Source organism: Marinobacter sp. bablab_jr008 (genome assembly GCF_016464145.1).
Lineage (GTDB): Bacteria > Pseudomonadota > Gammaproteobacteria > Pseudomonadales > Oleiphilaceae > Marinobacter > Marinobacter nauticus.
Genome location: NZ_JACDWW010000039.1, coordinates 1 through 57,071 on the forward strand (window position 1 = coordinate 1; position 57,071 = coordinate 57,071).

General features: G+C 58.0%; 53 protein-coding genes (1 of these 53 running past the window's edge). 22 read left to right on the forward strand and 31 right to left on the reverse strand.

The genetic code is table 11. The features are described from left to right. Positions 1-856: 856 nt before the first annotated feature. Positions 857-1,462 (forward strand): hypothetical protein, encoded by a 606-nt coding sequence (locus tag JIF53_RS03345; RefSeq protein WP_153740608.1) that lies wholly within the window; start codon positions 857-859, stop codon positions 1,460-1,462. A 60-nt stretch (positions 1,463-1,522) separates the two neighbouring features. Here the strand turns inward: JIF53_RS03345 and JIF53_RS03350 are convergent, their stop codons facing one another. Continuing rightward, positions 1,523-2,872, reverse strand: coding sequence for a serine hydrolase domain-containing protein (locus JIF53_RS03350; RefSeq protein WP_153740607.1), 1,350 nt, complete (start codon positions 2,870-2,872; stop codon positions 1,523-1,525). A 14-nt stretch (positions 2,873-2,886) separates the two neighbouring features. Further along, positions 2,887-4,404, reverse strand: coding sequence for a phospholipase D family protein (locus JIF53_RS03355; protein WP_153740620.1), 1,518 nt, complete (start codon positions 4,402-4,404; stop codon positions 2,887-2,889). A 365-nt stretch (positions 4,405-4,769) separates the two neighbouring features. On the opposite strand from JIF53_RS03355, the gene JIF53_RS03360 reads away from it, so the two are divergent. Further along, positions 4,770-6,338 (forward strand): methyl-accepting chemotaxis protein, encoded by a 1,569-nt coding sequence (locus JIF53_RS03360; RefSeq protein WP_199451829.1) that lies wholly within the window; start codon positions 4,770-4,772, stop codon positions 6,336-6,338. Positions 6,339-6,434: 96 nt separating this feature from the next. On the opposite strand, the gene JIF53_RS03365 is transcribed toward JIF53_RS03360, so the two are convergent. The 3 genes from JIF53_RS03365 to JIF53_RS03375 all read right to left on the reverse strand — a co-directional run bounded on the left by JIF53_RS03365 (position 6,435) and on the right by JIF53_RS03375 (position 7,687). Continuing rightward, positions 6,435-6,611 (reverse strand): hypothetical protein, encoded by a 177-nt coding sequence (locus JIF53_RS03365; protein WP_153740605.1) that lies wholly within the window; start codon positions 6,609-6,611, stop codon positions 6,435-6,437. 120 nt (positions 6,612-6,731) lie between these two features. After that, positions 6,732-7,295, reverse strand: coding sequence for an NADPH-dependent FMN reductase (locus tag JIF53_RS03370; RefSeq protein ID WP_153740604.1), 564 nt, complete (start codon positions 7,293-7,295; stop codon positions 6,732-6,734). 143 nt (positions 7,296-7,438) lie between these two features. Next, positions 7,439-7,687: a hypothetical protein gene (locus JIF53_RS03375; protein ID WP_153740603.1), complete on the reverse strand. Its 249-nt coding sequence runs from the start codon at positions 7,685-7,687 to the stop codon at positions 7,439-7,441. 197 nt (positions 7,688-7,884) lie between these two features. Between JIF53_RS03375 and JIF53_RS03380 the strand changes: the two genes are divergently transcribed. Next, positions 7,885-8,529: a hypothetical protein gene (locus JIF53_RS03380; protein ID WP_023008653.1), complete on the forward strand. Its 645-nt coding sequence runs from the start codon at positions 7,885-7,887 to the stop codon at positions 8,527-8,529. Between the two features lie 27 nt (positions 8,530-8,556). Here the strand turns inward: JIF53_RS03380 and JIF53_RS03385 are convergent, their stop codons facing one another. Then, positions 8,557-9,225, reverse strand: a complete 669-nt coding sequence (locus tag JIF53_RS03385) for an alpha/beta hydrolase (RefSeq protein WP_153740602.1) — start codon at positions 9,223-9,225, stop codon at positions 8,557-8,559. Positions 9,226-9,375: 150 nt separating this feature from the next. On the opposite strand from JIF53_RS03385, the gene JIF53_RS03390 reads away from it, so the two are divergent. Further along, positions 9,376-11,058 carry a molecular chaperone HscC gene (locus JIF53_RS03390; RefSeq protein ID WP_153740601.1) on the forward strand — a complete coding sequence of 561 codons (1,683 nt, stop codon included), beginning with the start codon at positions 9,376-9,378 and terminating at the stop codon, positions 11,056-11,058. Then, a complete protein-coding gene (locus tag JIF53_RS19625) occupies positions 11,058-12,005 on the forward strand; it encodes an RDD family protein (protein WP_153740600.1) in 948 nt (315 codons plus the stop codon). The genes JIF53_RS03390 and JIF53_RS19625 overlap by 1 nt, the downstream gene beginning before the upstream one ends. Positions 12,006-12,017: 12 nt before the next feature. Here the strand turns inward: JIF53_RS19625 and JIF53_RS03400 are convergent, their stop codons facing one another. Then, positions 12,018-12,785, reverse strand: a complete 768-nt coding sequence (locus JIF53_RS03400; protein ID WP_153740599.1) for a ParA family protein — start codon at positions 12,783-12,785, stop codon at positions 12,018-12,020. Between the two features lie 154 nt (positions 12,786-12,939). Further along, complete coding sequence (locus JIF53_RS03405) at positions 12,940-13,095, reverse strand: hypothetical protein (protein ID WP_022990772.1); 156 nt, start codon at positions 13,093-13,095, stop codon at positions 12,940-12,942. A 75-nt stretch (positions 13,096-13,170) separates the two neighbouring features. On the opposite strand from JIF53_RS03405, the gene rhtB reads away from it, so the two are divergent. Continuing rightward, positions 13,171-13,791: a homoserine/homoserine lactone efflux protein gene (gene rhtB, locus JIF53_RS03410; RefSeq protein ID WP_113879266.1), complete on the forward strand. Its 621-nt coding sequence runs from the start codon at positions 13,171-13,173 to the stop codon at positions 13,789-13,791. Between the two features lie 90 nt (positions 13,792-13,881). Next, positions 13,882-14,847, forward strand: coding sequence for a calcium/sodium antiporter (locus JIF53_RS03415; protein ID WP_199451830.1), 966 nt, complete (start codon positions 13,882-13,884; stop codon positions 14,845-14,847). Here the strand turns inward: JIF53_RS03415 and JIF53_RS03420 are convergent. The 4 genes from JIF53_RS03420 to JIF53_RS03435 form a co-directional block, all read right to left on the reverse strand. Further along, entirely contained in the window at positions 14,844-15,698 is an 855-nt protein-coding gene (locus tag JIF53_RS03420; protein WP_199451831.1) for a hypothetical protein, read from the reverse strand. The two genes, JIF53_RS03415 and JIF53_RS03420, sit on opposite strands and share 4 nt — an antisense overlap. An 86-nt stretch (positions 15,699-15,784) precedes the next feature. Then, positions 15,785-16,651, reverse strand: a complete 867-nt coding sequence (locus tag JIF53_RS03425; protein ID WP_153740596.1) for an ABC transporter substrate-binding protein — start codon at positions 16,649-16,651, stop codon at positions 15,785-15,787. 11 nt (positions 16,652-16,662) lie between these two features. After that, positions 16,663-18,693 carry a TonB-dependent receptor domain-containing protein gene (locus tag JIF53_RS03430; RefSeq protein ID WP_199451832.1) on the reverse strand — a complete coding sequence of 677 codons (2,031 nt, stop codon included), beginning with the start codon at positions 18,691-18,693 and terminating at the stop codon, positions 16,663-16,665. A gap of 95 nt (positions 18,694-18,788) precedes the next feature. Beyond that, positions 18,789-19,742, reverse strand: coding sequence for a LysR family transcriptional regulator (locus tag JIF53_RS03435; protein WP_011786707.1), 954 nt, complete (start codon positions 19,740-19,742; stop codon positions 18,789-18,791). A 129-nt stretch (positions 19,743-19,871) separates the two neighbouring features. Here JIF53_RS03435 and JIF53_RS03440 point away from each other — a divergent pair, with 129 nt between their 5' ends. From JIF53_RS03440 to JIF53_RS03455, 4 genes are read left to right on the forward strand one after another with little or no spacing between them, the layout of a single operon-like run. Further along, positions 19,872-20,831 (forward strand): iron-siderophore ABC transporter substrate-binding protein, encoded by a 960-nt coding sequence (locus tag JIF53_RS03440; protein ID WP_113879262.1) that lies wholly within the window; start codon positions 19,872-19,874, stop codon positions 20,829-20,831. Between the two features lie 8 nt (positions 20,832-20,839). Then, a complete protein-coding gene (locus JIF53_RS03445) occupies positions 20,840-21,865 on the forward strand; it encodes a FecCD family ABC transporter permease (protein WP_199451833.1) in 1,026 nt (341 codons plus the stop codon). After that, positions 21,862-22,869 (forward strand): FecCD family ABC transporter permease, encoded by a 1,008-nt coding sequence (locus JIF53_RS03450; protein ID WP_228285455.1) that lies wholly within the window; start codon positions 21,862-21,864, stop codon positions 22,867-22,869. Before JIF53_RS03445 ends, JIF53_RS03450 begins: the two co-directional genes overlap by 4 nt. Then, positions 22,866-23,663, forward strand: coding sequence for an ABC transporter ATP-binding protein (locus JIF53_RS03455; protein ID WP_199451834.1), 798 nt, complete (start codon positions 22,866-22,868; stop codon positions 23,661-23,663). Before JIF53_RS03450 ends, JIF53_RS03455 begins: the two co-directional genes overlap by 4 nt. Before the next feature lie 6 nt (positions 23,664-23,669). Here the strand turns inward: JIF53_RS03455 and JIF53_RS03460 are convergent, their stop codons facing one another. From JIF53_RS03460 to dctP, 9 genes are all read right to left on the reverse strand, one after another. Beyond that, positions 23,670-24,872 carry a multidrug effflux MFS transporter gene (locus JIF53_RS03460; protein WP_199451835.1) on the reverse strand — a complete coding sequence of 401 codons (1,203 nt, stop codon included), beginning with the start codon at positions 24,870-24,872 and terminating at the stop codon, positions 23,670-23,672. Between the two features lie 83 nt (positions 24,873-24,955). Beyond that, a complete protein-coding gene (locus JIF53_RS03465) occupies positions 24,956-25,393 on the reverse strand; it encodes a DUF4124 domain-containing protein (RefSeq protein WP_199451836.1) in 438 nt (145 codons plus the stop codon). A gap of 106 nt (positions 25,394-25,499) precedes the next feature. Continuing rightward, a complete protein-coding gene (gene glcF, locus JIF53_RS03470; RefSeq protein ID WP_199451837.1) occupies positions 25,500-26,708 on the reverse strand; it encodes a glycolate oxidase subunit GlcF in 1,209 nt (402 codons plus the stop codon). 2 nt (positions 26,709-26,710) lie between these two features. After that, complete coding sequence (gene glcE, locus JIF53_RS03475; RefSeq protein ID WP_199451838.1) at positions 26,711-27,778, reverse strand: glycolate oxidase subunit GlcE; 1,068 nt, start codon at positions 27,776-27,778, stop codon at positions 26,711-26,713. After that, a complete protein-coding gene (locus tag JIF53_RS03480) occupies positions 27,771-29,243 on the reverse strand; it encodes an FAD-linked oxidase C-terminal domain-containing protein (protein ID WP_153740587.1) in 1,473 nt (490 codons plus the stop codon). Before JIF53_RS03480 ends, glcE begins: the two co-directional genes overlap by 8 nt. A 12-nt stretch (positions 29,244-29,255) precedes the next feature. After that, complete coding sequence (locus tag JIF53_RS03485; RefSeq protein WP_014422553.1) at positions 29,256-29,681, reverse strand: GlcG/HbpS family heme-binding protein; 426 nt, start codon at positions 29,679-29,681, stop codon at positions 29,256-29,258. 19 nt (positions 29,682-29,700) lie between these two features. Beyond that, positions 29,701-31,239, reverse strand: coding sequence for a TRAP transporter large permease (locus JIF53_RS03490; RefSeq protein WP_014422554.1), 1,539 nt, complete (start codon positions 31,237-31,239; stop codon positions 29,701-29,703). Continuing rightward, the gene (locus tag JIF53_RS03495) at positions 31,236-31,946 is read right to left on the reverse strand and encodes a TRAP transporter small permease subunit (RefSeq protein WP_014422555.1); all 711 of its coding nucleotides are present in this window, start codon (positions 31,944-31,946) and stop codon (positions 31,236-31,238) included. Before JIF53_RS03495 ends, JIF53_RS03490 begins: the two co-directional genes overlap by 4 nt. 102 nt (positions 31,947-32,048) lie before the next feature. After that, positions 32,049-33,107 carry a TRAP transporter substrate-binding protein DctP gene (gene dctP, locus JIF53_RS03500; protein WP_014422556.1) on the reverse strand — a complete coding sequence of 353 codons (1,059 nt, stop codon included), beginning with the start codon at positions 33,105-33,107 and terminating at the stop codon, positions 32,049-32,051. A gap of 338 nt (positions 33,108-33,445) precedes the next feature. On the opposite strand from dctP, the gene JIF53_RS03505 reads away from it, so the two are divergent. The 6 genes from JIF53_RS03505 to astE all read left to right on the forward strand — a co-directional run bounded on the left by JIF53_RS03505 (position 33,446) and on the right by astE (position 38,591). Continuing rightward, positions 33,446-34,204, forward strand: coding sequence for an FCD domain-containing protein (locus tag JIF53_RS03505; protein ID WP_153740586.1), 759 nt, complete (start codon positions 33,446-33,448; stop codon positions 34,202-34,204). 59 nt (positions 34,205-34,263) lie between these two features. Beyond that, on the forward strand, positions 34,264-35,034 hold the full coding sequence (locus tag JIF53_RS03510) for an ABC transporter ATP-binding protein (protein ID WP_153740585.1): 771 nt from the start codon (positions 34,264-34,266) through the stop codon (positions 35,032-35,034). 106 nt (positions 35,035-35,140) lie between these two features. Next, positions 35,141-35,893, forward strand: coding sequence for a transporter substrate-binding domain-containing protein (locus tag JIF53_RS03515; protein ID WP_023008671.1), 753 nt, complete (start codon positions 35,141-35,143; stop codon positions 35,891-35,893). A 47-nt stretch (positions 35,894-35,940) separates the two neighbouring features. Next, positions 35,941-36,645 (forward strand): ABC transporter permease, encoded by a 705-nt coding sequence (locus tag JIF53_RS03520; protein ID WP_014422560.1) that lies wholly within the window; start codon positions 35,941-35,943, stop codon positions 36,643-36,645. A gap of 3 nt (positions 36,646-36,648) precedes the next feature. Next, complete coding sequence (locus JIF53_RS03525; RefSeq protein WP_022990753.1) at positions 36,649-37,371, forward strand: ABC transporter permease; 723 nt, start codon at positions 36,649-36,651, stop codon at positions 37,369-37,371. 161 nt (positions 37,372-37,532) lie between these two features. Continuing rightward, positions 37,533-38,591, forward strand: a complete 1,059-nt coding sequence (gene astE / locus JIF53_RS03530; RefSeq protein ID WP_199451839.1) for a succinylglutamate desuccinylase — start codon at positions 37,533-37,535, stop codon at positions 38,589-38,591. A gap of 24 nt (positions 38,592-38,615) precedes the next feature. Here the strand turns inward: astE and JIF53_RS03535 are convergent, their stop codons facing one another. After that, a complete protein-coding gene (locus JIF53_RS03535) occupies positions 38,616-41,642 on the reverse strand; it encodes an efflux RND transporter permease subunit (protein ID WP_199451840.1) in 3,027 nt (1,008 codons plus the stop codon). Beyond that, positions 41,642-42,733 carry an efflux RND transporter periplasmic adaptor subunit gene (locus JIF53_RS03540; protein WP_199451841.1) on the reverse strand — a complete coding sequence of 364 codons (1,092 nt, stop codon included), beginning with the start codon at positions 42,731-42,733 and terminating at the stop codon, positions 41,642-41,644. The genes JIF53_RS03535 and JIF53_RS03540 overlap by 1 nt, the downstream gene beginning before the upstream one ends. A 163-nt stretch (positions 42,734-42,896) precedes the next feature. Between JIF53_RS03540 and JIF53_RS03545 the strand changes: the two genes are divergently transcribed. Further along, a complete protein-coding gene (locus tag JIF53_RS03545; RefSeq protein ID WP_014422565.1) occupies positions 42,897-43,541 on the forward strand; it encodes a TetR/AcrR family transcriptional regulator in 645 nt (214 codons plus the stop codon). 11 nt (positions 43,542-43,552) lie between these two features. Here the strand turns inward: JIF53_RS03545 and astB are convergent, their stop codons facing one another. The 7 genes from astB to cadR all read right to left on the reverse strand — a co-directional run bounded on the left by astB (position 43,553) and on the right by cadR (position 52,082). Beyond that, positions 43,553-44,893 carry an N-succinylarginine dihydrolase gene (gene astB, locus JIF53_RS03550; protein ID WP_199451842.1) on the reverse strand — a complete coding sequence of 447 codons (1,341 nt, stop codon included), beginning with the start codon at positions 44,891-44,893 and terminating at the stop codon, positions 43,553-43,555. 14 nt (positions 44,894-44,907) lie between these two features. After that, the gene (astD, locus tag JIF53_RS03555) at positions 44,908-46,383 is read right to left on the reverse strand and encodes a succinylglutamate-semialdehyde dehydrogenase (protein ID WP_121207586.1); all 1,476 of its coding nucleotides are present in this window, start codon (positions 46,381-46,383) and stop codon (positions 44,908-44,910) included. Next, positions 46,371-47,468 carry an arginine N-succinyltransferase gene (gene astA, locus JIF53_RS03560; RefSeq protein ID WP_014422568.1) on the reverse strand — a complete coding sequence of 366 codons (1,098 nt, stop codon included), beginning with the start codon at positions 47,466-47,468 and terminating at the stop codon, positions 46,371-46,373. Before astA ends, astD begins: the two co-directional genes overlap by 13 nt. Before the next feature lie 27 nt (positions 47,469-47,495). Beyond that, positions 47,496-48,512, reverse strand: coding sequence for an arginine N-succinyltransferase (locus JIF53_RS03565; RefSeq protein ID WP_153740576.1), 1,017 nt, complete (start codon positions 48,510-48,512; stop codon positions 47,496-47,498). Positions 48,513-48,680: 168 nt separating this feature from the next. Then, positions 48,681-49,898: an aspartate aminotransferase family protein gene (locus JIF53_RS03570; protein WP_153740575.1), complete on the reverse strand. Its 1,218-nt coding sequence runs from the start codon at positions 49,896-49,898 to the stop codon at positions 48,681-48,683. A 44-nt stretch (positions 49,899-49,942) separates the two neighbouring features. Beyond that, positions 49,943-51,406: an exonuclease domain-containing protein gene (locus JIF53_RS03575; protein ID WP_416234179.1), complete on the reverse strand. Its 1,464-nt coding sequence runs from the start codon at positions 51,404-51,406 to the stop codon at positions 49,943-49,945. A gap of 268 nt (positions 51,407-51,674) precedes the next feature. After that, entirely contained in the window at positions 51,675-52,082 is a 408-nt protein-coding gene (gene cadR / locus JIF53_RS03580) for a Cd(II)/Pb(II)-responsive transcriptional regulator (RefSeq protein ID WP_007148576.1), read from the reverse strand. A gap of 95 nt (positions 52,083-52,177) precedes the next feature. Between cadR and JIF53_RS03585 the strand changes: the two genes are divergently transcribed. The 4 genes from JIF53_RS03585 to JIF53_RS03600 all read left to right on the forward strand — a co-directional run bounded on the left by JIF53_RS03585 (position 52,178) and on the right by JIF53_RS03600 (position 56,067). Beyond that, on the forward strand, positions 52,178-53,074 hold the full coding sequence (locus JIF53_RS03585; RefSeq protein ID WP_004364974.1) for a cation transporter: 897 nt from the start codon (positions 52,178-52,180) through the stop codon (positions 53,072-53,074). 3 nt (positions 53,075-53,077) lie between these two features. Beyond that, complete coding sequence (lspA, locus tag JIF53_RS03590; RefSeq protein ID WP_003821921.1) at positions 53,078-53,590, forward strand: signal peptidase II; 513 nt, start codon at positions 53,078-53,080, stop codon at positions 53,588-53,590. Positions 53,591-53,611: 21 nt separating this feature from the next. Further along, positions 53,612-54,901: an ISL3-like element ISPpu12 family transposase gene (locus tag JIF53_RS03595; RefSeq protein ID WP_011784406.1), complete on the forward strand. Its 1,290-nt coding sequence runs from the start codon at positions 53,612-53,614 to the stop codon at positions 54,899-54,901. Positions 54,902-54,993: 92 nt separating this feature from the next. After that, positions 54,994-56,067, forward strand: a complete 1,074-nt coding sequence (locus JIF53_RS03600; protein WP_228285456.1) for a DcaP family trimeric outer membrane transporter — start codon at positions 54,994-54,996, stop codon at positions 56,065-56,067. Between the two features lie 400 nt (positions 56,068-56,467). Here JIF53_RS03600 and JIF53_RS03605 read toward each other — a convergent pair whose 3' ends face one another. Continuing rightward, positions 56,468-57,071 carry the end of an NADH:flavin oxidoreductase/NADH oxidase family protein gene (locus JIF53_RS03605; RefSeq protein WP_153740573.1) on the reverse strand. The gene runs 650 nt beyond the window's last position, so only the last 604 of its 1,254 coding nucleotides appear in the window; the start codon falls outside the window, past its right edge; it ends in the stop codon at positions 56,468-56,470.

Here is a 57,071-nt window from a genome sequence, read left to right on the forward strand (position 1 = left end):
TCACCCTTGAGGGCGGCCAGAGCAACTTTGGACTTGAATGATGCGCTGTATTGCTTGCGTTTCTTGCTCATGATTCTCCTCCTCGTGGAGATGATGAATCAGAGCTTAGGCACCTGTCCAAAATTTGGGGTCCACTTCAATTCGAGCACTCGCATTTGCATTGATCGTCATCATGGCGAGTACATTTACCCTTCTGCACCTCGCTATCAATGTATACACACGGCCAGAGGAGCGGCGCCTGCAGCTAAAGCTAAACCGAGATGACGCCCCAGTTGAAGTGAAAACAGGTGCAGGTCATATTCGGTTCGGTTTCGGCCGGGCGTAAATAGCGACACGCTCGCTAGCGCATACCTTTTTACCTTCAACCAGCCCTCTCATAGCGTACAGTTTGCTATCATGAGGTCACCAACAAAGGTGACACTGAAAACAGATGCTCGCAATTTTGATGACACTTGGATCAAATTCCGCGATCGGGCCGAGAAGAATGCTATGTAGCGAGAGCATTTGGCAATCTAGGTGGAAGCTATGTGTCAATTAACGCACCAACTGGCTGTTTCAAAAAGCAGCTGTTCCGCCCCCAGATCCGAGAAGCATGAAACCAGTCGCTCCAAAGTCACGACAAAATCACGACAATTGCTCCGGAAACCTCGTCATTACTGAGGTGAGAGTGCCGCCTCCGGGCACCATGAATTCAATGACTTAGCCCGCCTTGTGCGGGCTTTGTTGTTTCTGGACCACTCGCCACTCTCATACAGCATTGACCGTGTCTTGCACCGCACGTAGGAACTCCGCGCTGCACGTGTACAGTCCGTCAGCTAAAGGGCGCCTCGCAACAACACTGGAAACGGAATTCTTCATGCCATACTGGAAAATACTCGGCTTACTTTCCCTTCTGACCGCTCTCACCGCCTGTGATAACAATGCCCGAAGCGAACTTCTTTGCACGGCAGAGTATCAATACAACACGTCGGGCGCCGATGCTGCGATCGCCGTCGTGCGTCAGATCGGTGACGAACACGACTACGTGGTAGGCAACAATGTGGCGCGGTTTCTAATTCTACGGGGTGCTGATACCGGCAACGTTGACGACTTTGACGAAGCCAATGCCGTGTTGAGTGCGATGAAACCAGCGTCAGCCGACGATCCAGAACTTATTATCTCCCGATATATTAGCGTCCTTCGATTTCTAGCAATTGCTAATGGTAGCGACCGCAACGGCGCCCGCCAGGAGTTGACTCAATACTGTCGCGAGTCGACCCAGCCAGAAGCTGAGTGCCTTAGAAATACCATGACCGAAATATTCGAGCACATCGCCCTTTCTGACGGAACGAAGAATAATTCGTACAAAGATCTCTCGAACCTTTTCAACGAAACCTACCGGTCTGAGTTCAATGACCCTAGTTTGGATGTGCTACGCGACTACTCTCGCTCTGTGGTCACCAGTTGCGGAACGAATGAGTAGCCTGCTCTTAGAAAATTTCTGAACCAATTCGCAAAAGGTTCGGGACCGCTCCTGAAATAACTACAGGTCATCCAGCAGAGGTTTGGTACCAGAGCCAACAAACTGTTGAGCCATCAGATAATCCGCCACAGCCCGGTAAGCCGGCAAGGAAGTCGGATCATTCGCCGCATTGCCGGCAACCGGGTTGGAGGCAAAGCGGACGATGACCATATCGGCAGCAGGATCTATCCAGATCGTTTGGCCATGCACACCGCGCGCCGCGAACGCCCCGTGGTCGTCGTGGCTGACCCACCACATGCCACGATAGCTCCAGCCATCGAGAAGTTCATATCCGGCTTTGGCAAACACCGCCCGGTCGCCACCATTGCGAATACTGGCAATCGCCTGAGCCGGGATAATCTGCTCGCCGGCCCACTTGCCCTCGTTCAGCACGAGTAGACCGATTCGCGCCATATCACGCAACGTGGCGTTGAATCCGCCACCCGCAAATGGAGTACCTATGGAATCGACCGTATAGAAAGCTTCACGCTCTGCCCCGATCTTTGACCAGATACGCTCGGAAAAGTAGTCGGCAACCGAAACCCCGGTCGTTCTTGCGATCAGCCAGCCCACCACATCTGAATTAATGGTTTTGTAGCCGAACGCTTCACCATGCTCTCCGTCTTTTCTGACCGTTTTCAGGTAATCGAAGTAGCTTCGGGGCCCTTCACGTTGTTCGCTCACCAGATACGGGCTCCCGGCCCTGGCATAGGTCCAGACTTCGGCATCAGGATCAGAGTAGTCTTCCGAGTAGTCCAGCGCGGTGGTCATATCCAGAACCTGGCGAACCGTTGCATCACCGAATGCACTGCGCCCCAGTTCGGGAATGATGTCTCCCACCAAAGCGGCTTCATCCAGCGTGCCTTCGGCCATCAACACCTCGCCGAGAAGCCCCGTCAGGCTTTTGGTAACGGACATTGCGCCGTGCAGAGTGTGCTCATCAAGGCAGCCATCGTAACGCTCATAAACCACCCTGCCCTGGTGCAGAACCAGGATGCCATCGGTGTAATTCGCGTCAAAGGCGTCGCGCCAGGTCATCGGCGCCTTACCTCCCAGGGGCAAGAACTCGACCCCGTCTATACCGGCGTCGATGTCTACGGGAAGCTCACTGACACCCTCGCTGCCATTACGTACCACCGTCGTCGGCATCAGCTCCCGGAAATGACAGACCGTCCAGCGCAGTTTAGGAAAGGCAAAATAGTCCGGATCCGTGAAGCGAATCGTTTTGTCGGGCGCCGGAGGAAAACCTTGCATCAGGCCGAGAGCGTCTGGAGTGGAGTCCGGCGCAGACAGCGGTGTCGCTTCCTGGGCCACAGCAGTCCCGCCAAGCAACAGAGACAGCGCAAAGCCGAGATGTACAGCTGAGTTCATTGTCTTTTCCTTATTCAAAGCAGCCACTCAATTGGCAGTATCGACAACAGGAAAATCCCCGTGCGTTGCAAAAATCCTGTATTGGGTTCCTGCTCATGGCGGATGACATCGCCATCAACGTGCTCTACCCAATAAAGCTCACCGTTCTCGGTTAGTCGAACTTCGTAAGCCCGCAACGGGATGCTTTCTTCAAAGGCCTCGTGGATCTTTTCTGAAAGCGCCGGGCTCTCAATCACAAAGCCCAGCTCGGTGTTCAGGTTGATTGAGCGGGGATCGAAATTGAAGGAGCCAACGAACAGTCTCTCGCCGTCAACGGCAAAGGTCTTTGCATGCAGGCTGGAGCCCGAACTACCGAAGGGCCCGGCGCTCTGGTTCCGTTCAACATCAGGCGAGAGCCGCCGCATCTCATACAGATGGATACCGGCCTTAAGCAGAGCCTTGCGACGTTTGGCATAACCCGCATGAACAGCGGCTACGTCGGTGGCATCAAGAGAATTGGTCAGTATGCTTACCTCAATACCTTTGTTCGCCAAAGCCGCAAACGCATCAACACCCGCCCGGGTTGGCACGAAGTACGGGGAAATCAATGCGACCCGGGATTCTGGTTCTCCAAGAATCTCGCCAAGCTTATACGCCAGCAGATCTTCCCTTTCAGATCTCCCAAGCCCTTTGGCGGGGCTATCACTGACCATTCGGGTTCTGGCCCAGTCGAACTCCAGTACCCCAGACAACAACTGACGCACAAAATCAGATTCGGAAACTGCCTTCACATAGTCTGTCGCCGCCTGGTCGTTCTCAAGCTTCAGCGCACGACGCTCCAGCTCGCGCAAATCCGCATCGGAAGCGGCGGGCAACAGCTGTTCAACGGGATACGCGGAGGCACTGGCCCAATAGCGATCAAAATCACTCGATACCTCAGGCACCACCGGGCCAATGGCCAGCACGTCCAGATCCGCAAAAAGAACGCCGGCGGTGGCACCAAAATACTCATCGCCGATATTCCGGCCACCGACAATGGTGGCCTGGTTATCCGCCGTGAATGACTTGTTGTGCATGCGCCGGTTAGCCCGCGAGAAGTCCGTCAGGTACCCCAACCATTTGGGATTACGGATCACAAACGGGTTAAAGAGTCGTACTTCAATGGAAGGATGACTTGCCAAGGCAGCGAGTTCGGCGTCTAACCCGGAGGTGCCGTTATCATCCAGCAGCAACCGGACCCGCACTCCCCGCTCAGCCGCCGTATGCAGCTCTTCCAACAGCAGTGTTCCGGTTATATCGCCATGCCAGATGTAATACTGAACGTCCAGAGTTCGATCGGCGGCGCGCGCCAGCAGAACGCGGGCAGCAAAGGCATCCCGAGGGTTTGCCAAGGTATGGATGCCACTATTACCAGGATAGCTCTCCAACTGCGGCGCAATGGCCTGTCCGAGCCGGGTATCGGCGGCCTCATCCAGGTCCAGGGCGCTGGACTCCGATCGGTCAGCGATTGGCAATGCGCAGGCCGACAACAAGACCGATAAAAAGAAGACCATCAGCAACGTTAACGTCCGTTGCTTTGGATTCGCGAAACCAAAATCCGGAATAAATTGTCTCAACGTGCCTGCACCAATAGCGCCCCAACTCGCATGAAAACAGATTTGCCCAGGTAATGACCATAGGCGTTGATATCCAATGGTCAGACTACCATGTCGCTGGCGTCCGCCCTCTGCCCTATTAACAATCGGGCGATTATTCAGCCGGTCCTGGGTCCTGGCGCAAACACCATCCTTAGCCATTCTTACAATTAAATTTACAAATATTTTTCGAACTCAACTAAAAATTCAGGAGAAAATGCCGTATACCGTTCCAATAGGCTATTAAATGACTCGCAGGGAGGCGGTTACCAAAGGAAAAATCGATGCGTGCTTTTTGGGGAAACCTTGCGGTGGGAAAGAAGCTGGCTTCCAGCTTTGCGATTCTGGTGCTGCTCATCCTGATCGTCGCGGTCGTCAGCATCACCTCACTCAACGACTACAACCATCGCGTATCGATATTAAAACAGGCCAACCAAGCTGAAATCTCGTTGCTGGAGGCTGAGCGGGAGGAGAAGAACTATCGGATACACGAAACCCCCGAATCCATTGATCGAGCCGCCGACTACCTGGTGCAAACCAAAGCCGCTCTGGCCACATTGATGACACTGATCCAAAACGCAAGCGACCGGCAACTGGTTGAACAGATACGCGCCGATATCGAAGACTATCAGTCTCTCCTGAACACCTATACGGCAAGCCTATCCGCAGGCGCTTCTGATACGTCGTCCCTCGAAGAACAACTATACAAAGCCGCTCACAATGCCATTGGCAAGACCGAGGAACTGAAAGAGCGCGAGCGGATTCTGATGGAAGAGCGTTATGACCTGACGGTTATCGAAATCATCGCTATAACCGCACTGGCCATGTTTGTGGCGGCGATCGTGGCATGGACCCTCACTCGATCAATAACACGTCCGATCAGCGAAACCCTGAGTATTGCCAACAAGGTTGCATCGGGCGACCTCACCGTGGACAGCCGAAGTAGTCGTGGCGATGAGTTTGGCCAGCTGTTGGCAGCGTTTGGCATCATGGTCACCAACCTCCGGGGACTGATTCAGGAAATCAATCAGGGTGCGGCCAGCATCGCTTCGGCGTCAGAGGAACTCTCTGCGGTCACCCACCAGACAAATATGGGAGTCGCCGAGCAGAAGTCGCAAACAGATCAGGTCGCCACAGCGCTGAATCAGATGGTCGCGACGGTCACTGAAGTTGCTCGAAGTGCCGAAGCCGCCTTTCAGTCCGCAAATCACTGCAGCGACAAGACAGAAAGTGGTACAGCGGCTACCAACGAGACCCTCAGCTTCGTATCCGAGCTGAACTCGCAAAGCACCTCGGTCATGCAGCAACTCAATACCCTGAAAGCCGAAACCGACAATATCGGCACGGTGCTGGACGTTATCAAAGCAGTTGCTGAGCAGACCAACCTTCTGGCGCTGAATGCTGCGATCGAGGCTGCCCGGGCCGGAGACCAGGGGCGCGGCTTTGCCGTAGTGGCGGATGAAGTAAGATCGCTTGCCAAGCGAACCCAAACGTCTGCAGTGGAAATCGAGTCCTTGATCGGCAACCTTCTCGCCAGCGCCGAAGCGGCCGTATCAGACATGGGGCGCGGGCACCAATTAGCCAAGCAAACACTGGAACGGGCAGAACTGGGAGGCACAGCCATTCAGGCCATTGCGGAAGCTGTTGAAGAGATTCGCCGTTACAACAGCCAGATCGCTACCGCCGCTGATCAACAGATTTCGGTTGCCGAAGACATGAACAAGAATATGACTCAGATCCGGGATATTGGAGACCAGTCTGCGGCCTCCACGGAGCAGGTATCGGCGGCCAGCGAGGAGCTGGCAAGACTAGCCGAAGGGCTTCACACGCAAATCGCGCAATTCCGGTACTGATCAACCCAGCGGGCCTTCCGATCATGAACGACAACAACTTGAAGCGGGCAGCGAGGTTCGAGGTATCGATTAGGAGCTCGCTGACGCCAGAGACTGTTAGCCGACCCGGGCCTGCAGAGGGGACATCTTCCGCTCCACCTCCCCACGTTCCTCCTGGGCTCTTTTCAAGCGGGAATAGTTGGTTGGGGTCGGTTCCCGGTCATAGCGTGTCTGCGCCTGATGCGCCAGATCGCACTTCTCCAGCCACTGTTCGATAAGCTCTACTGTGCTCATGGTTCACCTCCGTTTTCGTTAGGTATGCGTTCACCATAAACGACCCACGGAGGTAGAATCCCGAAAGCTTTATGCTTGAATTGTGGCAAATAATGATCGGAAATCAGAGCGCCCGGTGAGTTAGCGCATGGCCTTCATTCCCTCGGCCCACTTGGCCAGCTCCGTCAGCATGGTCGAGGCCGATCCAGTATGATGCTCGGCCGCCTGGAACTTGCGATTTTCGTCCAGAAGTTCCCAGGGCATCTGCACCATCACGCCCTCCACCATGGGCATCATTTTAACGGTGGTCACCAGTTGTTTTGCCATCTGGGCAGACCTAAGCCCGCCAGAGACGCCGCCATAGCTGACAAAGGCACACGGTTTATAATTCCACTCGTTGTACACGTAGTTGATCGCGTTGATGAAGGAAGGCGGCGGGCAGAAGTTGTACTCCGGAAGCACGAACACGTAGGCGTCTGCGCCGGACACACTCTCCGACCAGTTTTTCGTGTGCTCGTGCTGATACTGCTGCTGACGCGGGTGATTGGGCTCGTCATAAACCGGCAAGTTAAAATCCGCCAGATCCACCAGCTCACTGTTAAAAGCACCCTGTTCGTTGGCAAAACCGTTGAACCACTCAGCGATGGCGGGGCCTACACGGCCGGGGCGAGTACTGCAGATGATTGTCTGTAACTTGAGGGACATGGCAGGTTTCCTTTTGCTGAATAAACAGATCCACCAACGCAAACCGTACAGCAATACCGGTTCACGCCGTTATGTAGTCTTGATCAGTCTAGCCTCAGCGCCAGGCGATAGATAACACAAGCTTCTGCAGTAATTGTTCAGTTTTACTGACGATCCCGGAGCACCTTCCAGTCCAGAACATTTCCCTCGGAATCAAACTGAACATAGCCAGAATAGCCGTCGGATTCATGCCAGGTCTTAACGTAACCGACCACCTGGCCATCTTCGGCAATCATTTCAAAGGAGGTGTTCTTCTCGTGGGTAATGCGTTCATCATCACTGTCAGGAGCGACTTCTTGAAGCTTCAGGTTCGGGTTTCCGGGAAGTGCGATATCGAGCAGATGTGAGTTCATGGCAAAACCTCTTCGGGCATTCAGGCAGGGGACCGGTTTCGATCCGTCACGGCCAGTGTAGGCAGGATTTGTGTCGCTGCGTTGACACACCTCAAGACCGTTTCCGTGTTCAGCAGACTGTCACAATCCATGTCTTTGAACCCTGGACCGGCTGGCTGCTATGTTAGTTCCGAAAACAGGAACCGGAGGCTACCCCAATGGACTACGTCAGCCCGATCAGCAGCGCCATAATGGCGGTTGTCTGGATCGTCTACTTTCAGCTGTTTTTCCTGCAATACAAACGAAATAACCGCCCCTATCTGGTCATCCACCATGCCCAGAACGAGAACCCGGATGCACTGTGTTTGCTGGTGAACATGGGGCAGGAAACGGTGCATATTCAGTGTGTACAGGTTGTGGTGCATACCCGGGCTGGGCAAGAGAAAACCCTGACGGTTACGCAATACGAGAGCGTCGCACCGGATGACTCCAACGTACAGCATGCTCTGCGGCAAGGCCCGGTGCCTTCCGGTGGCTACCTGGTTCTGGGCTCGTTCCGGAATGTGATTCTCGGCAAGAACAGCGAGGACGAAGACAGCGACTATCTTTTCGAGGACATTACAGGATTTGAACTTCGGGCAGCCGTGATTCACGGCCCCAGCACCTACCCCGTAGGTGTGCGCCGGAGCTTCACTTTGCGCCACGATGGCAGACCCAAAATATTCCCGCACAACATTCACAGCGAGCAGCTAAACCGGCGCAGAGACCGCAACGAGGTACGCCGCTGGCTTGAGGAAGAGCTTCAGCCCAAATGCAGAGGTCGTTCGGAATCGGACAGCTCCGACCAGTCCGCCAGCGAATAGAACGGGGAAGATGAGTCCCCGTCCGAGTTAGCGGTCTCCCGAGGTCAAACGAGACAGGAAAGCGTCCAGGTCTCTTACCTCTTCAAGGCACAGGCTATGTTCCATTCCATAGCTTTGATACTCCGGCTCGTACCCGAGATCCTGAAGTTTCCGAAGTGCCGCCTGGCCAAGTGTATCGGCCACGATAGGGTCGAAGCGACCATGGCCGATAAATACCGGCAACTTGCGGTTGGCTTCGCTCAGCTCAATGGTATCAGCCGTGGCAAAGTAAGTAGACAGCGCAAACAGGCCACCAAGACGTTCCGGATAGCTGAGAGCCAGTTCATAGGCCACCGCACCGCCCTGGGAGAATCCACCCAGGATAATGTTTTCACTGGCAACGCCCCGCTCCTGCTCGGCCCGGATCAGCTCTGCCACCATGGCTGCGGACGCGCGAAGCTGTTCGGCATCAACCTTACGATCGACGTCCATGGCAAGAATGTCGTACCAGGCAGGCATCACCATTCCGCCATTGATGGTAACTGGCAGCTCCGGTGCATGGGGAAAAATGAAACGGACGGGCTGCTCCCGCGAGAACCGGAACTCCGGAACCACCGGCTCGAAGTCGTGACCGCTGGCGCCAAGACCGTGCAGCCAGATTATGGTGGTTTGCGGGTTGTCGCCGGTGTCGATTTGCAAAGTATTCAGAGTGCCCATCCGTTCTCCGTTATGTCAGTAACAGGTTGTCATCCGCCTGTAGATTCGATAATTTTCCAGTCCTTGCCACGCTCGGCCTGATGGATACAGCGAGCGCACAGCCTGCCGATTTGAATTCGGCAGCCCACTATAAAGGAACATGGACGTACAATGACAACCATTGGTATCGACCTTGGCACCACCAACAGTGCCTGCGGCGTCTGGACGAAAGACGGCGTAAAACTAATTCCCAATCGCCTTGGCGAAATCCTGACACCCTCCGTGGTCAGCCTTGACACCAACAACGAATTGCTTGTCGGCCGGGGCGCCAGGCAACGTCTGATCAATCACAGCGATCGTACCGTGGCCACGTTCAAACGACTGATGGGTACGGACCATACCGTTTTTCTTGGCCGCATGGGGTTCAACGCGACGGAACTGTCTTCGCTGGTTCTAAGGTCTCTGAAAGAAGACGCGGAGGCCTTTCTCGGAGAACCGGTATCCAGCGCCGTCATCAGTGTTCCTGCCTACTTCAGCGACAACCAACGCCAGGCAACCCGACAAGCCGCAGAGCTTGCCGGCCTGAAGGTGGAGCGCCTGATTAACGAGCCCACAGCCGCCGCGATTGCCTATGGTCTGCATGAAAAGCAGGAAGGCATGTTCCTGATTCTGGATTTTGGTGGCGGCACCTTCGACGTCTCCCTGCTCGAATATTTTGACGGTGTTATGGAAGTTCATGCCAGCGCCGGTGATAACCACTTGGGTGGCGAGGATTTTGTCGACGTCATGGTGGCGGATGTGCTGGCGCGCAACGGCCTGTCCCAGGAAGCTATTCCACCCCTTGATCTGCAGAACCTGTATCTCCAGATGGAGGGTGCGAAACGCAAGCTGGGGCCGGGCCAAACGCTCACACTGACGCTTGGGAAGAAAACGGTGGAATTCGAAGTAACCCAGGACTGGTTTATCGAAATCTGCACCCCACTTTTGCTACGCGCCAAGGCACCTATCGAAAGAACACTGCGTGATGCAAAGATACCCGTAGCCAGCATAGACGATGTCATCCTGGTGGGCGGGTCAACCCGGCTGGCTCCTTTCCGCGCCATGGTCGGGCGTATGTTCGGCAGACTGCCCTCCTGCCATATTGATCCGGATACTGTGGTTGCCATGGGCGCCACCATCCAGGCCGGACTGGTAATGCGGGACGAAGCCCTGGACGATATCGTGCTGACCGATGTCTGCCCGTTCACATTGGGTACGGCTGCCTTCAATGAACCCTATGTCGATGAACTCAGCTACTTTCCGATCATTGAACGCAACTGCGTGGTTCCAATCAGTATCGTTCGAAGACTCTATACGGCAAGCCACAACCAGTCGGTGGTGGGTGTTAAGGTCTACCAGGGCGAAAGCCCGAACATAAACAAGAACATATTCCTGGGTGAGATAAAGGTCCGGGTACCAAAAGGCCCCAAAGGCGTTGAAGCTGTGGATGTGCGTTACAGCTACGATGCCAACGGCATTCTGGAAGTGGATGTTACAGTGGTCTCCACCGGAGTGAACAAACAACTGGTTATAGAACGTGCCCCGGGAGCTCTCAGTGACGCTGAAAAAGAGGCCGCCAGAGCTAAACTCGCCGGGCTCAAGTTCCATCCCCGGGACGGTGAAGAGAACCGGATGCTCGTGGCAAGGGCGGAACGCCTCTACGAATCGAGTCTGGACCACCGGCGAGAGTTTGTTGGCAAATTGCTCGATCGCTTTCATTACGCTCTGGACCGGCAGCTTCCTCATGAGATAGAGGAAGCACAGACCTATATGAAAGACATGCTGGATCAGCTGGAAAGCGAGCACTGGTTCTGATGTGGCCCTGGTCTGAGCTCGGGCTGGAATCTACCGACGATGTCCGGGCCATCAAGAAAGCCTATGCCAGGCTTCTGAAACAGACCCGACCCGACGAACACCCTGAAGCCTTCCAGCGCCTGCATCAGGCCTACAAAGAGGCTCTGGCCAGCGCACAACCAAAGAACCAGCACCCGGCTCCCAAGTTTGGTGAGCCGGCGCCGTCAGAGCCGATACAGACGCCAGAAGAACCCTCTGCGGCATCAAAACTGTTTCAACCGCTGAATGACTCTGGCAACACGCCACCGCCAAACGCTGACCCATTCCCGGGTCAGCCTGCGGGACAGCAACCACTTCAGGTCAATGAGCCTCCTCCAGACAACAAGCCTTTTTTCGACAACACGGACAACAAGCCCGAGTCCCTCGAAAACACAAAGCTCACACTTGAAACCGAACCGCCGCCACAGACGGATATTGATCCGGCCAAACCCGTTCCCGGCGAAAAAATCTTTCGGTTTATCCGGGGCGGACGTAGCACCGCGGCACCACCACCGATTGAAGATACCCCAGTGGCGAGCTACCGAATGCGGGCTTTGGCGTTTGCACTGGATACGATTGCCATAGCAGTTGCTCTGGCCATTGGCCAATTCCTGTTAACCGCCATTACGGGTAAAGCGGGCTTGCCTCTATGGATTTTAGCTCCGGCAACTTACCCACTGGCGGCTCTGCTCTTCGAGGGGTCACGCTGGCAGGCCACCCCCGGGAAAAAACTGCTTGGGCTCAAAGTGGTCAATCGCGAACTGATGCCGCTATCAAAACGCCACAGCCTGGGGCGCATTTTTACATTCGTTGTGACCACCGCGTTGCTCTGGAAAGGCATCTGGCTGGTCAATGCGTTTCTGCGCGGCCGGCTACTGCATGATCGGCTTAGTAAAAGCTACGTTGTACATGTGAGCAACCTTCCCTGAAGGCTGAACAAACTAGCGAAACATTCGTTTCCGGCTGAGACCAAGATCGGCCTGAATCGCCTGCCATATTTTCCGGTATTCCTCGGCTGCAGGACTGCGAGGCGCCAATCGTTCCAGAGGCTGCCCCTCCTCCCCCATTCGTTCCACCACACTGGCATAGGGAACGGCGACCGGCATCGGATTCGTCAGCAGCTCCGTTCCCCTTGCCAACACATCCCGATGCAGATTCTTACGCCTATCCACCATTGAAAAGAACGGACGCAGCTTCTTAACACCGAGTTTTTTATCTTTTACAAAGTCTTTCAACTGATCCCAGCTGTTCAGGGACAACCAGGTGGGTACCACCGGTACATACACCTTGTCAGCCACATCCAGCACCTGCTCGGTAAGCCGGGATAACGTGGGCGGGCAATCCAGAATTACCAGACTGGTGTCTTCCGACAAAGGTGCCAACAGGTCTTTCAACGCGTTGCCATCGTGCTCCTGTTCGAGCTTGATGTCGAAATTTCGAAAGCTGGAATGGGCGGGGATAAAATCCAGGTTGGGATAAACGTCTTCGTGAATAAAGCGGGCAATAGGCGATTTCCCCTCCAGCAGTTTGGAGAGTTTCCGGCCCTTCACGGGCTCTGCTCCGGCAAGGTAGAAACTGGAGGCCCCCTGTGGGTCCAGATCCCAGAGCAAGGTCCTCAGATTGTCCCGGCTGGCCAGGTAAGCGGTGTTGACCGCAGCGGCGGTCTTTCCAACCCCGCCCTTGGGGCTGTAGAAGGCGATGATTCTCATCCTGTGCGGCTCCTGCCGTGTTCCATGTCAGTAAACACTACAGGATAACAGCGACCCAGGGGCTATTCATGAAGCTTTTATGACAACCAGCAAGCGACGACTGGCACTAACTGTCCGGGATAGGAGGGTATGAAAGGCTTTCGTAAAACCACTTTCAAGCGGCTTTGCGAAAGCCCTCCGACCGAACCGTCTTGTCCCGGCTGCGCTTGTATTTGGTTTTGTCCTCAACCACACGCATCTGGTATTTTGGCGTTCTCAATTCACGTTGCACAGCACTATGCTGCGTGGCTTTCGCCCGTTTTCTGGCCATGTCACAGTCTCCTCTTCTGGCCGGTGTTTTGTGGCGGCTAGTATAACATCTTCGGATTCAGCAAGAGCGTAAGCAATGACACTCACTGTCTGGCTGACCTTTCTGGTCGCAGCTGTTTTTATCAGTATTTCGCCTGGCGCCGGCGCGGTGAATTCCATGAGCAGCGGGCTTCGCTACGGGGTGCGTAAATCTCTGCCCACCATTGCCGGTCAGCAATTCGGTTACGGCGCACAGATCGTGCTGGTAGGCGCCGGGCTGGGCGCAATCGTCGCCTCCTCCAATACTGCTTTGGCAGTGATCAAATGGATTGGCGTGGTTTACCTTATCTGGCTCGGCATCCAGAAATGGAGGGAGCCACCTATTGAAGCATCCCGGGCGGACCTCTCCGCGTTCAGTCCAAGACAACAGTTCTGGAACGGAGCTCTGGTAAACCTCACCAACCCGAAGGCCACCATCTTCCTGATTGCCCTGTTCCCTCAGTTTCTGGTGGCGGGCGCGCCCCACGGCCCTCAACTGGCCACCATGGGGGCCACGCTGATCTTTGTCGATATCCTGGTGATGGTAGGCTATGCCATTCTCGCCAGCCAGCTGTTCCGGTTCATGACCACCCCTGCGCGCCAGCGGCAAATGAACCGGGTTTTTGGTGGCCTGTTCGTGACCGCAGCGGTGGCCCTGGCCAGTTTCAAGAGAGCCTGAATTGCCACTGGCTGATAGGTAGTTCTGTGTAATTGTGCGGCCACTGCGATTGCCGTCAAATACTCCGACATCAACCTGGGAGCCAACAACGTGCTGATTGCTTCTCTCGCCATTCTTGCCGGTCTTGCCCTTCTGGTCTGGAGTGCAGACCGCTTTGTTGAGGGCTCCGCCGCTGCGGCCGGCCACTTCGGAATGCCACCATTGCTGATCGGTATGGTGGTGGTTGGCTTTGGCACCTCGGCACCGGAGATGGTGGTTTCCGCGCTGGCGGCCTCTCAGGACAACCCGGGACTGGCGCTGGGTAATGCCTATGGTTCCAACATCACCAACATCGCCCTGATTCTGGGTATCACCGCCGTGATCGCCCCGATTGCCGTGCACTCTCAGGTGATGCGCAAGGAACTGCCGATTCTGGCCCTGGTTACCCTGGCGGCGGCCTGGCTGCTGTTTGATGGCGAACTCAGCCGGCTGGATGCGGCCGGCCTGCTGGTGCTGTTTGCCCTGTTACTGGGCTGGAGCATCTGGTCTGGCATGAGAAAAACCGATGATGCCTTCGCCACCGAAATGGATGCCGAGCTTGCCGCTCATCCCATGCCCATTCGCAAGGCGATTCTCTGGCTGGTGGTGGGGCTGGTTCTGCTGATTATCAGCTCCCACGTTCTGGTTTGGGGGGCGGTCGACCTAGCCACTCGCTTTGGCGTCAGTGACCTTGTGATCGGCCTGACCATTGTGGCTATTGGCACGTCCCTGCCGGAACTGGCCTCTTCAATCATTGCGGCCCGCAAGGGCGAGCATGATCTGGCTTTGGGTAATATTCTGGGCTCCAACCTGTTCAACACCCTGGCCGTGGTCGGTATTGCCGGCTCCATTGCCCCCATGGCGGTGGCCAATGAAGTCTTGATCAGGGATATTCCAGTGATGGTGGGCCTGACCCTCGCCCTGTTTGTGCTAGGCTATGGATTTCGCGGGCCCGGGCGTATCAATCGTGTGGAAGGTGTTGGGCTGCTGGCCATCTTCGTGGGCTATACGGCCTACCTGCTAAGCACCACCTTTTAAGAGAGCAGTCCCGGGGTCAGCAACCATTCACTGACTCCCGGATACTGCTCCAGGTCCAGGACAAACTCCTGACCACGTGCCGCGCACTTTAAGCGGCAGTATTCCCCGGAATCCTCCAGGCGCCAGCGTTCCGGATTGTGGTGATAACTCAGGGACGACTTACCAGGTTGGGGCATGAAGGCTGCCGGCAATCGCCACTCCGTGACCTTTGCAGCTCCGGGCGCGGTCAGCCGGTGTTGGTCTGACAAAGCCTGCACGGCTCCAGCAGCTGGCAAATCCTCACGCAAGCCTGGAATCTGAAGCCTGTCGCCGCTGACATAGAGACAGTTCCGTACTGATCGCTCGCCATGCAGATGTGGATGATAGCGCGCCCACTCCGGTACTGACGGCACGTCACCCAGAGGCCAGACGTCTGCCACCTGCAACCAGCCCCAGACAGCGTGAAACGGTCGGCTACCTGGCACAAAGCGCCATCGTTTACGATAACGTTCCACCGGTCGGAACAGCGCAAAAAACAGAAAAAGATCACCAGGACCAATGCAATGATTGGCCAGGTGCGCCTGGGCCGAACTGTGCTGGCCAAGCACCGGGCGCCAGCCTGGCAGCCGGGGATAGGCACTTTCGATAACATCGGGATCCAGATGCGCACCACGTCTGGAAAACGCCTGCTGCCCGGTAAGCTGCGACACCAGCGAACCAATGCTTTCTCCGTGGCGCCGGACCTGGCTATAGCGAATGGGCGACTGGTCGTCCGGAATGGGCAGCGCCAGGCAGCTGCCATCCGGGAAGACCGGATTGGGACAGCCACCTGCGGAACTGTCGAAGCCTTTTCTGCTGAGGATCAGTTTCATAGCCGAGCATTATTGACCAAAGCGGCGCAAACAAAAAAGGCCCGTCGGCGTTTGCCGGCAGGCCTTAAGATTCTGCTGCGCGGAAGTTACCGCACCGCGTTCACCACTTCGTCCACTTGCAGCCGTACGCTCTGCAAGCCGCCACCGGACAGGTACCAGAGGCCTGGGTTAAGCACCACGACTTCGGCAGACACACCCGCCTCGGCCAACGAAGCTTTCAACGTCTCCGGCGCCAGCGGTTCAGCCCCGATCGCGGCGCTGCGATCAACCACCAGCAGGGTATCCGGCGCCATTTGCGCGAGAACGTCGGCCGTCACCGGATAGAAGGTACGCTCTCCACGCATCACCGGCTGCACACTGTCTGGTACAGCCGCTGGCGTCAATGCCAACAGTTCGTAGACTAATGCTTCCTGCCGGAGTGAAAAGTTACCGTTATTATGGGTCACCACGGTAACGGTACCTGCGTCAGCCAACGTCGCCTTTTGCGCCTCGACGTGCTGCCAGAGCGCGTCCAGCTCTGCGCCAGCCGCCTCTTCAAGGCCGTAGTAGCCAGCCAGGCTGAGCACACGGTCATTCACCGCTGCCTGAAGACCATCCCCCTCCAGCGTGACATCACGTACTGGAGCCACCTTCGCAAAGGACGTAAGGGCTTCCGCCCCCTGGCGCCCGGTCATCAGTACCAATCCTGGTTTCAGGTCAGTGGCCAATGCCAGGTCGGGTGTCTTGAGACCACCTGCATCCGGCAGCCTTGCGCCCAGGTCCGCCAGGTAATCCGGCAGGCTCTGGTGCGGAATGGCCACAACCTTTTCTTCCAGACCCAGCTCCAGCAAGGTGTCCAGTGCACCGTGATCGTAGCTGATCACGGTTGGGCCGGTTACTTCCGTCGTGGTCGCGCATCCGGTCAGGGTCATGCCAGCCAGAGCAAAAGCCATAATCCGTTTCATTGAAGTCATGGTTACTATCCTCAGAAGTCGACCGCCAGGCCAAGGTTCAGGCGACGGCCATCCAGCACCACGCCATAGTCATCATTGGTGATTTCTTTATCAGCCAGGTTGTACAGACCCGCGGTCACCCGGGCAGAATCGGTCAGTTGATAAAGCAAGCCGGCATCCATCAGCGTGTAACCCGGCGTGCCATCTGACATGCTACGGCGGCCAAGGTAATCGCTGGTTTCACCACGATAGTTGGCCTGGAACCAAAGATTCAGCCGGTTATTCGCTTGCCAGTCCAGGTTGGCGTTAGCCATGTGCTCAGGAATTTTGTTCAGCGGTTCGCCTTTGTACTCGCCGGTCTTCTGTTCAGAATCGGTGTAGGTGTAGCTGGAATTCAGAGTGACCGAGTCGGTCAGCCGGTAATCCAGCGTCAGTTCGACGCCTCGCATTTCGGCTTCGTCGATGTTGGCCCGGGTACTCAGGAACAGGTAGTCGTTGCCCTGAAAGCTGCAGGTCCAGGTGGCCGGGTCATCGCGATCCCCACTGGGAGACTCACAAAGCCGGTCCTCGGCAATCTTGTCTTTGAAATCGGTCTGGAACAGCATCACGCTGGCGTTCAGTCCCATGGCCCGGCTATCAAACACCATACCCGCCTCGTAGCTGATACTGGATTCCGGATCCAGTTCCGGGTTGCCGATGATCAATGCCCGTGGATGCGGCGCAGGTGAGCCACCGCCGCCAGTGCCGCGGCCGAAGCCTTCGGTCACATCGGCCAGACCCGGCTGACGATATCCGGTAGACACCCCACCCTTGAGGGTCAGCTCTGGTGTCAGATCGTAAAGTGCGTAAACCCTTGGTGAAAACTCACCGCCAAACAGCTCGTCGTCGTTGTAGCGCAGCCCTGTGGTCACCGACAACTGCTCGGTCAGCCCCCACTCCACTTCCGAGTACACCGCAGCGATCCACCGATCAACACTGCGGACGGCGCCTGGAATGTTGGATGTCAGCAAACCGTTGGTTTCGTCGGTCAGCTTTTCCTTCTTGTACTGGCCACCCACCGTCAGCACATGGTCTCCCCAGAACCGTGTAGCCTGGGTATCCAGCATCGATACTTTCTCTTTCTTGGTCTGATCCTGTACCCGCTCGGACAGATCATGCTGGATAAAGCTCCGGGTCAACCAATCGCCATAGTTGCCGGCATGAGACAGCACGTATACATCTTTGTCATAGATGTAGTTTGAGCCGGTTTCATCCTCTGCCACACTCTTGCCGGGTGTGCTCATCTCTTCCAGACGGGAGCTGTCGTAACTCAGGGCAAATTCGTTGCGACTATCCGGAGTCAGAATCAGCTTGGCACCACCCTGCTTGCGCTTGCTTTCCGGGGTACTGCGTGCGGAGTCATCGGCACCGGCAAAATCGCTCTCATCGTCCCCTCCCCAGGCAGCATTCACTTCGGCACTGAGCAGGTCCTCCACCAGTGCGCCGCCGGCAAACAGGCTGGTTTGCCGACTGTCGTTGCTGACATCGTTCAGAGATTTGGTGTACTCGGATGAGATAGTGCCCGCCCATTCACCACGGTTTTTACGGGTAATGATGTTGATGACGCCGCCCATGGCTTCAGAACCGTACAGCGATGACATCGGGCCACGGATGACCTCAACCCGCTCGATCATGGAGATGGGCGGCAGTGCAATCTGCTTGCCACCGTCCTGGCCGTTGGTGTTTACCGAACGCCCCGCTGAGACCGGCCGGCCGTCGACCAGATAAAGCGTGTAACTGTCATCCATCCCCCGAATGCTTATATCCTGCGCACCACCGCCACCGGTTACGTACACTCCCGGGATGTTATTCACCGCATCGACAATACTCTTGTAGGACTTCTTCGCCAGCTCCTCGCCAGAGATCACCGAAATACTGGCCGGCGCATCCGAGATGTTCTGCTCAAAGCCAGCGGCAGTCACCACAATTTCACCCAGCTCAACGGGCTCAGTCTGGGCCAGACTTGCGGTGCTGGCACTGGCCAGGGCAACCGCTGACGCCAGCAAAGGAAAACGACGGCGCATGAATAACTCCCTGTGTTGTGCAACGTTCACGATGCATCAGTTTTCGCATTTGCGAATCATTATCAGTGGCGTGAACATTAACACAGCGCAAGGGTTCAGGTGTTGGAATGATGCGTTCCGCTTTTCGGAACAGCCTGTGTGGCAGTACCACCGCCCCCCGTCCATTCCTCCGGGATACAGCTTCGTAGATGAGCAATAAAGGCCCGCACCCGACGGGGAAGAACACCATGAGGATAAAGCAAGGTCACTGGCAGGTCGGGTCCATACCACTCCGGTAGACAGGACTGAAAACTGCCGGGATGAGCCGTCAGCCGACGTTCCACCAGCCAGACCGGCATCAAGCCCAGGCCGCGGCCCGCGGCAATGGCGTCACCCTGCACATTGAACTGGTCCACGGTAAACCGACGGTCCGGTAGCGATAGCGGAAAATTGCCCTGGCGGGAGTGGTGCAATATTACCCCGGTGTCTGCCATTCCCAGCAGATCCACCCAGGGATGATGGGCAAGCTCTCCCGGTGCAGCCGGCTTGCCGTGCTGCCGGAAATAGGCCGGGCTACCGAAAATACCCTGCTTGAGTACACCGAGCACCTCCTGGCGCAGCGCTGTCTCACCGGTCTCGCCCAGCCAGATACACACACCGTCCTCGACCGCTTCCGGCAGGTTCCTCTGGGTGTGAATCGCAACACGAAGGTCGTCATGGTCAGCCATAAAGGACTCAACCACCCCGGAAAACCAGCCACGCACAAAAGATTCGTGACAACGCAATTCCAGCTTGCCGGTTACCTCGGCTTTGAGTTCGTCCAGTGCCTCCCGCCCCTGCACCACCAACTCGAGAATGTCGTTGCAATAGCGGTAGAACACACGCCCGGCATCGTTCGGCACGATCTTCCGGGATTGTCTCAGCAACAGTGGCTGCCCCACATTCTCCTCCAGTTGTCGAATCCGGCGGCTGAGAGTGGACTTGGGTAGTCCCAGATCCCGGGTACTGGCGGTCAGGCTGCCGGTGCGCACTACCGACACGAAAGCTTCCAGCTCCTGCAAGTCATACATGATTTGGTTCCATTATTTGCAACTGACCGTTCCAATTTATCACTTTAAAACCTTAACGAGAACCATTATCATTATTTTCCATTAAAATTTGCAAACTATCTAACACCCCGCTGCCGGAGCGCACTGACCATGACATGCCGCACTCTCACCCCCAGACAGACGCTTCTCCGATCCATTGCCGTACTGGCACTCTCCGCCATGGGCGCGGGTACCAGTCTCGCGGGTACCCGGTCTGTGGAAACGGCCTATGGCCCGGTAACGGTCAACGGCCAGCCAGAGCGAGTAGTCACACTGTACGAGGGGGCCCTGGACACGACACTGGCTGTCGATGCCAACCCAGTGGGTGCTGTAATTACCCGTGGCGGCAGCGACGTTGCCGATTACATCAAGTCCCGGGCAGGCGATATCGCTATTGTGGGCGCACCGGCCGAAACCAATATTGAAGCGGTTATCTCCGTCCGGCCCGATCTGATTCTGGCAGCACCGCGCACCAATGAGCAGCAATACCAGTTGCTGTCGCGGATCGCGCCGGTGATCGTGTCAGATGTTCCCATGTTCCAGCCGGACAGCTGGGAACGGGAAACCCGCCTGTTCGCCAAAGCCCTGGGGAAGGAAGAGGCCGCTGAGCAGGTGATTGCCAAAGTCGAATCCCGCATTGGCGAAGTGGCCGCCCTTGTGGAGGCTCGCATCCCGGAAGCCCAGCGAGATGCCACCCTGGTTCGCTGGATGCCCCAGGGGCCCCTGGTGATGGCGGAAGGCCTGTTCTCGGCCTCGATTCTTCAGGCAGTAGGCTTCCGGATAGATGACAATGATCTGGTTAAAGAAGGTCGCCCCCATAGCGAACCACTGAGCCTGGAGAACCTGTCCAGCATGGATCAAAGCTGGGTATTCCTGGCGACACTGAATGAAGATGGCGACAAAGCACTGGAGGCGGCCCGCCAATCCCCGGCCTTTGCCCGCCTGGATGCGGTTGAACACGACCGGGTGATCACCGTCAGCGGGCAACTCTGGACCAGCGCTACCGGACCTCTGGCGGTACTGGCCATTCTTGATGACATCGAAGCCGCGGTCACTGCCATTCAGCCCTGAAGCGCCCAATGTTGAACGCTCTATCTCCGACTAGCGTGGTTGCGTCTCGCGCTTTTTTCCCGCCGCTTCTGGCTGCGGGATTTTTATTGTTGCTGGTGGTACTGGCCAGCCTGCTCTATGGCGCCGGCCCGGTGTCTGCCAGCGATGTCATGGCGGCGCTGATGGCCAATGGCACGGAGGAAGCCTGGTTCGTGGTCACCGAGCTTCGGCTGCCCCGCACCATCATTGCCCTGATCACCGGCCTCGCACTGGGCCTGGCCGGTGCCCTGCTCCAGTCCATGACCCGCAACCCACTGGCCGAGCCGGGCTTGCTGGGCGTCAGTGCTGGCAGTGGCTTTGCAGTAGCCCTGGCCATCCTCTTGGGCGCCACCACAGCCACTCTCACCACCCTGGCCGCCCAGCTTGGAGCGCTCGCTGGCTGTGCCCTGGTGATTGCCGCTACCAGGGTGCAGGGCCTGGGCAATGATCCTGTGCGTCTGGTATTGGCCGGGGCTACGATGACAGGTCTGCTGCTGGCACTGACCTCCATGTTGATGCTGATGGACCAACGAGCCGCCGATGAGATCCGCTTCTGGATTACCGGCAGCGTGGCCGGCAAACCCTTGTCCATGCTTTGGGCAACGATTCCCTCCATCACTCTCGCGCTGGTCCTGATGGCTATCGTGGCACGACCACTGGCAGCCATGGCCCTGGGCGAAAAGGCGGCCGTCGGGCTGGGACATCACCCGGGGCGAATCCGCTTCCTGATCACCTTCGCGGTTGCTCTGCTGGTGGGCTCGGCAACGGCCCTCGCCGGGCCGCTGATCTTTGTGGGGCTGGTGGTGCCGTTTATTGCCCGGGCCTTTTCTGGCCCGGATATCCGCAAGACCCTCTGGCTGTGTGTGCCTGTTGGCCCTGCCGTGGTATTGGGTGCCGACGTGGTTTCCCGGTTGATTGCCGCGCCCGCCGAAATGCCTCTGGGGGTGGTTACCGCCCTGATTGGCGCTCCGGTGCTGCTGGCCATTGTCCGGGCCGGCCGGATGCCTTCGCTATGACCGCTGGATTCGCCATGCCGGACAAACGCAACGCTCTGGTTAATACCGCCCTGCTCGGGCTGTTAGTCCTGGCAACCATCATCTCGCTGGCCACCGGTACCGTGCAGGTTTCACTGTTCGATACCCTCAGGGCATTAGCCGGCCACGCAGACCCGATGACCGATTTCGTGATCAACGAGCTTCGTCTGAGCCGGGTAATCGCGGGACTACTGAGTGGGGCGGCGCTGGCCATGGCCGGCTGCCTGATGCAGACCCTGGCCCGTAACCGTCTGGCGACACCGGGCATTATCGGCATCGATAACGCGGCTACCGCCTTTGCCGTCGCGTCGGTGGTGGGTGTGGGGCTATCGCTGGCACCATCAGCCATGGCATTGGCTGGAGCGGCAGCCGCCACGGCGATTGCCTTTGGTCTGGCGGGCGCCAATGGCACCCGGGGCTATCGCTTTATCGTCGCCGGCATCGGTATTGGAGCCATCGCGGGCGCAGTCACCCAGGTAATGCTCAGTCGGGTGGCGATTGATGCCGCCAATGCGGCCTATCCCTGGACGGTGGGCAGCCTGAATGCCCGTTCCGGCCAGAGTGTGCTGGTACTCGGAATGGGCCTTGCGGCCGGCTACCTGATTCTGATGAGCCTCAGCCGGGCCCTCAATACCTTGCAGTTCACGGATGCGGTGGCCATTGCCCTGGGCACACGACTGAAAGCCACCCGCATAATCGGCCTGGGTTTGTCGGTGATGCTCACGGGCCTGGCAGTATCCGTCTGCGGGCCGGTTGGCCTGATTGCCCTGCTGGCGCCGGAGCTTGCCCGGGCCCTGTGCCGCCCGGGCAAGGTTCCGCTCACGGCAGCGGCCCTGGCGGGCGCCAGCTTCATGCTGGTTGCCGACCTGTTAGGCCGCACGCTGTTTGCGCCCCTGGAAATTCCGGTGGGCATCATTACCGCCATCGTCGGCAGCCCCTACCTGCTCTGGATACTGCTGAAGCCTTCGTCACGGAGCCTGACATGAGCCAACCCCAAACCGCGACCCTTGCCGCCGACGACATCACTCTGGCGCACCGTCAGTTTGTTGTAGCGGAGAATCTGAGCCTTCATCTGCCAACGGCCCAGGTCACCGCCATCGTGGGCCCCAACGGCTGCGGAAAATCCACCTTGCTGAATGGCCTGGCCCGGATTCATACGCCCAAGGGCGGCTCGGTGCTTCTGGACGGCAAGGATATCCATCGCCTGCCGTCCAAAGAGGTCGCCCGGAAACTGGCCCTGCTACCCCAGGACAACACCGCCCCGGAAGGCCTCACCGTTGCCGACCTGGTGCGCTTCGGCCGTCAGCCTCATCAGGGCTGGATGGCACAGTGGTCGAAAGAAGACCAACGGGCCTTCGATCAGGCGATACAGGCCGCCGATGTTGCCGGACTGGCTGACCGTGCACTGGACACCCTCTCTGGCGGGCAACGACAGCGGGCCTGGATTGCCATGTCGGTGGCCCAGCAAACGCCGCTGTTACTGCTGGACGAACCTACATCGGCCCTGGATCTGGGCCACCAGATTGAAGTGTTTGAGTTAACCCGGGCACTGAGCGGACAAGGCAAGACCATCGCCATGGTGGTGCACGACCTGGCCAGTGCCTGCCGTTATGCGGACCATATGGTGGCCATGAAAAACGGAACCATTATTGAGGAGGGCGCTCCGGCGGAGATTGTCTCACCGGAGCTGGTGCAGGAACTCTACGGCGTCAGCTGCGATCTGATTCACGACCCGGCCACCGGTAGCCCGTTACTGGTCAATGTGCGCCGCAATCCCTGAGCGGTATCAGGCCAGGGTTTCGGCCCTGGCCTTTTCCCGGGCAATCGCGGCTGGAGCTCCGGCCGCCAGCACCACCGCGCCAGCCGAGCAGGCCAGCATGCTCAGCACGATAGGCAGAAGCGCATCACCCCCAAAGGCCGATGACAGCGCACTGATCCCTCCGGCCAGGGTGAACTGGGAGGCGCCCAGCATGGCAGCGGCGGTTCCGCCCAGATGCGGAAAGAACTCCAGCGCATTGGCCATGTTGTTAGGCACGATCCCGCCCTGACAGCCAATGGCGCCAATGATGAACAACGCCACCGCCCAGAACGGCCCGTCCAGAATGACCACGGTAACCAACCCGACCAACATCAGGAACTGCAGCATAACCTGTACCCGCAACAGGATGACTGATGGGACGCGCCGCAACAGTGGCCGGTTGACCAGATTCAGCACCGCCATCAATCCGATATTGGCCGCGAACAGCATAGAGAAACTGGCGTTGGACAGGCCGAACCACTCCTGGTAGATAAACGACGAATGGGTAATGAACAGCAGCATGGTGCTGAAGCACATCACCTGAATACCGATAAAGCGCATGGTTGTGCCGTGGCGAAGCACCAGCATGTAGTTGGTTACCAGAGTTTTCACCGGCGTCGAAGCCTGGGGCCTGGGTTTCAACCTGGGAAACAGGGCGATTTGCAGCACGACCGCCAGCAAGAGCGCGTAGCCGGCCAGAAATACGAAAATCCAGTGCCAATCGCCGAGCGCAAGCATCAACGCACCCAGTGAAGGTGCCGCAGCCGGGGCAATAAACATGATCAGGCCAATCAGGCCGAACAGGCGCGCCGCTTCCTGCCCGCCCACCTGGTCGCGGACAATCGCAGGCACCGAGACCGCACAGAAGGCACCGCCGATGCCCTGTACAATTCGCCAGCCCACCAACTCCGCCAGGGTATCGGCTCCGGCAATCATCATCGCGGCAATGGCGAAAATGGTCAGCCCGACAAACAGTATCAGCTTGCGGCCATAGCGATCCGACAAAGGCCCGCCCACCAGTTGTGCGAGACCGAGGGTGGCGACATAGGCGCTCAGAGTCAGGCCCACATCCGCATGGGGAATACCAAAACCCTCAGCAATATCGGGGAACGCGGGCAAATACGCATCCAAAGCCAGAGGCCCCAGGGCGACGGTCATACCAAGTAATAACGCGAGCTGAAAATGAGACAAATGCTACCCCCGCTGACTAGATAGATAGCTAACAATATTCAGGAAAGGACCGCAATGCGCGGTTTCCGAAGCCAGCGCGGAAATCAGTTCTGGTCGAGCACGCACTCCCGGCTATAGAGCTGGCTGAGTTTGCGTCGTTTCTGGCGCAGGCCGTTACCTCGATCATTGCTGTAACCAGCTCGCAACTGGCCCTGAATCCGGTCCAACTGCTTCCGATATTTCTCGCACTGTTGCGCCTGCTTTTTTGCCTCTCTGGCCTGGGCATAGCGATCCTTGCTGCCGGGAGCCAGCAAGCGTTCCACTTCAGCCCGGCTTTGCCGCACCCGGTCGGCCTGGCGGATATTTTCGCCCATGGGGACGGTCACCGGTGGTTTCACCGAAACACTGGAATGTCGCACCTGCCTGGGTGGCGTATCGGAAAAGTGTATGGACCCGTTGGCATCGGTCCAGCGGTAGATTTCAGCAGTGGCGGGCGCTGCCGCGGCAACGAAAAGCAGGCTCAGGGCCAGTTTCCTTGGCATGGGTTCACATCCTGTGAATAGTCTGAGGGAGAGCCCCGCCACCATCACAGCAGCGGGACAGGCGCTGGTAACTATACCGAAAGCCAGCGCCACTTTCAGGAACGGATCAGCGGTCCAGCAATTCGATCCAGTGGTTCACCGGTACGTCTGCTTTGCTCTCCAGGTGCAACTGGCAGCCAATGTTGGCCGTGACAATCCGTACCGGGTTATCCACCGTCAGCGCCTTGAGCTTGTTATCCAGCAGCTTCTGGCTCATCTCCGGCTGGGTAATGGAATAGGTACCCGCCGAGCCACAGCACAGGTGCTTGTCTTTGGTGGCCGCCAGGTCGATACCCGCCTTGGTGAGCACCTGCTCCACCACCCCATTCTGTTTCATGGCATGCTGCAGGGTACACGGACAGTGGAACGCCACCTTGCCCGCCTGGGCACTGGCCTTCAGGGGCTCCAGGTCTTCCTTCAGCAGGAACGCCCCAAGATCAGTGCACAGCTCGCTGACCTTCCTTGCCTTATTGGCGTACACCGGGTCATCTTTCAGCAGATGGCCGTAATCCTGGACCATGGCACCACAACCTGACGCGGTCATGATGATGGCCTCGGCTCCGGCTTCAATGGCGGGCCACCAGGCATCGATGTTGCGGCGCATCTGTTCCAGACCGCGCTCATGTTCGGAAAGATGGTAGTTCACCGCGCCACAACATCCGGCCTCGGGGGCTTCCACCATGGTCACACCGAGCTTGTCCAGCACCCGGGCCGCAGCCGCGTTGGTATTGGGCGCAGCTGACGGCTGAACACAGCCGGCCAGAGCCAGAACCACACGGCTGTGGCTCGACGAGGGCCAGGGGCTTGCGTGTCGACGGGGAGGCACCTTGGTGCGCAGCCGCTCCGGCAGTACCGGACGGAAGGCCTGGCCCAGACGCAGCATCAACCCGAACAGCCGGTGGTCCGGCAGGAAGCGGGTCAGCGCCCAGCGCAACCATTTTTCCTGCGGCTTACGCGGCAGCTCTTTTTCCATCAAACCACGACTGATGTCTACCAGGCGGCCATACTTCACGCCAGAAGGGCAGGTGGTTTCGCAGCTTCGACACGTCAGGCAGCGGTCCAGGTGTTCGCGGGTCTTCTCGGTGACTTCGCCGCCTTCAAGGAACATCTTCATCAGGTAAATGCGGCCACGAGGGCCATCCCGCTCGTCGTTAAGTTCCTGGTAGGTTGGGCAGGTTGCGGTGCAGAAACCGCAATGCACACAGGCCCTGAGGATCTCCTCCGCTTCCTGACCTTCGGGATCATTGGCAAATTGTTGAACCAGATTCGTTTGCATAATTACAACCAGCTATAGAGACGGCCAGGATTGAAAATGCCGTCGGGATCGAACGAGTGTTTCACGCGGCGCTGGATGGTTTTCAACGCCTCGGGTTGGCTTTGCATCACTTCGGCAGTGCGATCACCACCCCGGAACAGGCTGACCTGACCACCGGCAGCACGAGCCAGTGGCTCCAGATCGCTGAGTGAGGCCTGGCCGTGATACCATCGCTGGGAGCCAACCCAGTCGATCATCCAGGGGCCGTCCAGCTTCGGCGTTCTGGCGGTGGAATCCAGGGAGAACCGCCAGAGAGGTGCTTCCGGATCGTCAAAGAAGTCGTGCCGCATGTCCTGAACCTCTCGCCAGAACTGGTCACCCTCAGCCATAACCTCGCCACCCCACTTCTCGGCGGTCGCCTCAACCGCTGATTTTGCACCGGCCAGGCGCAGGTACACCTTGCCATCGACCCAGCAGGCACCGGTGATGGGTTTGGGCTCACCGGCACGGCGGTTCATGTATTCCACCACCTCGTCCATGGCCATCTCCCGCACCAGGGTAACGGTGGCCGCCGGCTTCGGCATGACTTTCAGACTGATTTCGGTGATCACCCCGAGCGTTCCCATGGCGCCGGCCTGCAAACGGGAAACGTCATATCCCGCCACGTTTTTCATCACCTGGCCACCAAAACGCAGGTGTTCGCCCTTGCCGTTCAGCAAGCGAATACCCAGCACCTGATCCCTCACCGAGCCCGTCCAGGGCCTGGCGGGGCCGGACAGGTTACAGGCCAGGGTGCCACCGATGGTGGATGCGTCGCCAAAATGCGGCGGCTCAAAGTGCAGACACTGGCCCTGCTCCGCCAGCACCGCTTCAATTTCTTTCAGGGTGGTACCGGCACGTACCGTCAGCACCAGCTCTACCGGATGGTATTCCACCACACCAGTGTGCTCGGCCAGGCTCAGAATGCTGGCATCAGCATCGCTCTGGCGCCCCATAAAGGACTTGCTGCCGCCGCCGACAATGTTGAGTTTCTGCCCGTTACTGCGGGCCTTGAGCACCTGCTCCTGTATCGTTTGGATCTGATCAGCCATGGGCAGTGTCCGCCTCTTCGTGCTTGTGTTGCTTGTGCTCGATGGAGCGGTATTCCTGACAGAATTTCAGGGTGGGCACCCCTTTGCCCGGGTTCAGAATTCCGGTGGGGTCGAAGGCCGCTTTCACATCGTGGAACTGCTGCAGCTCGTCATCATTGAACTGCACCGCCATCTGGCGAATTTTCTCCACGCCCACGCCATGCTCACCGGTGATGCAGCCACCCACCTCCACACAGAGTTCCAGGATCTTGCTGCCGAACGCCTCGGTGCGCTCAAATTCGCCTGGCACGTTGGCATCAAACAGGATCAGCGGGTGCAGGTTGCCATCGCCCGCATGAAACACGTTCGCCACCCGCAGGCCGAACTCTTCTGACATCTTTTCCATTTCCAGCAATACCTTGGCCAGATAGCGACGCGGAATGGTGCCATCCATGCAGTAATAATCCGGCGAGATCCGCCCCACCGCCGGGAAGGCCGACTTGCGCCCTTTCCACAGCAGAGCCCGCTCTTCCTCGCTCTGTGAGGTGCGAATGGAGGTCGCGCCCAGCTTACCGAACAGCGCTTCGGCCTCTGCGATGTGTTCGTGCACTTCCTCTTCGGTGCCGTCCACTTCACACAGCAGCAGGGCCTTGGCATCCCGGGGATACCCGGCACCGCAGAAGTCATCGGCCGCGACAATGGCATGACCATCCATCATTTCCAGGCCACCGGGGATGATGCCGTGGGAAATCACGCCACCCACCGCGTCGCCCGCTTTCTCGATGCTGTCGAAGCCCGCCATGATCACCTGTGCCACTTCCGGCCTGGGCAGCAGTTTCACCTTCACCTCGGTGACCACGCCCAGCAGTCCTTCAGAGCCGGTGAGCAGCGCCAGCAGATCCATACCGTAGCTGTCCAGGCCATCGCTGCCGACCGTTACCCGGTCACCCTCGGCGGTGATCATTTCCACACTGAGGATGTTGTGCACGGTCAGGCCGTACTTCAGGCAGTGCACGCCACCGGAGTTTTCGGCCACGTTGCCGCCAATGGTGCAGGCGATCTGAGAGGAAGGATCCGGCCCGTAATAAAGGCCGTACTGTGCAGCCTCTTCGCTGATCGCCAGGTTACGGACACCCGGCTGCAGGCGTGCGGTGCGACCAATCGGATCAATGTTCAGAATTTGGTTAAACTTGGCCAGCGAGAGCACTACCCCTTCCTTATGCGGCATGGCACCGGCACACAAACCGGTACCGGCACCACGGGCCACCACCGGCACACCGTTTTCGTGGCAAATGCGCATGACCCGCTGCACCTGTTCCACGGTTTCCGGGAGCACCACCAGCATGGGCATTTCCCGGTACATGGCCAGGCCATCGCACTCATAAGGTTTCAGGGTTTCGTCATCGGTGATGACGAAGTCCGGGTCAATAAAGGCCCGGAACTGCTCCGCCAGCCGGGATTTGCTGATACGGGATTGAGTATTCATAAGAGACACCGGTTACTGGCGTTTGCTTTCAAAATGGTCGATGCCAGCCTGGGCACAGTCCATGTCCTGTTGTGGCGTGCCCGAGCTGAGACCGATACCGCCGACCACTTCACCGTCTACCATCACCGGCAGGCCACCGCCTACCGTGCTCAGGCGACCGCCCACTTCAGTATGTATACCGAAGGCGAGGTTGCCCGGCACGTTGGCGGCATTGTAGTCGTGGGTCGCTTTGCGCGCGGCCGCAGCGGTAAATGCCTTGTCCTGTGCGATGGTAACACTGGTCACTTTGCCCCCGTCCATACGCTCAAAGGCGATCAGCGTGCCGGACTCGTCCACCACTGCGATGCACATGGGCACGCCGATTTCACGGGCCTTGGCCGCCGCACCCTCAATCAGGATGCGTGCATCAGACAGGTCGAGACGATGAATGGTCAACATAACGATTTACTCCTCTTGGTTAGCCATAAGCGAGATTGGGCAGCCAGGTAGTGATGGCCGGGAACACAATGCACAGGAATACGCCCAGGGCCTGGATGGCCAGGAACACCAGGGATGACTTGAAGATGGTGCCCATGGAAATTTCCGGCGGGCACACGCCGCGGATATAGAACAGCGCATAGCCGAAGGGCGGGCTCAGGAACGACATCTGCATATTCACCAGATACAACACCCCGAACCACAGCACCACGTCGTCACCAGACACGCCCGGCAGGCCGAACAGACCCGGGAACTCCAGGGCTTCCACAATGGGGATAAAGATAGGCACCGCCAGCAGCAGGATGCCGACCCAGTCCAGGAACATGCCCAGTACCACCAGCAAGACCATCAGCAGGAACAGGATGCCGTAGGCCGGCAGGCCGGTGCCCAGAATGGATTCGGTAATAAAGTCCTGACCACCCTGGAGAATGTAGAAACCTACAAACACCGAGGCACCAAACATGATCCATAGCACCATGGCGGAAGCCTTGGCGGTGGTGACCGAAGCATCCCGCAGAGTCGCGATGGTGAACACCTTGTGTTTCATCGCCACAAGAATGGCGCCAAAGGAGCCGATGCCGGCCGCCTCAACTGGTGTGGCAATGCCGCCAAAGAGCAGGCCAAGCACCAGGAACACCAGAATGAGAGGCGCAATCAGGTCTTTCAGAAGCAGCAGCTTGTCTTTCAGGCCGATGCGTTCCTCCTTGGGAATCGGAGGCCCTAGTTCGGGGTTCAGCTTCGCCCGGATCCAGACATAGAACACATACAGGCTGGATAGCAGAACGCCAGGAATCACCGACCCCAGATACAGTTCACCCACCGATTGCTGGGCAACCACGGCATAGAGGATCGCCAGAATCGAGGGCGGAATGAGAATACCCAGGGTACCGCCCGCCATGATGGAGCCGAGGGCGATCTTGTGGTCGTAACCCCGTTTGAGCATGGCCGGCAGGGCAATGATCCCCATGGTCACGACCGCCGCACCGATAACCCCGACCATCGCTGCTAGAATGGTCGAGGCCACAATGGTGGCAATGGCCAGGCCGCCGCCAACACCACCCATCCACTTGTAGACGACATTGAACATTTCTTCGATGAGGCCGGCCCGTTCCAGCATCGCCGCCATGAAGATGAACAGCGGAATAGCGGCCAGATCGGAGTTGGTCATCATCGGGAAGATGCGGCTGGGGATGATGTTCAGCATCAGCGAGTCGCCCACCAGATAAATGAAGGCAACCCCAAGACCACCGGTAACAAACGCCAGTGGCAGACCCATCATCAAAGCCACCAACAGGGAGCCGAACATCAGGTAGGTGAGCGGTCCGATGTTCACATCGGCCAGGCTTCCGGCCAGCTTGAACAGGAATTTCTCATCGCTGAACGGGTCGTAGAACAGAATGTTGACGAACTCGACAAACATCACAAAGGCCAGCGCAGCGGTGGCCAGAATCATCAGCCAGGTGCCAAGCTTGCCTTTGAGGTTGCCCTGGCCCGGATTGTTCACTGTAGTGGTAGTCATGCGTGTTGCTCCCGGCCAAGCTTGACGAACAGGGCAATGTCCTTGATCAGTTTGGACAGGCCCGCCAAGGTAAGTAGAACAGCCCCCAGCAGCATCATGGCCTTGACCGGCCAGTACTGGATGCCCCAGGTCTCGACGGTACGTTCATCCATCGAGTAGGAGTTCTGGAAAAAGGTCCAGGAGGTAATCACCAGCGCCAACGCAAACATGAAGAAGAACATGGAGGTGAAGATATCCATGCCAATCCGGCCCCGCACAGGCAACAGGTTATAGATCACATCGACCCGCACATGGGCGCCATGCAGCAGGGCAAACGCGCCCGCCAGCAGGTACTGCATACCGAACAGCAGAAAGCTGGCCTCATGCACCCAGATGGTCGGCATATTGAAGATGTAGCGCATAACCACTTCAAAAAAGTAGAAAACAACGGCGTTTACGGTCCAGAAGGAAATAAACACGCCAGATTTTTCGCTGATCCAGTCGATAATCCGGGTAAACCAGTTCGCGTAATCCGACTCGATGGTTTTCGACATTTCGGCTTCGATCTGCTGAAGCTTCTCGTTTGCCAGGGCATTCTTGTCAATCGCCTGCACGCCACGGCTACTGGACCAACGGTCCCACGCCATCATCAGCAGCGGCATTACCGCCAGCCAACCCCAGTAGAACCAGTGCGGCAGCACAAAGCCAAAGTTGCTCAGATCAGACATACTGTCCTCACGTCAGTGACAACGCGGGGAAGGGAGAGAGCGCCCTGAACCAAGGCTTCCCTGCCCTTCCCCGCTTTTTTGATTGTTGTTGGTAGTGCCGGTTTACTTGCCAGCCGCCTTGAGGTCTTCCTCGGTGACGTAGCCCACGGTGTCGTTCATCATGTACTCGAGCTGCATATCGAAGATGGCCTTGGCATCCTCGTTCTTGTTCGCCCAGTTGTACCAGATGGGAATTGCCGCGCGACGGAACTCCTGCAGATCCTGCTGGCTCAGACGCGTGACGGTGTCTCCATCCGCCTTGAACTTCTCCATGGCTTCGATGTTGCGCTTCTGGATGGTCAGGTAGTGCTTCTGGGAGTAATTGCGCACCTCTTCCTCAACCAGCTGCTGCAGCTTGGGATCCAGGGCGTTCCAGGCACGCAGGTTCACCGTCAGGTCCATCAGATCCACCGGCTGGTAAATAGACATCACCCCTGGAGGCCCGAACAGGATGTAATCGGTCACCTGCGAGAAGCCCAGCTCATAGTTCACCGCCGGGCCCACGTAGTCCGCCGCATCGATGGTGCCCTTTTCCAGAGCCGGGAAGATGTCGGAACCCGGCAGGCTGACAGTGGATACCCCGAACTGCTGGAATACTTCAGCCACCATGCCGCCAGGCACCCGGATCTTCATGCCCTTGAGATCCGCCAGGCTGTTCACCGGCTTCTTGGAATGAATGATGTTGGCGTCGTGCTGAATCGGGCCCACGTAGAACAGCCCGTACTTTTTGTAGATCTCCCGGGTTTTCTCCAGCATGCCCAGGGAATAGAACATGGTGTCCCACTGGTGAGGCTGGTCCGGGCCGGCCGGGTAAGAGGACAGGAACACCGAGGCCGGGATCTTGCCTGACCAGTACAGGGTAAACGGGTTCATCCCCTGCAGTACGCCATTACGTACCGCATCAAACAGCGCGTTGTTGTCGGCCGCGACCGCCTTTGCGGGGTACGGCCTGAAAATAAGTTCTCCGCCGGATTTTTCCTTGATGCTGTTGCACCATTCCTCGAACAGGTCATAGCCAACCGTGCCCGCATCCCACACCGACTGAATTTTCCAGGTAGTCGCGGCCTGGGCCTGACCGGCGCCCAGTGTCAGCGCGCCTGCCAGGGCTGCACCAACCGCCATTTTTTTGAGAAAACTCCGGCGTGGTGGGTTTGCGTCTGAATCACAATGCTTGTCGTTGTTATCATTGATGTTCATCGAAACATCTCCGTTCACTTTGTTGTTATGCAGAGGTAATCCAACACCAGCAAATGCCAGCATTAAAAAGATATTCGTAGGCAGGTGCGGTTTAGTCCAGAGAATTGCCAACTGGTCAGACCAGTTTTTAATTGCGGCAAAATGGACGAATTCGGTGCTATAGGCCATAGTTAGCGGTCTGGAGGGCAACACTCGAGAAGGACTTCCTGATCACTTGAACAACAGCAACTGGTCTGACCAGCAAGACCCGTCAGGTAGAAAACATGGGGATATCGCAGGAAATTTCCTTCAGGCTAGAGCGGCTGATTCTCGACGGCGGCCTGGCACCGGGGCAGAAGATACCCTCGGAGCGCCAGCTTTCGACCAGACTGGGGGTTTCCCGGGCCATCATTCGTGAAGCATTGCATGAACTCCAGGGGCGGGGCGTCATCGAAACCCAGCATGGACGGGGATCTTTTGTTGCCAGCATTGTCCCGAACACAGACGATCTGGAAGACAACAGCCCGTTGATGCACCTGTTTGCCGGCCACCCCCGCACCCTTTATGACCTGCTGGAAGTGCGCGAACAGCTGGAAGGCCAGGCGGCCGAACTTGCAGCCCAGCGCGCCACCCGAGGTGATCTACACCGGATTACCAAAGCCTACCGTGCCCTGGAAGACACCGACCCGCTCAGCAACGCCAAACCCGACCACGGTTTTCACCAGGCTATAATTGAAGCATCTCATAACCCGGTACTGGTACATGTGCTCAATGGTCTGAAAAACATGATGCTGCTGACCGTGCATGCCTCCGTTGCCAACCTGAATCCAAGGGCGGAGATGCGCCAGTTAATCATGAAGCAGCACAAGCAGATCTATCAGGCCATTATGGCGGGCAAGGCCACAACCGCCCGCAAGGTGGCCATGGCCCACGTACGTTTTGTTCAGGATTCATTGAGAAGCCTGGAAAACCAGGGGGCAGAGGTCATTCGAGTCTCACTCGAGTCCAACAACTTTCACGAAAACCCAACAAAGCGGTATTGATTTCCACGGCAACAGTCCGTAAAACATGCGCCTTTGTATGACAGTCTCAGGAGCCAGCCATGGCGGAACCAGCGCCTCTTATTTGCAGGGACATCCACAAGACCTTTAACAAGCTGGAAGTTCTCAAGGGCATCTCTCTGGAAACCCGTAAGGGTGATGTGGTTTCCCTGATTGGCAGTTCCGGTTCCGGCAAGAGTACCTTTCTGCGCTGCATCAATCTGCTGGAAACCCCCACCTCCGGTGACATTATTGTGCACGGCGACCCAATCCGGTTCACCGAAAACCGAAAAGGTGAACGGGTACCCGCCGATAACCGCCAGGTGGAACTGATCCGGGCTCGCCTCTCCATGGTCTTCCAGGGCTTCAATCTCTGGTCCCATATGACGGTGCTGGAGAACATTATCGAAGCGCCGGTTCACGTTCTGAAGATTCCGAAAAAAGAAGCGATTGAGCGCGCAGAGGCCTACCTGAACAAGGTCGGCATCTACGAACGCAAGGACTATTACCCGGCCCAGATGTCCGGCGGACAGCAGCAGCGGGCGGCCATTGCCCGGGCGCTGGCCATGGAACCCGAAGTGATGCTGTTTGATGAGCCAACCTCGGCCCTGGACCCGGAGCTGGTGGGCGAGGTCCTGAAAGTTATGCAGAGTCTGGCCGAGGAAGGCCGAACCATGATCGTGGTCACCCACGAGATGGCGTTTGCGAGGGATGTGTCGAGCCAGGTCCTGTTTTTGCATCAGGGCGTGATTGAGGAGCAGGGAACCCCGGACAAGGTTTTTGACAACCCGGATTCCGAGCGTATGAAGCAATTTCTTGCTCCCAAGTTCTGAACACCAGTGCTATCTTGAATCGGTGTTGGACGAGGCGTTGAAGAATAGCTCCCGAAACTTCCATAAAAAATAAAGCCTTTGTGGCGAATTACCGGAGAAGTGACACATGAAAAAACTGATTGTTGCAGCAAGTTGCGCCCTGGCCCTGGTTGCCGGCACGGCCCAGGCTCAGGAAAGAAACCTGCGCATTGCTTTTGATGTGCCCTACGAGCCATTCGAATACAAAGACGAAAACGGTGAGCTGACCGGTTTTGAAGTGGAACTGGCCGACGCCATGTGTGAAGAGATGAACGCCAACTGCGAATTCGTCATCCAGGCATGGGACGGCATGATTCCGGGCCTGCTGGCTCGTAAGTTTGATCTGATCATGTCTTCCATGTCGATTACACCGGAGCGTGCAGAGCGCGTGCTCTTCTCCGAGCCGTACTACAATACCCCGGGCGGCTGGTTCGGCCCGAACGATTTCAGCACCGACGTCACTGATATGGATGCCATGAAAGGCAAGACTGTCGGTGTTCAGCGCGGTACCACCATGGACACCTACGTGACAGAGAACATGGGTGGCATTGTTGAAATCAAGCGCTACACCACCGCTGATGACATGGTGCTGGACCTTGAAGGGCAGCGCCTGGACGTGGTCTTTGTCGACTATCCGGTGGGTGAGCAGACTGTTCTGTCCAAAGACGGCTTCAAGGAAGTGGGCGAGCCTGTGAAACTGGGTGAAGGTGTGGGCGTTGCCATGCGCAAGCGTGATGCCGACCTGGCCGATGAAGTAAACGCCGCCCTGCGCACGTTGAAGGAAGATGGCACCTACGACACCATCATGAAGAAGTACTTTAACTACGATATCAAGATGTAATGACCACGGGGGCGGCGCCACGTCGCCCCCGCTGACCGGATACTCCCATGTTTGATCTGAAAGGCTATGGCCCGGCCCTCGCAGAAGGAGCGGTCATCACCATTGAGCTGGCCTTCCTGTCTCTGGCCCTGGCCCTGGCGCTTGGCCTGGTTGGTGCCAGCGCAAAACTCTCCGGCAGCCGTGTTGCCGCCGGCATCGCAACCGCCTATACCACGCTGATTCGCGGGGTTCCGGACCTGGTAATGATGCTGCTGTTCTATTACGGCGGCCAGGTAGCGGTGAACATGCTTTCGGATTATCTGTGGGAAACCCGCGGTATCGACTTTTTCTTCCAGTTTGATCCTTTCATTTCCGGCGTGGTGACCATCGGTCTGATTTTCGGTGCCTATATGACCGAAACCTTTCGCGGCGCCTTTCTGGCAGTGGATGTCGGTCAGATTGAGGCGGCCAAGGCCTATGGTTTTTCCCGCTGGCATACCTTCCGGCGGGTGATGATCCCGCAGATGTTGCGCCATGCCCTGCCGGGCATCGGCAATAACTGGCAGGTGTTGCTCAAGACCACGGCACTGGTGTCCATCATCGGCCTGACCGATATGGTGCGGGTGGCGGAGGAAGCCGCCAAGGCGGAGCGCATGCCTTTCCACTTCTTCGTACCAGTGGCTGCCGTGTATCTGGCACTGACGGCGGGGTCGGAGCTGTTTATCAAGTGGCTTGATCGTCGAGCCAATGTCGGCGTGGTTCAGGGGAATTAAACGATGCCTGATTTCATTGCCGAGTGGTTGAACAAGAACGAAATTTTCACGGCCATGACGCTGATGGAGTACTGGGACGGTCTGGTGACGACCGTACACCTGGTGTTTCTGTCGCTGGTCATCGGCCTGGTGGTGGCGGTTCCGCTGGCGATTCTGCGTACGGTCCGGAATCCGCTGGTGTCCGGGCCAATCTGGATCTACACCTATCTGTTCCGGGGCACGCCGCTGCTGATCCAGCTGTACATTATCTATTATGGAGTAGCGCAGATTCCGGGGATTCAGGAGACTTTCTGGTGGGAGATCTTCCGGGAACCTCTTTATCCTGCCCTGCTGGCCTTCACGCTGAATACCGCAGCCTACACCACGGAGATTATCCGGGGGGCGATTATGTCTACGCCCCATGGTGAAATCGAGGCGGCGAAAGCCTATGGCATGAACTGGTTTCTGCGGATGCGCCGGATCATTCTGCCAAGCGCGGCGCGTCGCGCGGTTCAGGCTTATTCCAATGAGGTGATTTTCATGCTGCACGCCAGTGCGATTGCCAGTGTGGTCACCATTGTTGATCTGACAGGGGCGGCACGAAACATTTATTCGCGGTTTTACGCGCCGTTTGATGCGTTTATTTTCGTGGCGCTTTGTTATATGGCGCTGACGTTTATTCTGGTGTTTGCTTTCCGCAAGCTGGAAAACCATCTTTTGCGGCATCAGCGGCCGGTGAATGGCTAACTTTTGCTCCCATCGCCGGGAGCATGGCCATCTGGCTGGATAGGCTTTCCGGGAACCGCTACAAGCACATCCCTGTGCGCTTCTCTCCGCGCCATCCATGGCCTCCGAAATTCCCGGAAAGCCTATCCAGCCAGATGCCCCCAAACGCTGCAGGGGAGTCTATGAAGGCTACGAATCAAATCTTTGACTTTCACCCGGACTGGCTTAGCCATACCCTCGCCAACGCTTCCGCTGATCTGCCCGAAACCAAAACCTCCCTGCCCGATGGCACCCAGGTTTCCCGCAAGGCCAACGGGGTTCTGTGGCTGACGCCACCGGCTGACAGGGCTAACCCGAATCAGGAAGCGCTGATCATTTCTGCCGGGGTGCATGGCAATGAAACGGCGCCGATTGAAGTGCTCAACACGCTGGTGTCGGAGTTGTTTTCCGGGGAGTGGTCGCTGGCGTGCCCGCTGCTGCTGATCCTGGGCAACCCTCCTGCCATGGTGGAGGGTGAGCGGTTTCTGGATGTGAACATGAACCGGTTGTTCAATGGTGCCCATGGCAAACCGGAATATTCCGGGCTTGCGGAGGGCCGGCGGGCTCGGTTTCTGGAGGAAATGTGTCGGCAATTTGCGATGGCGCATCAGGGCCTGGCGTTAAACCATTATGATCTGCATACCGCTATTCGCCCGTCGAAACGGGAGCGCTTTGCGCTGTACCCGTACGTGGAAGGGCGGTCGGTTCCGGCCGGCCAGTGTGCGTTCCTGCTGGAGGCCGAGGTGGAGACCCTGTTGCTGCAGCATAAGGAATCGACAGTGTTTTCATCGTTCACTGCCAGCACTCTGAAGGCGGAGAGTTTTACCATTGAACTGGGCAAGGTGGAGCCGTTTGGCCGGAATGATCTGCGACGGTTCCAAGGCATTGAGCGGGCCTTGCGCCGGCGTTTCCGGGGCGAGGCAGCGCCCGCAGTGCAGCCACCATTTGATCATCTGACGGTGTTTGAGGTGGTGCATGAGGTGCTCAATACCGGGCCGTCTTTCCGGTTTCATGTTCCGGACGATGTGGCGAACTTCACGGAGTATCAGCCTGGCACGGTGATCTGGGAGGATGATCAGGATGACTACCGGGTCGGAACCGCGCCGGAGGCGGTGGTGTTTCCAAACCGGGCGGTGCCTGTGGGCCAGCGGGTGGGTTTGATGATCCGAGCCAGGGAAGTGTACAGGGCCGGCTCTGTCTGAGCCGCCCTGTACATGACACCAGGTTCAGGCTGGCGCGTTTTCGGGTTCGCCCACCGGCAGTTTGATCAGTTTGGTGCAGACTGACGGTATCACCAGCAGGGTCAGGACCGTCGAAGCCAGCAAACCACTGATGATGGCCCAGGCCATGGGTGGCCACAGGGTGGAACTTGAGAACGCCAGCGGCAGCAGGCCGGCCACGGTGGTTGCGGTGGTCAGCAGGATGGGCCGGGTACGGCGTTCCACAGCGGTGCGCACCGCATCGGCAATGGCTCGGCCCCGTTCCAGCTCCCGATCCATTACGTCCAGCAGCACGATGGCGTTGTTCACCACGATACCAACCAGAGCAATCACCCCCAGCAGCGACTGAAAACCGAAGGGCGAACCGGACAGAACCAGCCCCGGGAAAATGCCAACGGTTGCCAGCGGTACGGTCAGCAGGATAATGCCCACCCGCCGGAAGGAGTTGAACTGCAACAGCAGGAAGAACAGCAACAGCAGCATGCCGATCGGTGCCGCGGTCAGCAGTGCGGAGTTGGCACGGTCAGAACCTTCGGCATCTCCTCCCATGTCCAGTCGCGTGCCCGCCGGCAACGGGTTCTGTTCCAGGCCCGCATACAGGCCGTCCAGCGCCTGGCTGAAGCTGTAGTCTTCCTCCAGATTGGCACTGATCGTATTCACCCGTACCCCGTTGCGCAGGTAAACCGCCGCCGGTTCCCAGGTAGTTTCAACCGTGGCCACGGCCGATAGCGGAATGGCATCGCCCTGGTCGTTGTAGGTATTCACAGACAGCAGGCGCGACAGTGACAGCGACGTGCCTTCGCGGGAGCGCAGCACGATGGGTATCGGGTCGTCCTCCTGTCGATAACGCTCAGCCACGGCGCCGTAGCTCTGGCCATACAGGCTCTGGGCAACATCGGCTCGGGTGAGGCCATAGCGGGCGGCGGTGGCGTCGTCCACATTGATGGCGATGCTGGGCACACCAATGTCGAGATCGTGACGAACATCCACCGTGCCCTCAACACCCCTGAGAATGGAATAGACCTGCTCGGTGGCTCGGGCGCGGGCGTTGTCGTCCGGATGGAAGACACGGACTTCTACCGGCGCAGGCCGCGGTGGTCCCTGCCCCAGAATCCCGGCGGTGATATCCAGCTCCGGTAGCGACCGGGCGGCCTCGTGGCGGATCCATTTCACCAGGTCGGTGGTATCGGCCAGCGTCGGCGTGCGAACCACCAGCCTTGCCCGGTTAGGCGCCTGTGGCGAGCGCTGCAGATTGTAATAGAACGACGGCCCGGTAAAGCCGACAAAGCGGTGCACTTCCAGTGCCTCGGGCCGGGTCCGAATGGCCTGTTCAAGAACGGCGGCCACTTCAGAGGTTCGGGCCTGATCGGTGCCTTCGGGCATGTACATCTCGACGATGACACGAGGGCGGTCTGCGTTGGGGAAAAACTGCTGGGCCATGAACGGGGTCATGCCCAGGCTGATCACCACCAGCAGGGCGCCGGCGGTAATCAACCGGCCCGGGTGCCGATACACCAGGCCACCGAGGTAGCTGGCCAGGCCGATAAGCCGGTCTTTGTGAATATTTTTCCGGGGCTTCAGAAAACGCGCCGCCAGCAGGGGCACGGCAGAAATTGCCAGCAGATAGCTCACAGAAAGGGTGAGCATGATCATCACCGGCACGCCCCGGGTGAAATCCGCGGCGCCGCCCCTGGCCATCAACAGCGGCGCAAAGGCGGCAAGTGTTGTGCCGGTAGACGCACCCAACGGCCCGGCCAGCTCACCGACCGCCTTGCGCAGGGCATCCAGCCGGCGCATGCCCTCATCCAGATGGCCCTGTATGTTTTCAACAATCACAATGGCGTTGTCGATCAGGATACCCAGGGAAATGACCATCCCGATAACGGCAATCTGATGCAACACCCCACCCCCGAGGTCATAGAGCCCCACGCTGATCAGGGCCACCATGGGCAGGATGGACGCCACCAGCAGGCCCATGCGGATACCCATGCCGGTAAATACCACCGCCACAATGATCAGTACCGACAGCACCAGGCTCCAGGCCAGATCATCCAGCCGGTCAGACACCTTGTCGGGCTGAAAAAACATCTCGCGGAGCTGGTACGGCTCGAAGTCTGGACGCACCTGGTCCAGCCGTTCCCGGATCCGCTCGCCAAAGCGGATGGCGTCGGTGGAACCTTCTTCCATGATAATTGACAGCAACACCACCCGCTCGCCGTCGAACCAGGTCTCTGGCTGCCGGGGCTCGGCCGGCCCACGCCAGACTTCTGCGGCCGCTGCCAGGGGCACCTGGGAGCCATCTGGCAGCTCAATGGGCGTCGCGCGAATCGCGTCTATGTCCGTGAACTCAGTGTTCGGCAATACTGATAGGCGCTTGCCTTCCACCACCACGAAGCCACCGGGGATGGTCTGGTTGCGCCGGGCCAGGGTGTCGAGTATCCGCTTGGGCGGAACTCCCAGCCGATACAGCGCGGCGTCGTCAAGTGCCAGGGTAATCTGTTCGTCGGCATCCCCTTCAAGTTCAATGCGGGAGATGCCAGGGATATCCAGAAGGTTCTGTTTCAGGCGTTCGGCCACCTCCGAAAGCTCAGTCACTGAGGGTGAACCGCCCACGGCCAGCACCACGGCCGGGATGTCGATCAGACGGTCATCCAGCTCCATCAGGCCCACATCATCGGGGAAATCCTGGCGCGCCCGCTCCATGGCCTGACGAACCCGATCCCACGCCGAATCGGTGTCGTAGATGCGGTCCCGGAGTTTCAGCCGGGCCAGTGCCACGCCGGTTCTGGCGGTGCCCTGGCTCCAGTCCAGCTCTTCGACCTGACGCAATTCATCGGTCAGCGGCTGAAGCACCAGGCGCTCAACCGCCTCGGCACTGGCACCGGGATAACTCACCGTGATCATACCGGCCCGGTATGGGAAACTCGGATCTTCCTGACGGGGCATGGTGCTGTAGGCGGCAATACCGAGCAGGCAGAGCATGGTCACCACCATGCCCAGCAAGCGTTGACAGTTAAGCAGTCGGCGGGTCATCAGCGCACCTCCACGGTGTCACCATCCACCAGCCGGGTCATACCGGCATACACCACCTGATCTCCCGGGCTCAATGCACCCGGGTGCACCATGACGCGCTCACCGATGACCCGGTCGACCTGTACCGGAACCCGCTGAGCTACCTGGTCTTGCACCCGGAACACACTGGTGCCGGTACTGTCGCGAACGACCGCCAGCAGGGGCACGGTAATGGCAGATTCCCGCACCGGGGCAATGCCCACTTCCACCGGCTCACCGGAGGACAGGGAATTTGGTGGCAGGCTGACCAGTACCGGATGCAGTTCCCCGCGGATGGAACTGCCCTGGGCAATCTCCACCACAGTGCCGGTGGCAGGTTCACGGTTGCGGTCCTGCACCAGCCAAACCGGTAACTCCTGACCAATCCGGACATGGCCGAGCAAGTGCGCGGGCACCCGCACTTCCACTTCCCGCCCCAGCGGCGAGGACAAGCGCATGACCGGCTGCCCCGCCCCCACGAACTCATCCCGCTCCACCAGCAATGCTTCCACCTGCCCGGCAAAGGGCGCTTTCAGAACACTTTCCTCAAGCAGCCTCGTGGCTTCGGCCAGTGAGGCTTCGGCTGTCGCCATGCTCGCCCTCAGGGAATCCCGGCGGGCGGCAATCTGTTCCAGCGTCTGCTCCGAGACCACGCCTCGCTGATGCAACCGGCTGGAGCGTTCCCACTCCCGCTGGGCCTGTTCAAACTGGGTTCTCAGCTCATCCAGGCGGGCAGCTGCGGAATCCCGCGCCGGTTCCAGCGCCGGATTGTACAGACGCGCCAGCACATCACCGGGCTTTACCGTCTGCCCCAGCTCAACCGGGCGTTCCTTGAGCGTCCCGCTGACCTGAAATGTGAGGGTTGCACGCTGGGCTGCACGGACAATGCCGGAAAACCGCAGAGGAATTTCTTCCATCTGGCCACCGGTGACAGCGGATACCCGCACGGAGACCGGCGTATTTTCAGCGTTTTCGCCGGATTCGGTACCGCCACCGCGGCAGCCGGAGACAGACAGTACGGCCAGCAGCGCACTGGCCAGAACAAACGGAGAGTGACGTAGTGTGAGAGACATAGTGTTCCAGCCCCTTTCCCTGAACAGGTTGATTGTGACCTCCGGTCCATCGGAGGTTGCCCATTGTTTCCGACATCATGTCACTCTTTGACAAATTGTCAATAATCGGCTTTCATCGGTTATCAGTTATCATGCAGCCAAAGCCGGAAAGCTCGGGATCACAATGAATGAACCGCTGAAATCACGACGGGAACGGGAAAAACAGGCAAGGTACGACGCCATTCTGGACGCCGCCGAACTGGTATTCTCAGAAAAGGGCTACGACCGCACCTCCATGGACGACATTGCGCGCACAGCCAGTCTGAGCCGGGCTCTGCTCTATGTCTATTTCAAGGATAAGGCCGCCATCCAGCGAGGCATCATGCTGCGGGCCGGGCAGGATCTGGTGACCCGGTTTGAGCGGGCGATGCAGGCAACCGATACCGGGCTCGGGAAGATCCGGGCCATGGGAGAGGCTTATTACCGTTTCTTTGTGGAAGCTCCGGACTACTTCACCGCTCTGACCAAGGCTTCCACCGCCATCGCCGATGCGGAAGAAGACCAGGCCAGGGAGATGCTGTGTTCAAAGAACGAACTGATGGTGCTGATGGAAGCGGCGATTCATCTTGGCCTGGAAGACGGCACCATCAGCCGCGACCGTATCCAGTCGCCAGCGCAAACCGCGCTTTACCTGCGCGGCGCCCTGCATGGCGTGATCATGCTGTGCCAGGCGGAATCCACCGAGGCCGGGGAGTTTCCTTCCGAAGCACTCATTCGTCACACCATGGATATGCTGACCCGGTCTATCTCCAGCGAGCCGGTACGCTGAGCTGACCAGCCTTACAACTGAAAATCGTAGATGCTGCCGAGGCCAAGAATACCGGTCAGTTCATCCAGCGCCTTGCGCACTTCCTCCAGTAACATCGGGTCGGCCAGGTCCTGCTGGCTGAGCTGGTCGCGGTAGTGGGCTTCAACCCAGGAGGTCAGTCGCTCATAGAGCGCATCGGTCAGGATCACACCCCGGTTGATAGCGTGCAGCTCGTCGTCGTTGAGCGCCACCCGCAAGCGCAGACACGCAGGCCCGCCACCATTGCGCATGGACTGTTTGACATCGAACACTTCCACCGCGGTGATCGGCGTGTCGGCTTTCACCAGTTCATCCAGATACCGGCTGACCGAGGCCACTTCGCGGCACTCACCCGGTACAGCCAGCAGCATACCATCGGCAGTGTTCAACAACTGGCTGTTGAACAGATAGGAGGCCACCGCATCTTCGATGGGCACCTGCGCTGATGAAACACGCACGGCTTCCAGCTCGGCACCGGTCAGGCGTTCCTGGATGTCTGCCAGCACCCGGGCTTCCTCAAGAAAAGCCTGCTCGTGATAGAACAGGCAATTGCCATTACCGACCGCAATCACATCGTTGTGAAACACGCCGGCATCGATAGCCGCCGGATTCTGCTGGGCAAACACGGCATGGCGATCGGTCAGGCCATGCAGGCGAGCAATGGCGCGTGACGCTTCCAGGGTCTGGCGCGCCGGGTACTTGCTTGGCGCCGGAGCGGATTCATTGAACGCGACCTGACCATACACAAACAGCTCAACGCCCGGCTCCCCGTAGCGACTGCACAGGCGGGTGTGGTTGGCCGCCCCCTCATCGCCAAAATGACTGACTGACGGCAGCGCCGGATGATGGGCAAAGTAACTTTCGTCACCAAAAATCGCTTTCAGCGAACGACCCGTGACCTGGTGTTCAATGGAGCGGTGGAACTTGGCACTGAGATTGGCCGGGGTGAAGTGCACCCGGTGATCGGCTGTGTCGGCACTGGGAGAGACGGTAGCCGCGTTCGCGGTCCACATGCAGGACGCCGACGACACCGCCGCCAGAATGGAGGGATCTGCCTTGGCTACGGCTTCCAGAATCTGGCGCTCGTTGCCTTCAAAGCCCAGCGCACGGAGGGTGGGAATGTGCGGGCGCTCGTGGGGTGGCAGAATGCCCTGCACATAGCCCCGGTCCGCCAGCCGCTTCATCTTCGCCAATCCCTGGAGTGCCGCCTCCCTGGGGTTGGCCACCGCATTGACGTTGGATTTTGAGGCCACATTGCCCCAGGACAGCCCGGCGTAGTTATGGGTCGGTCCCACCAGGCCATCGAAGTTTGCTTCTACCGCATGTTTAACCATGGCAGCTGTTCCTGTCAGTCAAAGTTCAGGCCCGGGGCCAGGCTATCCGGCAGCTCACTCTTGCCGGCTTCCAGAGAGGCCATCGGCCAGGCGCAGTAATCGGCCGCGTAATAGGCACTGGCACGATGGTTACCGCTGGCACCGACACCACCGAACGGTGCGGCACTGCTTGCCCCGGTAAGTGGCCGATTCCAGTTCACAATACCGGCGCGCACTTCCTCCACCAGACGGTTATAGAGTTTGCGGTCATCGCTCAGGATGCCGGCAGACAGGCCGTAGCGAGTGTTGTTGGCAAGCTCCAGGGCCTCATCAAAGCCTTTGTAGCGGTACACCGTCAGCAGCGGACCGAAAAACTCCTGGTCTTCCAGCTCTATCCCGGTCGCATCCACAATCCCCGGCGACAACAGGCCGGTATCGGGCTTGAGCTGTTTCATTTCCAGCAGCGAGCTCGCACCCTTTTCCAGCATGCCAGCCTGAGCCTTGAGTAGCTGGTCTGCCGCATCAGCAGAAATCACCGAGCCCATAAACGGCTGCGGGTCAGCATCGAATTCCGCCACGGTGATGCGGGCCGCCACTTCTACCAGCCGTGCCAGAAATTCATCGCCTTTCTTGCCTTTGGGCACCAGTAACCGGCGAGCACAGGTACAGCGCTGGCCGGCCGACAGGAACGCGGACTGCAGTGCGTGGTGCACGGCGCCATCCAGATCTGACACATTTTGAACGATCAGAGGGTTATTACCGCCCATCTCCAGCGCCAGGATTTTTTCCGGCTGGCCGCCGAACTGTTCGTGCAGCAGGTGCCCGACGGTGGAACTGCCGGTAAAGAACAAACCGTCAATCAGCGGGTGGCGGGCCAGGCACTTGCCGGTATCGGAACCGCCCTGAACCAGATTGATCACCCCATCCGGCAGACCGGCTTTTTCCCAGAGCCTGACAGTGAGTTCCGCCACCCCCGGGGTCAGTTCGCTGGGTTTGAACACCACGGTATTGCCGGCCAGCAAGGCCGGCACAATGTGCCCGTTAGGCAGATGGCCCGGGAAGTTATAGGGGCCAAACACGGCGACCACGCCATGGGGGCGGTGGCGCAACACCGCATGTCCGCCGGCCACGTCAGATTCAGTGTGCCCCGTACGCTCGTTGTAGGCTTTCACGGAGATCGGAATTTTGCCCATCATGGCCGCCACTTCGGTGCGGGACTCCCAGAGAGGCTTTCCTGTTTCCAGGCCGATCTGATGGGCCATTTCTTCCTTGTTGGCCTCAAGCAGTTCGCCGAAGGCCTCAATCACCGCCTGGCGTTCTGCGAGACTTTTCCGGCGCCAGGCCAGAAACGCCTTTCGAGCTTCCCGAACCGCTGCGTCAACATCTTCGAGACTGGCGGCATTGCCATCCCAGACCGTTTCACCTGTTACCGGCTGCACCGATTCAAAGGGCGCTCCGTGGCCTTGCAGCCAGAGCCCGTCGATGTACACATTGCCTGTCAGGTTTGCCATTGTTTACCACCTCCCGGTTCGGAATTGTTTGGACGGATGGGCGACAAAGCACCCTCCTTCAAGGGGGCAATACGCACCGGATCACCCGACTCCACTAAAAGAGCCTCCGCCAGCACTCTAGGAATTTTGACAGTGTCGGGCCCGATGCAGTTCATGGGTATGGTGGTTACCCGAAAGTCCCGGAACGACCGGTTCGAGATCATCACCCGTTGCTCTGCCGGCACATCCAGATCCATGCTGTGATTGACCACCATGGCATGCCGGTTGACCGCTTCCCGCACCGTACGAATGTTATGGACAAAGGCTTCAACCACAGGCCCGCCATCGAAAATATCCACCATGCCGTTGAAGTTGAAACCTTCGGCCTGCAGCATCTTCAGCGCCGGCCGGGTATTGTCGTGCACCATGCCAACGACCGCCCGCGCAGCGTCTGGCAACATCGGCAGGTAGATGGGGTATTTCGGCATCAGTTCCGCAATGAAGGATTTATTGCCAAGCCCGGAGAGCATATCGGCCTGGCTGAACTCCATGTCAAAAAACTTGCTGCCCAGGGCATCCCACAGGGGGCTTTTACCGTCTTTGTCCGAGACTCCACGCATTTCCGCGAACACTTTGTCGGAAAAGCGTTTGCGAAAATCGTCCAGGAACATAAAACGACAGCGGGATAACAACAGGCCATTGCCGCCGCCCTGATACTCGTCGGAAAGCAGCAGCGAGCAGATTTCGGTGGTGTCGGTCATGTCGTTGGACAGGTTCAGCGTGGGCGTGCGCACATGCACACCCAGCTCTTTCGATGCATTGACCGTGACACTCAGCCGGTAATTGTAGAACACTTCTTCCAGGCCAACCCGGGCCTCGATGCCACTGATGCCAACGGTCTTCCTGGCCTGAATATCTTCCAGCGCAAACAGGTACAGGGCCGCTTCCGGCGCACAGCGTTGATTGAAGGATTCACGGGCGCGATCAATCTTGCGCTGAAGCAGTTCCCGGTCGGCGGGCAATGTGGTCAGGCCTTTGCCGGCCTTCTGCGCCATGGCATAGAGGTCTTCCAGATCGTCAGACTGAAGCGGGCGGATCACCAGCATCTTACGCCCTCCCCTGTATTTGCATGCTCATAACGGTGAAATCCTTACCGGGTCGCCGGCGCTGCTTTGCAGGCCATGCCAGGTGCTCACCGGCACTTTTACATCATCCGCCAACGTTTCTGCCACCGGGGTCAACAGGCAGCGGAAGTGCTCACCTTCGCCGGCGCTGATCAGGCAGGTTTCACCATCGTTCTGGTGGCTGCCGTGCAGTGTTTTGGGCTGACTGGTCACCAGGGTTTTCAGGCTGTCGGTGCGCACTTCCATCACTGGTCCGCCGTCAAAGATATCGACGTAGCATCCGGGCTGAAAACCTTCGCGCTGGAGTAGCTGATAGTTGGGTTCGGTCAGCGGGTGTGGTTGGCCGAGGGCTTCCTGAGCCTCGGTACTGAGCAGGGTGACGTACACCGGGTTCGGCGGCATGAGTTCGGCAATAAAGGTTTTGCTGAGCTGGCCGGAATATTGATCGGCGGTTTCAAAGTCCATATTGAAGAAATGTCGCCCCAGGCTGTCCCAGAAGGGCACGCTGCCGTTTTCGTGCTGTACGCCCTGGATTTCAACCACCGTTCGGTTGGTGAACCATTCCCGGTGGCTGGCAATGAACATCATTCTGGCCCGGGATAGCAGCTCGAATACCGGGGTGTTGCGGTGTTGTTCTTTCAGGGTGAAGGAGCACAGCAGTGTCAGGTCGGTCAGGGCGTGGCTCGGGTACAGGACTTCGACGCGGCGCGAGACGTTGAGTTCGTGGGAGGCGTGGATGAGGTAGTCACGCCGGTAATTGTAAAACGGGTGGCCGTTGCCGGCGCGGCTGTCGATACCTGCGGTGCCGGCGATTTCGCCGGTTTCGGTGTTTTCGAGTACGAACAGAAAGCGGCGCGGAGTGCCTTCGGGGGCGTTGTCGGCCAGGGAGTCCCGGGAGTGTTGAATTTTCCGGGCCAGGGTTTCTTCGGTTTTGGGCAGGGTGGACGAGAGCCTGGCGGTTTGGGCGCCGGCTATGTCCAGGATTTGTTGCAGGTCATCCAGTTTGGCTGGTCTGACTCGCCACATGGTGCGCTCCTCTATCGAACCATCAGGATTTTTGGAGCAGGCTCGCCCGCCCCTGGAACTGGGTTCCCCTTCCGGAAACCGCTACAAGCACATCCCTGTGCGCTTCTCTCCGGCCATCCATGGCCTCCGAAATTTCCGGAAGGGGAACCCAGCCCCAGGGGCTACATTTTACTTAGCCGTGATCTTCTTCACTGCAGCTTCAAACCTTTCCAGCGCTTCTTCAATATCCGTTTCCGGAATGATCAGCGAAGGCGCCAGCCGCACCACATTGGCTCCGGCTACCAGGACCATCACGCCCTCATCCAGACCGGCGTTCAGGAAGTCTTTGGCCTTGCCCTGCCATTGTTCGGTCAGTACACAACCCAAGAGTAGACCAGCACCGCGAACTTCGGAGAACACGCCGTAGCGTTCGCCGATGTCCATCATGCCTTTGCGCAGTTTTTCGGAGCGGGCTTTGACGCCCTTGAGGATTTCCGGCTGGCTGACGGTGTCGATGACTTTCTGGGCCACGGCGCAAGCCAACGCGTTGCCGCCGTAGGTGCTGCCGTGGGTGCCTACGCCCAGGCTGGCCGCGACTTTGGCGGTGGTCAGCATGGCGGCAACCGGGAAGCCGCCGCCCAGGCCTTTGGCGCTGGAGAGGATGTCCGGTGTTACGCCGTACATTTCGTAGGCGTACAGGTAGCCGGTGCGGCCTACGCCGCTTTGGACTTCGTCGAAGACCAGCAGGGCGTTGTGTTCGTCGCAGAGCTCTCGCAGCCCTTGCAGGAATTCGGGATCTGCCGGCATGACGCCGCCTTCACCCTGGACGGGCTCGACCACGACAGCGCAGGTCTTCTCTTTGGAGATCAGCGCTTTCACTGAGTCCAGGTTATTGAATTCGGCGTGATGGATGCCGCCGGGGGCCGGTTCAAAGCCTTCCAGGTATTTGGGCTGGCCACCCACACTGACGGTGAACAGGGTGCGGCCGTGGAAGGAATTCTTGAACGAAATGATCTCGTGTTTTTCCGGACCGTAGTGTTCCCAGGCGTAGCGACGGGCCAGTTTGAAGGCAGCTTCGTTGGCTTCAGCGCCGGAGTTTGCAAAGAACACCCGCTCGGCGAAGGTGAGGTCACACAGGGTTTTGGCCAGCCGCAGGGCAGGCTCGTTGGTCATGACGTTCGACAGGTGCCAGATTTTTTCTGACTGTTCCTGTAACGCACCCAATAGCCCCGGATGGGCGTGGCCCAGGCTGGTGACGGCAATACCACCCTGCAAATCCACGAACTCTCGGCCTTCCTGATCCCACACGCGGGAGCCTTCGCCTCGCACCGGGATAATGGTTCCGGGGGCGTAGTTGGGCACCATGACTTCATCAAAAAGTTCGCGGGAGACAGGTTCTCTGTTCATGGATCTCTCTCTGAGTGGATGAATTCCTCCCCATAATACGCCACTCAGGGCATAAGAACAGCCGGTTGTGTTATAGCATGTAACTCGATGATGCGATGGTGGTTTCGATCTTTCCCCAGGAGCGCTTTAATGAGCAGCTTGTAGGAATCCAGATCAAAGGTGACCGGGTCTTCGCCGGGCTGATAGTCGTGCAGATCGGCCTCGGTGTGCTGGTCGCTGCGCAGCGTTTCTATATGAATCCAGTTCCAGATGATCAGCCAGTCCGTGCGTCCGTTTTCCGGGTTTTCTTCGGCCAGGGCAACTGGGCCGGGCCAGGGCCAGGTTTTCAGACGCAGATTATGAAAGGCGATCTGCATGCGCAGGTTGAACCGGGTGACGTCTTCCGCGCCTTCACAGGCACCTTTGCACCGCCCCAGGGATCGTTGAAAGCATGGTCCCGGGGTTGCCGGCTCCAGTCCCAGGAGTTTTCCGCACAGGTCGTTTTTGCTGGCGATGCCCCGTAACGCACTTAACGCGTCCCGCTTGCTGCGAAACAGGCCGAAGTAATCTCCCAGTTGATCCGGCGTGATGGTTCTGGCCAACTCGGCATTCAGGTAGCCGGAGTTGTCCGGGTGCAGGGCGATGCTGACCAGGCTTTTCGCCGCCCGTGAGCGACGGTTGAACAGCGAGCTCAGGGTCTTTATCTGTTTGAGTTCCAGCAACAGGGCACCTAGCTCTCCGGCAGTTTCGGTGTATTCCACCCGGCGCAGGCTTTCGGACAGCCGGATTCCACGGCTGCTCTGATGATCACCGGAAAAATGCGAGGCCACCCGCTGGCGAATATTGGTGCTTTTGCCCACGTACAGCAGCACATCGTTATCTCCATAAAACCGGTACACACCGGGCCCCGCCGGCAAATCAGCGAGCATTTCCGCGGGTACGTTGGAGGGTGTGCTGGGGCGCTGGAGCAGGCGGTTGATGGTGGCACCAACGGTGTCTTCGCCCTGCTCAAGCAAGGTGTGTTCAAAGAACGCCAGCATGGCAGTGACATCGCCCATGGCCCGGTGGCGCTCAACAGCGGGTAATCCGTGCCGGGCGATCAGCGCATCCATGTTGTGGCGTTCGGCCTCCGGATAGAGCGCCCGGGAAAGTCGAACGGTGCAAAGCACCCGGGCACTGAACAGTCGCCCCAATCTGCGGAATTCACTCTTGATAAAACCGTAATCAAAGCGTGCGTTGTGGGCGACAAAAATGCACCCGTCCAGGTGCCGCTCCAGCTCGTCGGCAATGGTCTCAAAACGAGGGGCACTCGCCACCATGGCATTGGAGATACCCGTCAGTCGTTCGATGAACCCGGAGATCCGGGCTTCCGGGTTCAGGAGCGTTTGCCATTCCCCCACAACGACCCCGTTACGCCAGAAGCGGATACCAATTTCGGTGATCCGATCCCGCTGGGCATTGCCGCCGGTGGTTTCAATATCGACGAAGGCAAACGTAGGTTCAGATAGCATCTCGTGTTTGAAAATCATCTTGCCCATTACGACCAAAGTACTCCTCCGGATGCCACCATGACTGAATCGAAGGCCTATAGTCATTCGTCTAAATAATCACCGATTCTGTTTGAATTGTCATAGATTCGTAACTACTTTGTCTGTGGGTCCAACAACAATAAACGTGTGGAGACAACAACAATGCAAAGCAACAAATTAAGGGTAAGCGGATTAAATGGTTGATCTTACCTTTGCATGAGAGTGAGACAGACCGGCATCTCATCGGATTATCTGGTTGATGCTTCACCTACTGCTGGTGCATGTTTCCTTCGCTAATTCCAGCAAGAACCCCACACGCCTCAACTTCCCGGTCATCGTTGCAACTCGCTCTCAGTGAAACGAGTTGTTTCTCAAGCGCTTGCAGAGCGGTTATCTGCGACCGCACATGAGAGATGTGATCATCGAGCAAGGTGTTGACGGCGGTACAAGGCTGATGAGGGTCGTCCTGATAGCTCTGTAGTTCGTGAATCTCAGCCAGTGACAGGCCCAGGATTCTGCAGCGACGGATGAAGGCCAGCCCCTCACCATGCTTCTCGGTATAGACACGGTAACCGTTGTCCTGCCGATCAGGCGGCGGCAACAAGCCCTGCTGTTCATAGAAGCGGATCGTCTGTGTTTCGACCCCTACCAACTGCGCCAACTGACCAATGCGCATCAGCCTCCTCCCCAACGGATTCTTTACTCTATTGACCTTATAGTAGCTTTATAGTTTTAAATGGTACCACAACATTGTTCAAGTGGAGTCGTATCATGAGCAAATCCTGTGGTGGCGCCTGTGGCGGTGATGCAACGTCCGCAGCGGATACCGATATACAGGCCTCCTCCGAGGCGCCAGGGAGATGGGTCAGTGTTTATGCCGTGCCGAAGATGGACTGTCCATCAGAAGAACGAATGATTCGCCTAGCCCTGAACGGCTTTGAGGAGATTCGGGCGCTGTCCTTCGACTTGTCGAACCGCCGGCTGAAGGTCGTGCATGACGGCGAGGTCGAGCCCGTCACCTCGAAACTGAAGACCTTGGGGCTAGGCGCCTCGCTTCAGGAAACCGTCGCTGCAAATCCGGAGACCATCAAGGCCGCCGAGTTTTCGGCAGCTTCTGCTAAGCAAGAATCCGGGACCCTGCGCTGGTTGCTCGGCATCAATGCACTTCTGTTCGTGGTGGAAATGACTGCCGGTCTGATCGCCCGGTCCACCGGCCTGATTGGAGAATCCCTGGACAATTTTGCCGATGCGGCGGTGTACGGGCTTGCCCTTTATGCGGTTGGACATAGCGTGAAAATGCAGGTACGTGCCGCGCATCTTGCTGGTGTACTGCAACTGATCTTGGCTGTGGGCGTGCTCGTAGAGGTGGTGAGACGCTTTGTATTCGGTAGTGAGCCTGAATCGCTGGTGATGATGGCTATCGCATTCGTCGCATTGATTGCCAATACCAGTTGTCTGCTGCTCATATCCAAACATCGGGAAGGCGGGGCGCACATGAAGGCAAGCTGGATATTCTCGGCCAACGACGTGGTGATCAACCTGGGGGTCATCACCGCCGGCGCCCTGGTCGCGTGGACCGGTTCCAATTATCCGGATCTGATTATCGGCACCATCGCGGGGGGCATTGTACTTAACGGTGCCAGACGCATTTTGGCGTTGAAGGGTTAAATAATGCTCATTATTGGCAAAAAGCTCTCGCCGTATGCCCTATTGTCCATATCGGGCCTGCTGGCAGCGTCTGATCAGGCTGTAAAGTGGCTGGTGCAGCAATCAATGGCCTATGGCGAGTATGTTTCGGTGACCCCGTTCTTTAACTGGGTGCACCTATGGAACACCGGTGCCGCATTCAGTCTTTTTGCGAATGGTGGAGGCTGGCAGCGCTACTTTTTTATCGGAATCGCGGTAGTGGTCTCGATTTTTCTGATCAAGCTGATCCTTGAAAATCGTCATAAAGGAGAAGCCATCGCTTACAGTCTTATCCTCGGTGGCGCCATGGGCAACCTGATTGACCGGGTCTTTCGCGGCTATGTTGTGGATTCCTTTGATTTCTATTGGCGAGACTGGCATTGGCCGGCCTTCAACCTGGCTGATATTGCAATTGTCCTCGGTGCCTTACTTTTCGTTTCCAGCAGCTTGTTGGGTAAAAAAGCAAACACCAATGCCGAGTCGGATGGATCTGACTGACACCTACGCCTATACAACACCATGACCGAACTTCCCGACAACATCCTTCACCTGCCGCAATACCAAGTACTGGGCTGCAAATCAACCGACGACGAAATGCACTTCCAGGTGGACGTGCCCGATCCCATCGCCTGCGAGGAATGCGGCGTGCAGGGTGAGTTCGTACGGTTCGGCAAGCGTGACGTTCCCTATCGTGATCTGCCCATCCACGGCAAGCGGGTCACTCTCTGGGTGGTCCGCCGCCGATACACCTGCCGGGCCTGCAAGACAACATTCAGGCCCCAGCTACCGGAGATGGTGGACGGATTCCGTATGACACTGCGGCTGCATGAGTACGTGGAGAAGGAATCCTTCAACCACCCCTACACCTTTGTGGCGGCACAGACCGGCCTGGACGAGAAGACGGTGCGCGACATCTTCAACGCCCGCGCCGAGTTCCTGGGGCGCTGGCACCGCTTCGAGACGCCCCGCATCCTGGGCATTGACGAGCTATACCTGAACAAGCGCTACCGCTGCATTCTGACCAACATTGAGGAGCGAACCCTGCTCGACCTGCTGACCACCCGCCGCCAGGACGTGGTGACCAACTACCTGATGAAGCTGAAAGACCGGCAGAAGGTCGAGATCGTCAGCATGGACATGTGGAACCCCTACCGGGCAGCGGTCAAGGCTGTGCTGCCCCAGGCCCGTATCGTGGTCGATAAGTTCCATGTGGTGCGCATGGCCAACGATGCCCTAGAGAGAGTGCGCAAGGGCCTCAGAAAGGAGCTGAAACCGTCCCAGAGCCGGACTCTCAAGGGAGACCGGAAAATCCTGCTGAAACGCGCTCACGAAGTCTCAGACCGGGAGCGCCTCATCATGGAGACCTGGACAGGCGCGTTCCCGCAACTGCTGGCCGCCTACGAGCACAAGGAGCGCTTCTACGGCATCTGGGACGCCACCACACGGCTCCAGGCAGAAGCCGCCCTGGACGAGTGGATAGCCACCATCCCGAAGGGCCAAAAGGAAGTCTGGAGCGATCTGGTCAGGGCAGTGGGAAACTGGCGCGAAGAGACCATGACCTACTTCGAGACGGACATGCCCGTCACCAACGCTTACACGGAGTCCATCAACCGACTGGCCAAGGACAAGAACCGTGAAGGGCGCGGTTACTCCTTCGAGGTGATGCGGGCACGAATGCTCTACACCACGAAGCACAAGAAGAAGGCACCGACTGCGAAGGTCTCTCCTTTCTACAAGAAAACCATCGGTTACGGACTGCCGGACTTCGCAGAGGAACTCAACTACGGAGTCGATCTATCAACCATCTGAGGGTGGTATCAGATTGATGGGGTGAAGGTGCCCCATCAACCATTAAATCCGTATACCCCAAATTAAGAATGGCAATTCGTGCGACGGCTGCTATGACAGTTCTGGGTCTGGCTTCTCAGGCGCAGGCGTTTGAAATCCAGGCCGGCGATGTGAATGCCGACATCTACGGCTACGCGCGACTGACTGCCACTTACGATATCAACGAAAAGATCACTGGCGATGACAGCACGCTGGCTGGTGATTTCGGAAAAGTTTCCGGCTCAGACAATGAAGGTCATTTCGACGCCTCAGCAACTCAAAGCCGTATTGGTGTCAAAGCAAGCCTGCCGCAGGATTTCAAGATCACTGTTGAAGGTGATTTTGCCAGTGGTGGCAACTTCCGTCTGCGCCATGCCTTCGGTGAGTACAACGGCATTCTGGCAGGGCAGACCTGGTCAAACTACAACAGCTTCACCGGCAACACGCCAACCCTGGACTTCAACGGTAGTGCCGGCTGGGCAGGATATCAGCTTCGGACCGCACAGCTTCGTTACACCACAGGAGGTCTCTCCGTCTCAGTAGAGGATCCCAAGGGTTCGTTGGACGGAACAACGGTTACAGTCGGCGGGGACGACGTTGACACCGACAAAGATACCATGCCGGCCTTCACTGCTCGCTACGAGGGCTCTGCTGATGCTCTGTCGTTCGCAGTTGCCGGTCTCGTCAAGCAAAACGCCTATGAAAACGAATTCAACGGCACTGACGATACAGCCATGGGTTACGGCATGTTTGGCGCTGCCAAATTCAAGGCCTCTGACATGGTGTCTATCCAAGGCGCACTGAACTACACAGACGGCGCCAACGCCTATCTGTACCAGTCCGGTTCTGCCGATGCCTACCTCGACGGTGAAGACCTCGAAACCATCTCAGGCTACGGCGCCTCAATCGGCACCAGCTTGTCTCTGGGTAACGGCCGCAGCGTCAACCTGACCTACGGTATGGTAGAACTGGATGTTGAAAATGATGGAGACGAGGAAACCCGCTCCAACATCATTGCCAACTACATGTGGACGCCGGTCAAGAGCGTGATGATGGGCGTTGAATATCAGTACTGGAAAACCGAAACCAAAGGTGGTGACAGTGAAGATGCTAACCGCCTGATGTTCGCAGCACAGTACAACTTCTGATCCTTCCTAATCAGAAGTTAACTCAGAATTACCCCGGCTCCGGCCGGGGTTTTTCGTTCCAGGATGGTGCGCCGGCACCATTCCTGCTCAGCTCACACCTTCCAGCCTCAAAGCCATTCACTCCTTATTTAACACTTTCATAGACTTACCTTCAGCCAACAGATTTGGCACGGCCAATGCAAAAGCTTGGATACGCTGGCGACAGCGAACTCGCATTCCCATCGCAACGACGTGAGGTAACGCCATGAAACTCGCCAAAGACCAAAACCTGTTGTTCGAACTGACCCAACCGGCAGAAGCCTGGGCCATGCAGGATCTGCACGATTATTTCGACTGGATGTTCTTTGCCAACTGATCAGAAAGGCGGCCGGCTGGCCCCCGGGGACAGCCGGCTCTCCGATTAGCTGCCCGCCCGTAACCGTGTTCGAACGCCTCGGGTAGCCATAACCGCCAGCACCTCCATCAGGGATAACAGGCCCCGGTCGTGCTGTTTTGGAGCCCTGCCACGGGCAATTCTTCCGATCTGACGGGTGTACCAACTGACCTCCATCAGAGCCATATCGTCGATCATTCGAAGGCCGGTTTTAATAGGCTTGACCGCACTGGTAACCGGATCGCCCGCCATAATACGAGTCGGCAGATCAGGTTCCACAACCAAGGGCCTTGCCAGCCCCACCAGGTCCGTGGCACCAGAATCGATGGCCTGTGCCATCCCCCGCTCTGTGCGGAACCCGCCCGTGACCATCAAGGGTACGTCCGTCAATTCACGGACTTTTTCAGCAAACTCCAGGAAGTAGGCTTCCCGTGCCAGGGTGCTGGCTTTCACCTCCTCGCTTCCGGCACCTTTCGCCATGGCGGGGTTTTCATAATTTCCTCCTGAGATTTCCACCAGATCAATGCCCTCTGCCACCAGCGCCTTGATCACAGCCAGAGACTCATCCTCAGTGAAGCCCCCGCGCTGAAAATCAGCCGAATTCAGTTTGATACCAACATTAAATTCCCTG

What these genes read in the sequence shown, in the direction of transcription:
- JIF53_RS03345 (WP_153740608.1), top strand. Translation starts at nt 857, where the DNA reads ATGCCATACTGGAAAATACTCGGCTTACTTTCCCTTCTGACCGCTCTC.
- JIF53_RS03350 (WP_153740607.1), bottom strand. Translation starts at nt 2,872, where the DNA reads ATGAACTCAGCTGTACATCTCGGCTTTGCGCTGTCTCTGTTGCTTGGC.
- JIF53_RS03355 (WP_153740620.1), bottom strand. Translation starts at nt 4,404, where the DNA reads ATGGTCTTCTTTTTATCGGTCTTGTTGTCGGCCTGCGCATTGCCAATC.
- JIF53_RS03360 (WP_199451829.1), top strand. Translation starts at nt 4,770, where the DNA reads ATGCGTGCTTTTTGGGGAAACCTTGCGGTGGGAAAGAAGCTGGCTTCC.
- JIF53_RS03365 (WP_153740605.1), bottom strand. Translation starts at nt 6,611, where the DNA reads ATGAGCACAGTAGAGCTTATCGAACAGTGGCTGGAGAAGTGCGATCTG.
- JIF53_RS03370 (WP_153740604.1), bottom strand. Translation starts at nt 7,295, where the DNA reads ATGTCCCTCAAGTTACAGACAATCATCTGCAGTACTCGCCCCGGCCGT.
- JIF53_RS03375 (WP_153740603.1), bottom strand. Translation starts at nt 7,687, where the DNA reads ATGAACTCACATCTGCTCGATATCGCACTTCCCGGAAACCCGAACCTG.
- JIF53_RS03380 (WP_023008653.1), top strand. Translation starts at nt 7,885, where the DNA reads ATGGACTACGTCAGCCCGATCAGCAGCGCCATAATGGCGGTTGTCTGG.
- JIF53_RS03385 (WP_153740602.1), bottom strand. Translation starts at nt 9,225, where the DNA reads ATGGGCACTCTGAATACTTTGCAAATCGACACCGGCGACAACCCGCAA.
- JIF53_RS03390 (WP_153740601.1), top strand. Translation starts at nt 9,376, where the DNA reads ATGACAACCATTGGTATCGACCTTGGCACCACCAACAGTGCCTGCGGC.
- JIF53_RS19625 (WP_153740600.1), top strand. Translation starts at nt 11,058, where the DNA reads ATGTGGCCCTGGTCTGAGCTCGGGCTGGAATCTACCGACGATGTCCGG.
- JIF53_RS03400 (WP_153740599.1), bottom strand. Translation starts at nt 12,785, where the DNA reads ATGAGAATCATCGCCTTCTACAGCCCCAAGGGCGGGGTTGGAAAGACC.
- JIF53_RS03405 (WP_022990772.1), bottom strand. Translation starts at nt 13,095, where the DNA reads ATGGCCAGAAAACGGGCGAAAGCCACGCAGCATAGTGCTGTGCAACGT.
- rhtB (WP_113879266.1), top strand. Translation starts at nt 13,171, where the DNA reads ATGACACTCACTGTCTGGCTGACCTTTCTGGTCGCAGCTGTTTTTATC.
- JIF53_RS03420 (WP_199451831.1), bottom strand. Translation starts at nt 15,698, where the DNA reads ATGAAACTGATCCTCAGCAGAAAAGGCTTCGACAGTTCCGCAGGTGGC.
- JIF53_RS03425 (WP_153740596.1), bottom strand. Translation starts at nt 16,651, where the DNA reads ATGACTTCAATGAAACGGATTATGGCTTTTGCTCTGGCTGGCATGACC.
- JIF53_RS03430 (WP_199451832.1), bottom strand. Translation starts at nt 18,693, where the DNA reads ATGCGCCGTCGTTTTCCTTTGCTGGCGTCAGCGGTTGCCCTGGCCAGT.
- JIF53_RS03435 (WP_011786707.1), bottom strand. Translation starts at nt 19,742, where the DNA reads ATGTATGACTTGCAGGAGCTGGAAGCTTTCGTGTCGGTAGTGCGCACC.
- JIF53_RS03440 (WP_113879262.1), top strand. Translation starts at nt 19,872, where the DNA reads ATGACATGCCGCACTCTCACCCCCAGACAGACGCTTCTCCGATCCATT.
- JIF53_RS03445 (WP_199451833.1), top strand. Translation starts at nt 20,840, where the DNA reads ATGTTGAACGCTCTATCTCCGACTAGCGTGGTTGCGTCTCGCGCTTTT.
- JIF53_RS03450 (WP_228285455.1), top strand. Translation starts at nt 21,862, where the DNA reads ATGACCGCTGGATTCGCCATGCCGGACAAACGCAACGCTCTGGTTAAT.
- JIF53_RS03455 (WP_199451834.1), top strand. Translation starts at nt 22,866, where the DNA reads ATGAGCCAACCCCAAACCGCGACCCTTGCCGCCGACGACATCACTCTG.
- JIF53_RS03465 (WP_199451836.1), bottom strand. Translation starts at nt 25,393, where the DNA reads ATGCCAAGGAAACTGGCCCTGAGCCTGCTTTTCGTTGCCGCGGCAGCG.
- glcF (WP_199451837.1), bottom strand. Translation starts at nt 26,708, where the DNA reads ATGCAAACGAATCTGGTTCAACAATTTGCCAATGATCCCGAAGGTCAG.
- glcE (WP_199451838.1), bottom strand. Translation starts at nt 27,778, where the DNA reads ATGGCTGATCAGATCCAAACGATACAGGAGCAGGTGCTCAAGGCCCGC.
- JIF53_RS03480 (WP_153740587.1), bottom strand. Translation starts at nt 29,243, where the DNA reads ATGAATACTCAATCCCGTATCAGCAAATCCCGGCTGGCGGAGCAGTTC.
- JIF53_RS03485 (WP_014422553.1), bottom strand. Translation starts at nt 29,681, where the DNA reads ATGTTGACCATTCATCGTCTCGACCTGTCTGATGCACGCATCCTGATT.
- JIF53_RS03490 (WP_014422554.1), bottom strand. Translation starts at nt 31,239, where the DNA reads ATGACTACCACTACAGTGAACAATCCGGGCCAGGGCAACCTCAAAGGC.
- JIF53_RS03495 (WP_014422555.1), bottom strand. Translation starts at nt 31,946, where the DNA reads ATGTCTGATCTGAGCAACTTTGGCTTTGTGCTGCCGCACTGGTTCTAC.
- dctP (WP_014422556.1), bottom strand. Translation starts at nt 33,107, where the DNA reads ATGGCGGTTGGTGCAGCCCTGGCAGGCGCGCTGACACTGGGCGCCGGT.
- JIF53_RS03505 (WP_153740586.1), top strand. Translation starts at nt 33,446, where the DNA reads ATGGGGATATCGCAGGAAATTTCCTTCAGGCTAGAGCGGCTGATTCTC.
- JIF53_RS03510 (WP_153740585.1), top strand. Translation starts at nt 34,264, where the DNA reads ATGGCGGAACCAGCGCCTCTTATTTGCAGGGACATCCACAAGACCTTT.
- JIF53_RS03515 (WP_023008671.1), top strand. Translation starts at nt 35,141, where the DNA reads ATGAAAAAACTGATTGTTGCAGCAAGTTGCGCCCTGGCCCTGGTTGCC.
- JIF53_RS03520 (WP_014422560.1), top strand. Translation starts at nt 35,941, where the DNA reads ATGTTTGATCTGAAAGGCTATGGCCCGGCCCTCGCAGAAGGAGCGGTC.
- JIF53_RS03525 (WP_022990753.1), top strand. Translation starts at nt 36,649, where the DNA reads ATGCCTGATTTCATTGCCGAGTGGTTGAACAAGAACGAAATTTTCACG.
- astE (WP_199451839.1), top strand. Translation starts at nt 37,533, where the DNA reads ATGAAGGCTACGAATCAAATCTTTGACTTTCACCCGGACTGGCTTAGC.
- JIF53_RS03535 (WP_199451840.1), bottom strand. Translation starts at nt 41,642, where the DNA reads ATGACCCGCCGACTGCTTAACTGTCAACGCTTGCTGGGCATGGTGGTG.
- JIF53_RS03540 (WP_199451841.1), bottom strand. Translation starts at nt 42,733, where the DNA reads ATGTCTCTCACACTACGTCACTCTCCGTTTGTTCTGGCCAGTGCGCTG.
- JIF53_RS03545 (WP_014422565.1), top strand. Translation starts at nt 42,897, where the DNA reads ATGAATGAACCGCTGAAATCACGACGGGAACGGGAAAAACAGGCAAGG.
- astB (WP_199451842.1), bottom strand. Translation starts at nt 44,893, where the DNA reads ATGGTTAAACATGCGGTAGAAGCAAACTTCGATGGCCTGGTGGGACCG.
- astD (WP_121207586.1), bottom strand. Translation starts at nt 46,383, where the DNA reads ATGGCAAACCTGACAGGCAATGTGTACATCGACGGGCTCTGGCTGCAA.
- astA (WP_014422568.1), bottom strand. Translation starts at nt 47,468, where the DNA reads ATGCTGGTGATCCGCCCGCTTCAGTCTGACGATCTGGAAGACCTCTAT.
- JIF53_RS03565 (WP_153740576.1), bottom strand. Translation starts at nt 48,512, where the DNA reads ATGTGGCGAGTCAGACCAGCCAAACTGGATGACCTGCAACAAATCCTG.
- JIF53_RS03570 (WP_153740575.1), bottom strand. Translation starts at nt 49,898, where the DNA reads ATGAACAGAGAACCTGTCTCCCGCGAACTTTTTGATGAAGTCATGGTG.
- JIF53_RS03575 (WP_416234179.1), bottom strand. Translation starts at nt 51,406, where the DNA reads ATGATTTTCAAACACGAGATGCTATCTGAACCTACGTTTGCCTTCGTC.
- cadR (WP_007148576.1), bottom strand. Translation starts at nt 52,082, where the DNA reads ATGCGCATTGGTCAGTTGGCGCAGTTGGTAGGGGTCGAAACACAGACG.
- JIF53_RS03585 (WP_004364974.1), top strand. Translation starts at nt 52,178, where the DNA reads ATGAGCAAATCCTGTGGTGGCGCCTGTGGCGGTGATGCAACGTCCGCA.
- lspA (WP_003821921.1), top strand. Translation starts at nt 53,078, where the DNA reads ATGCTCATTATTGGCAAAAAGCTCTCGCCGTATGCCCTATTGTCCATA.
- JIF53_RS03595 (WP_011784406.1), top strand. Translation starts at nt 53,612, where the DNA reads ATGACCGAACTTCCCGACAACATCCTTCACCTGCCGCAATACCAAGTA.
- JIF53_RS03600 (WP_228285456.1), top strand. Translation starts at nt 54,994, where the DNA reads ATGACAGTTCTGGGTCTGGCTTCTCAGGCGCAGGCGTTTGAAATCCAG.